Annotated in this window: 62 protein-coding genes and 4 tRNA genes (1 of these 66 cut by a window edge); 54 read left to right on the top strand and 12 right to left on the bottom strand. The window is 30.5% G+C overall.

Features of this window, described 5'->3' with window-relative positions; all coding sequences use genetic code 11:
• Positions 1-194: 194 nt before the first annotated feature.
• From HW276_RS10915 to HW276_RS10890, 6 genes are all read left to right on the top strand, one after another.
• Positions 195-962: a Bax inhibitor-1/YccA family protein gene (locus tag HW276_RS10915; RefSeq protein ID WP_178938439.1), complete on the top strand. Its 768-nt coding sequence runs from the start codon at positions 195-197 to the stop codon at positions 960-962.
• Between the two features lie 92 nt (positions 963-1,054).
• Positions 1,055-1,273 carry a hypothetical protein gene (locus tag HW276_RS10910; protein ID WP_178938438.1) on the top strand — a complete coding sequence of 73 codons (219 nt, stop codon included), beginning with the start codon at positions 1,055-1,057 and terminating at the stop codon, positions 1,271-1,273.
• Positions 1,274-1,374: 101 nt separating this feature from the next.
• Positions 1,375-2,472 carry an RNA-guided endonuclease TnpB family protein gene (locus HW276_RS10905; RefSeq protein ID WP_178938437.1) on the top strand — a complete coding sequence of 366 codons (1,098 nt, stop codon included), beginning with the start codon at positions 1,375-1,377 and terminating at the stop codon, positions 2,470-2,472.
• 139 nt (positions 2,473-2,611) lie between these two features.
• Entirely contained in the window at positions 2,612-2,998 is a 387-nt protein-coding gene (locus HW276_RS10900) for a nucleoside triphosphate pyrophosphohydrolase family protein (RefSeq protein WP_147004452.1), read from the top strand.
• Between the two features lie 216 nt (positions 2,999-3,214).
• Positions 3,215-3,472, top strand: a complete 258-nt coding sequence (gene rpmB / locus HW276_RS10895) for a 50S ribosomal protein L28 (protein WP_018498529.1) — start codon at positions 3,215-3,217, stop codon at positions 3,470-3,472.
• A gap of 24 nt (positions 3,473-3,496) precedes the next feature.
• Positions 3,497-3,573 (top strand) — tRNA-Arg (locus HW276_RS10890).
• Between the two features lie 112 nt (positions 3,574-3,685).
• Here HW276_RS10890 and HW276_RS10885 read toward each other — a convergent pair.
• Positions 3,686-3,859: a hypothetical protein gene (locus tag HW276_RS10885; RefSeq protein WP_255460468.1), complete on the bottom strand. Its 174-nt coding sequence runs from the start codon at positions 3,857-3,859 to the stop codon at positions 3,686-3,688.
• A 128-nt stretch (positions 3,860-3,987) separates the two neighbouring features.
• Between HW276_RS10885 and HW276_RS10880 the strand changes: the two genes are divergently transcribed.
• From HW276_RS10880 to HW276_RS10840, 9 genes are all read left to right on the top strand, one after another.
• The gene (locus HW276_RS10880) at positions 3,988-4,575 is read left to right on the top strand and encodes a GNAT family N-acetyltransferase (protein ID WP_178938436.1); all 588 of its coding nucleotides are present in this window, start codon (positions 3,988-3,990) and stop codon (positions 4,573-4,575) included.
• 251 nt (positions 4,576-4,826) lie between these two features.
• A complete protein-coding gene (gene pgk / locus HW276_RS10875; protein ID WP_147004449.1) occupies positions 4,827-6,029 on the top strand; it encodes a phosphoglycerate kinase in 1,203 nt (400 codons plus the stop codon).
• A 207-nt stretch (positions 6,030-6,236) separates the two neighbouring features.
• A complete protein-coding gene (gene yajC / locus HW276_RS10870; protein WP_147004448.1) occupies positions 6,237-6,503 on the top strand; it encodes a preprotein translocase subunit YajC in 267 nt (88 codons plus the stop codon).
• Positions 6,504-6,584: 81 nt separating this feature from the next.
• The gene (locus HW276_RS10865) at positions 6,585-7,712 is read left to right on the top strand and encodes an N-acetylmuramoyl-L-alanine amidase (protein ID WP_178938435.1); all 1,128 of its coding nucleotides are present in this window, start codon (positions 6,585-6,587) and stop codon (positions 7,710-7,712) included.
• A 45-nt stretch (positions 7,713-7,757) separates the two neighbouring features.
• Positions 7,758-8,303, top strand: coding sequence for a GerMN domain-containing protein (locus HW276_RS10860; protein ID WP_147004446.1), 546 nt, complete (start codon positions 7,758-7,760; stop codon positions 8,301-8,303).
• 518 nt (positions 8,304-8,821) lie between these two features.
• Positions 8,822-15,097 carry an autotransporter-associated N-terminal domain-containing protein gene (locus HW276_RS10855; RefSeq protein WP_178938434.1) on the top strand — a complete coding sequence of 2,092 codons (6,276 nt, stop codon included), beginning with the start codon at positions 8,822-8,824 and terminating at the stop codon, positions 15,095-15,097.
• A 303-nt stretch (positions 15,098-15,400) separates the two neighbouring features.
• On the top strand, positions 15,401-17,230 hold the full coding sequence (locus HW276_RS10850; RefSeq protein ID WP_178938433.1) for a peptidylprolyl isomerase: 1,830 nt from the start codon (positions 15,401-15,403) through the stop codon (positions 17,228-17,230).
• Between the two features lie 239 nt (positions 17,231-17,469).
• Positions 17,470-18,129, top strand: coding sequence for a methyltransferase (locus tag HW276_RS10845; RefSeq protein WP_178938432.1), 660 nt, complete (start codon positions 17,470-17,472; stop codon positions 18,127-18,129).
• A gap of 195 nt (positions 18,130-18,324) precedes the next feature.
• On the top strand, positions 18,325-19,392 hold the full coding sequence (locus HW276_RS10840) for a hypothetical protein (RefSeq protein ID WP_178938431.1): 1,068 nt from the start codon (positions 18,325-18,327) through the stop codon (positions 19,390-19,392).
• A 121-nt stretch (positions 19,393-19,513) separates the two neighbouring features.
• On the opposite strand, the gene HW276_RS10835 is transcribed toward HW276_RS10840, so the two are convergent.
• Positions 19,514-19,990 carry a thioredoxin family protein gene (locus HW276_RS10835; protein WP_178938430.1) on the bottom strand — a complete coding sequence of 159 codons (477 nt, stop codon included), beginning with the start codon at positions 19,988-19,990 and terminating at the stop codon, positions 19,514-19,516.
• A 187-nt stretch (positions 19,991-20,177) separates the two neighbouring features.
• On the opposite strand from HW276_RS10835, the gene HW276_RS10830 reads away from it, so the two are divergent.
• The 7 genes from HW276_RS10830 to HW276_RS10805 all read left to right on the top strand — a co-directional run bounded on the left by HW276_RS10830 (position 20,178) and on the right by HW276_RS10805 (position 25,156).
• Positions 20,178-20,294, top strand: coding sequence for a MarR family transcriptional regulator (locus HW276_RS10830; RefSeq protein WP_147004439.1), 117 nt, complete (start codon positions 20,178-20,180; stop codon positions 20,292-20,294).
• An 84-nt stretch (positions 20,295-20,378) separates the two neighbouring features.
• Positions 20,379-20,507: a hypothetical protein gene (locus HW276_RS11890; RefSeq protein WP_255460467.1), complete on the top strand. Its 129-nt coding sequence runs from the start codon at positions 20,379-20,381 to the stop codon at positions 20,505-20,507.
• Between the two features lie 211 nt (positions 20,508-20,718).
• On the top strand, positions 20,719-21,966 hold the full coding sequence (locus HW276_RS10825; protein ID WP_178938429.1) for an RNA-guided endonuclease TnpB family protein: 1,248 nt from the start codon (positions 20,719-20,721) through the stop codon (positions 21,964-21,966).
• Positions 21,967-22,046: 80 nt separating this feature from the next.
• Entirely contained in the window at positions 22,047-22,853 is an 807-nt protein-coding gene (locus HW276_RS10820) for an HAD family hydrolase (protein WP_178938428.1), read from the top strand.
• Positions 22,854-22,947: 94 nt separating this feature from the next.
• On the top strand, positions 22,948-23,310 hold the full coding sequence (locus tag HW276_RS10815; protein ID WP_147004436.1) for a response regulator: 363 nt from the start codon (positions 22,948-22,950) through the stop codon (positions 23,308-23,310).
• A 181-nt stretch (positions 23,311-23,491) separates the two neighbouring features.
• The gene (locus tag HW276_RS10810) at positions 23,492-24,304 is read left to right on the top strand and encodes an HAD family hydrolase (protein ID WP_178938427.1); all 813 of its coding nucleotides are present in this window, start codon (positions 23,492-23,494) and stop codon (positions 24,302-24,304) included.
• Positions 24,305-24,331: 27 nt separating this feature from the next.
• Entirely contained in the window at positions 24,332-25,156 is an 825-nt protein-coding gene (locus HW276_RS10805) for an HAD family hydrolase (RefSeq protein WP_178938426.1), read from the top strand.
• Positions 25,157-25,445: 289 nt separating this feature from the next.
• Here HW276_RS10805 and tsaD read toward each other — a convergent pair whose 3' ends face one another.
• The 5 genes from tsaD to HW276_RS10780 form a co-directional block, all read right to left on the bottom strand.
• Positions 25,446-26,474 (bottom strand): tRNA (adenosine(37)-N6)-threonylcarbamoyltransferase complex transferase subunit TsaD, encoded by a 1,029-nt coding sequence (tsaD, locus tag HW276_RS10800; RefSeq protein WP_178938425.1) that lies wholly within the window; start codon positions 26,472-26,474, stop codon positions 25,446-25,448.
• A 229-nt stretch (positions 26,475-26,703) separates the two neighbouring features.
• Positions 26,704-27,744, bottom strand: coding sequence for a glycosyltransferase family 9 protein (locus HW276_RS10795; RefSeq protein ID WP_178938424.1), 1,041 nt, complete (start codon positions 27,742-27,744; stop codon positions 26,704-26,706).
• A 328-nt stretch (positions 27,745-28,072) separates the two neighbouring features.
• Positions 28,073-28,149 (bottom strand) — tRNA-Met (locus HW276_RS10790).
• A gap of 3 nt (positions 28,150-28,152) precedes the next feature.
• Positions 28,153-28,229: transfer RNA gene (locus tag HW276_RS10785), tRNA-Met, on the bottom strand.
• A gap of 21 nt (positions 28,230-28,250) precedes the next feature.
• Positions 28,251-28,338 (bottom strand) — tRNA-Leu (locus HW276_RS10780).
• 342 nt (positions 28,339-28,680) lie between these two features.
• Between HW276_RS10780 and HW276_RS10775 the strand changes: the two genes are divergently transcribed.
• The 29 genes from HW276_RS10775 (at position 28,681) to secY (ending at position 48,177) form a co-directional block, all read left to right on the top strand.
• A complete protein-coding gene (locus HW276_RS10775) occupies positions 28,681-30,192 on the top strand; it encodes a UDP-N-acetylmuramoyl-L-alanyl-D-glutamate--2,6-diaminopimelate ligase (protein WP_178938423.1) in 1,512 nt (503 codons plus the stop codon).
• A 120-nt stretch (positions 30,193-30,312) separates the two neighbouring features.
• On the top strand, positions 30,313-30,513 hold the full coding sequence (locus tag HW276_RS10770; protein WP_178938422.1) for a hypothetical protein: 201 nt from the start codon (positions 30,313-30,315) through the stop codon (positions 30,511-30,513).
• A gap of 153 nt (positions 30,514-30,666) precedes the next feature.
• Positions 30,667-31,764, top strand: a complete 1,098-nt coding sequence (locus HW276_RS10765) for an RNA-guided endonuclease TnpB family protein (RefSeq protein WP_178938421.1) — start codon at positions 30,667-30,669, stop codon at positions 31,762-31,764.
• A gap of 559 nt (positions 31,765-32,323) precedes the next feature.
• Complete coding sequence (rpsL, locus tag HW276_RS10760) at positions 32,324-32,692, top strand: 30S ribosomal protein S12 (protein ID WP_006806098.1); 369 nt, start codon at positions 32,324-32,326, stop codon at positions 32,690-32,692.
• Between the two features lie 32 nt (positions 32,693-32,724).
• Positions 32,725-33,195, top strand: a complete 471-nt coding sequence (gene rpsG, locus HW276_RS10755; protein ID WP_147004429.1) for a 30S ribosomal protein S7 — start codon at positions 32,725-32,727, stop codon at positions 33,193-33,195.
• Positions 33,196-33,436: 241 nt separating this feature from the next.
• The gene (fusA, locus tag HW276_RS10750) at positions 33,437-35,521 is read left to right on the top strand and encodes an elongation factor G (protein ID WP_147004428.1); all 2,085 of its coding nucleotides are present in this window, start codon (positions 33,437-33,439) and stop codon (positions 35,519-35,521) included.
• 63 nt (positions 35,522-35,584) lie between these two features.
• Entirely contained in the window at positions 35,585-36,769 is a 1,185-nt protein-coding gene (tuf, locus tag HW276_RS10745) for an elongation factor Tu (protein WP_147002960.1), read from the top strand.
• A gap of 182 nt (positions 36,770-36,951) precedes the next feature.
• Positions 36,952-37,257 (top strand): 30S ribosomal protein S10, encoded by a 306-nt coding sequence (gene rpsJ, locus HW276_RS10740; protein ID WP_018451256.1) that lies wholly within the window; start codon positions 36,952-36,954, stop codon positions 37,255-37,257.
• Between the two features lie 58 nt (positions 37,258-37,315).
• Positions 37,316-37,942 carry a 50S ribosomal protein L3 gene (gene rplC / locus HW276_RS10735; RefSeq protein ID WP_147004427.1) on the top strand — a complete coding sequence of 209 codons (627 nt, stop codon included), beginning with the start codon at positions 37,316-37,318 and terminating at the stop codon, positions 37,940-37,942.
• 21 nt (positions 37,943-37,963) lie between these two features.
• Positions 37,964-38,608 carry a 50S ribosomal protein L4 gene (gene rplD / locus HW276_RS10730; protein WP_147004426.1) on the top strand — a complete coding sequence of 215 codons (645 nt, stop codon included), beginning with the start codon at positions 37,964-37,966 and terminating at the stop codon, positions 38,606-38,608.
• Positions 38,608-38,892: a 50S ribosomal protein L23 gene (gene rplW / locus HW276_RS10725; RefSeq protein ID WP_147004425.1), complete on the top strand. Its 285-nt coding sequence runs from the start codon at positions 38,608-38,610 to the stop codon at positions 38,890-38,892. Before rplD ends, rplW begins: the two co-directional genes overlap by 1 nt.
• Positions 38,893-39,076: 184 nt before the next feature.
• Positions 39,077-39,904 carry a 50S ribosomal protein L2 gene (gene rplB, locus HW276_RS10720; protein WP_147004424.1) on the top strand — a complete coding sequence of 276 codons (828 nt, stop codon included), beginning with the start codon at positions 39,077-39,079 and terminating at the stop codon, positions 39,902-39,904.
• A 199-nt stretch (positions 39,905-40,103) separates the two neighbouring features.
• Positions 40,104-40,373, top strand: coding sequence for a 30S ribosomal protein S19 (rpsS, locus tag HW276_RS10715; protein WP_060917347.1), 270 nt, complete (start codon positions 40,104-40,106; stop codon positions 40,371-40,373).
• 65 nt (positions 40,374-40,438) lie between these two features.
• Complete coding sequence (rplV, locus tag HW276_RS10710; protein ID WP_178938420.1) at positions 40,439-40,777, top strand: 50S ribosomal protein L22; 339 nt, start codon at positions 40,439-40,441, stop codon at positions 40,775-40,777.
• 25 nt (positions 40,778-40,802) lie between these two features.
• Positions 40,803-41,459 (top strand): 30S ribosomal protein S3, encoded by a 657-nt coding sequence (gene rpsC / locus HW276_RS10705; RefSeq protein ID WP_018498276.1) that lies wholly within the window; start codon positions 40,803-40,805, stop codon positions 41,457-41,459.
• Between the two features lies 1 nt (position 41,460).
• On the top strand, positions 41,461-41,886 hold the full coding sequence (gene rplP, locus HW276_RS10700; RefSeq protein ID WP_147004422.1) for a 50S ribosomal protein L16: 426 nt from the start codon (positions 41,461-41,463) through the stop codon (positions 41,884-41,886).
• Complete coding sequence (rpmC, locus tag HW276_RS10695; RefSeq protein ID WP_006806082.1) at positions 41,886-42,077, top strand: 50S ribosomal protein L29; 192 nt, start codon at positions 41,886-41,888, stop codon at positions 42,075-42,077. The genes rplP and rpmC overlap by 1 nt, the downstream gene beginning before the upstream one ends.
• Positions 42,078-42,088: 11 nt before the next feature.
• A complete protein-coding gene (gene rpsQ / locus HW276_RS10690) occupies positions 42,089-42,349 on the top strand; it encodes a 30S ribosomal protein S17 (RefSeq protein ID WP_178938419.1) in 261 nt (86 codons plus the stop codon).
• A gap of 97 nt (positions 42,350-42,446) precedes the next feature.
• Entirely contained in the window at positions 42,447-42,815 is a 369-nt protein-coding gene (gene rplN, locus HW276_RS10685; RefSeq protein WP_006806080.1) for a 50S ribosomal protein L14, read from the top strand.
• A 16-nt stretch (positions 42,816-42,831) separates the two neighbouring features.
• Entirely contained in the window at positions 42,832-43,215 is a 384-nt protein-coding gene (gene rplX / locus HW276_RS10680) for a 50S ribosomal protein L24 (RefSeq protein ID WP_147004421.1), read from the top strand.
• A gap of 25 nt (positions 43,216-43,240) precedes the next feature.
• The gene (rplE, locus tag HW276_RS10675) at positions 43,241-43,795 is read left to right on the top strand and encodes a 50S ribosomal protein L5 (RefSeq protein ID WP_147004420.1); all 555 of its coding nucleotides are present in this window, start codon (positions 43,241-43,243) and stop codon (positions 43,793-43,795) included.
• 30 nt (positions 43,796-43,825) lie between these two features.
• On the top strand, positions 43,826-44,113 hold the full coding sequence (rpsN, locus tag HW276_RS10670) for a 30S ribosomal protein S14 (protein ID WP_147004419.1): 288 nt from the start codon (positions 43,826-43,828) through the stop codon (positions 44,111-44,113).
• Positions 44,114-44,136: 23 nt separating this feature from the next.
• Complete coding sequence (gene rpsH, locus HW276_RS10665) at positions 44,137-44,532, top strand: 30S ribosomal protein S8 (protein WP_147004418.1); 396 nt, start codon at positions 44,137-44,139, stop codon at positions 44,530-44,532.
• A gap of 32 nt (positions 44,533-44,564) precedes the next feature.
• On the top strand, positions 44,565-45,098 hold the full coding sequence (rplF, locus tag HW276_RS10660; RefSeq protein ID WP_018498270.1) for a 50S ribosomal protein L6: 534 nt from the start codon (positions 44,565-44,567) through the stop codon (positions 45,096-45,098).
• A 13-nt stretch (positions 45,099-45,111) separates the two neighbouring features.
• Entirely contained in the window at positions 45,112-45,474 is a 363-nt protein-coding gene (gene rplR, locus HW276_RS10655) for a 50S ribosomal protein L18 (RefSeq protein ID WP_021745794.1), read from the top strand.
• 18 nt (positions 45,475-45,492) lie between these two features.
• Positions 45,493-46,002 carry a 30S ribosomal protein S5 gene (gene rpsE / locus HW276_RS10650; RefSeq protein ID WP_018498268.1) on the top strand — a complete coding sequence of 170 codons (510 nt, stop codon included), beginning with the start codon at positions 45,493-45,495 and terminating at the stop codon, positions 46,000-46,002.
• A 20-nt stretch (positions 46,003-46,022) separates the two neighbouring features.
• A complete protein-coding gene (gene rpmD / locus HW276_RS10645) occupies positions 46,023-46,202 on the top strand; it encodes a 50S ribosomal protein L30 (protein ID WP_006806072.1) in 180 nt (59 codons plus the stop codon).
• A 6-nt stretch (positions 46,203-46,208) separates the two neighbouring features.
• Positions 46,209-46,823, top strand: a complete 615-nt coding sequence (rplO, locus tag HW276_RS10640; protein ID WP_178938418.1) for a 50S ribosomal protein L15 — start codon at positions 46,209-46,211, stop codon at positions 46,821-46,823.
• Positions 46,824-46,869: 46 nt separating this feature from the next.
• Positions 46,870-48,177, top strand: a complete 1,308-nt coding sequence (secY, locus tag HW276_RS10635) for a preprotein translocase subunit SecY (RefSeq protein WP_147004416.1) — start codon at positions 46,870-46,872, stop codon at positions 48,175-48,177.
• Positions 48,178-48,269: 92 nt separating this feature from the next.
• Here secY and HW276_RS10630 read toward each other — a convergent pair whose 3' ends face one another.
• The 5 genes from HW276_RS10630 to HW276_RS10610 form a co-directional block, all read right to left on the bottom strand.
• The gene (locus HW276_RS10630; RefSeq protein ID WP_255460466.1) at positions 48,270-49,076 is read right to left on the bottom strand and encodes an ABC transporter permease; all 807 of its coding nucleotides are present in this window, start codon (positions 49,074-49,076) and stop codon (positions 48,270-48,272) included.
• 74 nt (positions 49,077-49,150) lie between these two features.
• Positions 49,151-49,945: an ABC transporter permease gene (locus HW276_RS10625; RefSeq protein ID WP_178938416.1), complete on the bottom strand. Its 795-nt coding sequence runs from the start codon at positions 49,943-49,945 to the stop codon at positions 49,151-49,153.
• 12 nt (positions 49,946-49,957) lie between these two features.
• A complete protein-coding gene (gene phnC, locus HW276_RS10620) occupies positions 49,958-50,707 on the bottom strand; it encodes a phosphonate ABC transporter ATP-binding protein (protein ID WP_178938415.1) in 750 nt (249 codons plus the stop codon).
• A 96-nt stretch (positions 50,708-50,803) separates the two neighbouring features.
• The gene (locus HW276_RS10615) at positions 50,804-52,369 is read right to left on the bottom strand and encodes a hypothetical protein (protein WP_178938414.1); all 1,566 of its coding nucleotides are present in this window, start codon (positions 52,367-52,369) and stop codon (positions 50,804-50,806) included.
• A gap of 162 nt (positions 52,370-52,531) precedes the next feature.
• On the bottom strand, positions 52,532-53,416 hold the full coding sequence (locus HW276_RS10610) for a peptidyl-prolyl cis-trans isomerase (protein ID WP_178938413.1): 885 nt from the start codon (positions 53,414-53,416) through the stop codon (positions 52,532-52,534).
• A gap of 399 nt (positions 53,417-53,815) precedes the next feature.
• Here HW276_RS10610 and glmS point away from each other — a divergent pair, with 399 nt between their 5' ends.
• The 3 genes from glmS to HW276_RS10595 all read left to right on the top strand — a co-directional run.
• Positions 53,816-55,645, top strand: a complete 1,830-nt coding sequence (gene glmS / locus HW276_RS10605; protein ID WP_178938412.1) for a glutamine--fructose-6-phosphate transaminase (isomerizing) — start codon at positions 53,816-53,818, stop codon at positions 55,643-55,645.
• A gap of 49 nt (positions 55,646-55,694) precedes the next feature.
• Positions 55,695-56,006, top strand: a complete 312-nt coding sequence (locus tag HW276_RS10600) for a hypothetical protein (protein ID WP_015770275.1) — start codon at positions 55,695-55,697, stop codon at positions 56,004-56,006.
• Positions 56,007-57,015: 1,009 nt separating this feature from the next.
• On the top strand, positions 57,016-57,671 hold the 5' portion of the coding sequence (locus tag HW276_RS10595) for a site-2 protease family protein (protein WP_178938411.1). Its footprint extends 109 nt past the window's final position; 656 of the gene's 765 nt are visible here — the first part of the coding sequence; it begins with the start codon at positions 57,016-57,018; its stop codon lies beyond the right edge, outside the window.

The raw sequence follows: 57,671 nt of genomic DNA, 5'->3' as shown, positions 1-57,671 counted from the left end.
ATACCATTGATAAATATGGATTTTTAAAAATAGAATATAATGTAAGAGATTTTACAGATAAAAAAAAGCCTTTAAAAAAAATATAGTGGTATTATTATAATAGTTTAGATATAGGTTTTAGTTTAAATCCTATAGAATTTAAAAATTATTTAAATTATTTTAAATAAAAAGTTTATAAATAAGAGGTGATTTTTATGAAAAAAGATTACGATGAATTGGAAACTTATAATCATAATAACGACAGTTATAATGAATATGGTGGACAAGCAAGAATGACTTATGATGATTTAAACAGAGTTGTAAGTGCAAAAGTTTGTGGAAGTATGCTTTGGATGGTACTGGGACTTCTTGTGACAGGGATTACAGGTTATATGGTGTATACAGGGCTGGTATCAGGTAATCCGGTTGCATACGGGATTTTAAAAATGTATTGGCTGTTTGCTATTTTGGAAATAGCTGTGGTGTTTGGATTTACTGCATTAGTTTATAAAGCTAATTCAAGTACGTTAAGACTTATGTTTCTTGCATATTCGTTCTTGAATGGATTGACATTTTCAGTTCTTGGAATTGTCTATGCTCCTGGAATTATAGTTTCGGCATTTTTGGGAACATTTGTGTTATTTGCAGTTTTGGCTGTTTATGGTTACTTGACTAGAGAAAATTTGACAAAGTTTACACCAATTCTAGTTGCTGGATTAATTGCAATTATTTTAGTAAGCATAATAAATATCTTTTTGCAAAATAGTGGAGTTGACTTGTTCATATCAATAATTGGAGTAATTATATTTACAATTTTTATTGCAGTTGATGTAAATAGAATAAGAAATAACATTGTTGCTTATGCGGCTCAAGAGGATTCAGAAATTCTAAATAAAATAGAAATAGTTGGTGCATTAAATTTATATTTAGACTTTGTAAACTTGTTTATTTACATTTTAAGACTTTTAGGAAGAAGAAGATAGAACTATATTTAAAATATTAATGTGAAAGTGCTTTAAAGTTGGAGTTTTTCTGATTTTAAAGCAATTTTACTTTTTTAGAAAGCGGGAAAATTTTGCAGAATAATAAATTAAATGGTGATTTGGAAAAATTTATTAACGATGAAATTACAAACAGTAAGATTTGGGTGTTTTGTGGAATGATGATTTCTATTCTGCTGTCACAGATGTTAAATTTACAGGCTGAAATGTATAAAATTATGTATATTTTTAACAAAAAGATAGCAAGAAGTCTCCGACTTCTACAAGTGGGAGATGAATTGCTTTTTTTGTAAAAAAATTGAAAAAAGTATACTCTTATGATACAATTTTTGTATAAAATATTGAATAAAAATAATTAAAAATAATATTCAAAATCAAAAGGAGGTGTAATTTCATGAAATATAATTTAGCATTCAAATATAGGATTTATCCAAATAAAGAACAAGAATTGTTGATAAATAAGACTTTTGGATGTGTTCGTTTTGTTTACAATACGATTTTATATATCGCTAATAAAATTTATGAAGAAACTGGAAAAAATAAAATAATTACACCTGCCAGTTTGAAAAGTGAAAATCAATTTTTGAAAGAAGTGGACAGTCTGGCACTTTCAAATGCTCAATTAAATGTAAGACGATCGTTTACAAATTTCTTTCAAAAAAGGGCAAAATTTCCAAGGTTCAAATCTAAAAAGAATAATGTTAAAAGTTACACGACAAATTGTGTAAATAATTCGATCCGAATTGAAGAAAACAAATATTTGGTTTTGCCAAAATTGAAAAAAATAAAATTGAAATATCATAGAGAAATACCAAAGGATTACAAGATAAAGTCAGTAACATTGACAAATAGTAATGGAAATTACTATGTTTCTATTTTGACAGAATTTGAAAAAGAAATTCAAAAAAATTCAAGTAATGATAAAGTAATTGGACTTGATTTTTCAATGTCTGAATTATTTGTCAGTTCTGAAAACCAAAGAGCTGATTATCCAAAATATTTTAGGATGTTGGAAGAAGAATTGAAAAAATTACAGAAATCATTATCGAGAAAAGTGAAATTTTCTAAAAATTGGTATAAGCAAAAAGAGAAAATATCAAAATTACATGAGTATATCAAAAATTGCCGAAGAGATTTCTTGCATAAATTGTCGAAAAAATTGTCTGAAACATATAATGCTGTGGTTGTTGAGAATTTGAATATGAAAGGGATGAGTCAGGCATTAAATTTTGGGAAAAGTGTAGGAGATAATGGATGGGGAATGTTTTTGAGGATGGTTGAGTATAAACTGATGTTTTTAGGGAAACAATTTTTGAAGATAGATAAATGGTTTCCGTCGTCGAAAACTTGTAGTAAATGTGGAAATATTAAAGAGGAACTGAAATTATCAGAAAGAAGTTATAGATGTGAGTGCTGCGGGATTGAAATTGATAGAGATTACAATGCGGCACTGAATATAAGAGATGTTGGAAAAGAAATGTTGAAATATTAGGAAATAAAAAACAGGGCAGGGACTGTCCGAAGAGCTTGGTAAATATATTTGGCTAACAAAAGCAGATACTTCCCAAGAAGCTCCCGCTTCTAAAAGCGGGAGTAGTTCACTATAGATTTGAAAGGAAAATAAAAAATAGATGAAAAGAAAAATTGAATGTGTGGAAGAATTTCACAGAATTTATAAACTTGGAAATTCTGAAAAGCCAATTGGAAAATTAAAGGATGGATTGGAAAAATTGAGATTTGATTTGATGGCTGAAGAAAATGGAGAATATTTGGAAGCGGCTAAAAAAGGAGATGTTACAGAAGTGGCAGATGCCCTTGGGGATATGCTTTATATCCTTTGTGGAACTATTATAGAACATGGTATGCAAAATGTGATTGACGATGTCTTTGAAGAAATTCATAGAAGCAATTTGAGCAAATTAGATGAAAATGGGAATCCAATTTATCGGGAAGATGGGAAAGTTGTAAAAGGACCAAATTATTTTCCGCCAAATTTGAAGAAATTTTTTGAAAAATAAGGGGAAATTTTTGAGAAATAAAGTAAAAAAATATCATAATAACTTGTAAAAGTTCCTAAAATATGATAAAATAGAATGCGATATGTAAAAATAATTTTAACTAAATAACGTTTTTTTTAAAATAGTTGAGTTAATATATTATAATAAAAACAGCAGGACTGTTAAAAAATAAAGATGAAAGGAGAACTACTAAAATATTTAGTAGAGGTGAATAAAATGCAAAGATGTGAAGTTTTTGGAAAAACAGTAAGCCACGGAAATAGAGTGAGCCACTCTCACAAAGCTACAAAAAGAATTTGGAGACCAAATTTACAAACAATGCTTTTAACTATCAACAATGAAGAAGTTAGAGTAAGAGTTTGTACAAAAGCAATGAAAACATTAAAAGGGAAAAATAACGATCAAGTTAAAAAAATCTTGTTAAAAAACAAAGAAACATTAAGCCCTAAAATACTAAAAGTATTAGCAAAGTAAGTTTTTATAACTTACTTTTTGTGTGTACCCGTAGCTCAACTGGATAGAGCGTCTGACTTCGGATCAGAAGGCTTGGGGTTCGATTCCTCACGGGTACGCCATTTTTTTTTATAAAAAATTATTCATTATTTAAATATAAGGACATCAAAATTAGATGCCCTTTTTTATTTATTGAATTTATACTATTTTTAGTCATAATGATAGATTTGTTTATTATTTTCTTTTGCTAATTCTTTGAAATTCAGCTTTTGCTTTAGCTAATTGAGCATTAAATTCGCTGTTTGAATGTAATGTTGCGACAACTGTGCTTGCTACTACACGAGCTGCATCCACATCGCTTTGCCAGTGATAACCGCAAAATTTTTTATGAGTGTCAAGAGTAAGCAATCTGTTCTATTGAAATTCAACTAAAAAAATGCTAGTATATTTTATATGAATTTAAAAATTATTACTAATCAAAAAAATTGAGAATAAAATTTAGTAAAGGAAAAATTAAGAACATTGAGGTGCTGAAAATGAAATTAAAAAAAGAAAATCTGATTTTTAGATTTGCAACTGAAGAAGATGCTGAAAAGATCTTAAAAATTTATGAGCCGTATGTTGAAAAAACTACAATTACATTTGAGTATGAAGTACCTTCAGCCGAGGAATTTAAAGGAAGAATAAGAGAAATTTTAAAGGAATATCCGTATATTATTTGTGAATACGAAAATGAGATAATTGGATATGCTTATGCACATAGGATTTGGAGCAGGGCTGCCTATCAGTGGGATGCGGAACTTTCGGTTTATACAGATGGAAATTATGCAGGAAATGGAATTGGGAAAAAGTTGTATAAAATTTTGATTGAAATACTGAAGCTTCAAAATGTTGTAAATGTCTATGCCCTTGTAACTTATCCTAATGAAAATAGTGAAAAATTGCATAATTACTTTGGATTTAAAAAAGTTGCATTTTTTGAAAATTCTGGATACAAATTTGGAAAATGGGTTGGTGTCACTTGGTTTGAAAAAGCTATTTCCGAATATCCTAAAAATCCTAAGCCGATAAAAAAAGTATCAGAAATTGATGAAGTTAAATTAAAACAAATTTTAGAGCTGTAAAAAGTATAGATTTTTTTAGTATTTTAATAAAACAAACGTTCTGAAGCAAAAAGTATTGACTCCTTGTAAATAAAAAATCAAGTCATTAAACAATCCAATATTGATTTTATAGGAATAAAATGACATATTTTTTAAAATGTTAAAAATGTTTTGAGATTATATATTAAATTGCTTGAAAATCAGATTAAAGAGTGGTATAATTCAAGTGGAAAAAAAAAGATTTTGAATAAATTTTAGGAGGATATAACGAAATGGCTAAAAAAACTTTAAAAGACTTAGACGTAAAAGGTAAAAAAGTATTAGTAAGAGTTGATTTCAATGTACCAATAAAAGATGGAGTTATTACAAATGATAATAGAATTACAGCTGCTCTTCCAACTTTAAAATATATTTTGGAAAATGGCGGAAGAGTAATCGCATTTTCTCACTTGGGAAAAGTTAAGGAAGAAGCTGACAAAGCCTCAAAAACTTTAGCGCCAGTTGCAAAAAGATTGGAAGAACTTTTAGAAAAACCAGTTAAATTTATTCCTGAAACTAGAGGACCTGAATTGGAAAAAGCAGTTTCTGAACTAAAAGATGGAGAAATCTTAATGTTTGAAAACACTAGATTTGAAGACTTAGATGGTAAAAAAGAATCTAAAAATGATCCTGAATTAGGAAAATACTGGGCATCACTTGGAGATGTATTTGTAAACGATGCATTCGGAACTGCTCATAGAGCACATGCTTCAAATGTAGGAATTGCTTCAAATATTAAAGATTCTGCAGTAGGATTTTTAGTAGAAAAAGAAATTAAATTTATCGGTGGAGCAGTTGACAATCCTGAAAGACCATTAGTTGCTATTTTAGGAGGAGCAAAAGTTTCTGATAAAATTGGTGTAATTGAAAACTTATTGGATAAAGCTGATAAAGTAATTATCGGTGGAGGAATGATGTTTACTTTCTTAAAAGCTGAAGGTAAAAACACAGGTTCTTCATTATTGGAAGCTGACAAAGTAGAATTAGCCGCTTCATTAATCAAAAAAGCAAAAGAAAAAAATGTTGAATTATTATTGCCAATTGATACAGTTGTAGCAAAAGAATTTAAAAATGATACAGAATTTAAAACAGTTTCTGTAGATGACATTGAAGATGGATGGATGGGATTAGATATAGGTGAAAAATCTGTAGAATTATTCAAAAAAGCTTTAGAAGGTGCTAAAACTGTAGTATGGAATGGACCAATGGGAGTATTTGAAATGGAAAACTTCGCTAAAGGAACAATTGGTGTATGTAAAGCAATCGCAGAATTATCTGATGCTAAGACAATCATCGGTGGTGGAGATTCAGCAGCAGCAGCTATCCAATTAGGATTTGCTGACAAATTCTCACACATTTCAACTGGTGGAGGAGCTTCTCTTGAATACTTGGAAGGAAAAGTATTGCCAGGAGTAGCTGCAATTTCTGATAAATAATAAACTAACTTAAATAACTATTAATTTAGTTGACTAAGAATAATTTTTTCATTTTAATCACGAAATGACTGTCTTGAAATCAATTTTTTAAGATAGTCATTTTTACTTTAAATTAAAAATAATTTTTTAAAAAATTGAAACATAATCTAAATTGTGGTATAATTAAAAAAGATTTTAGAATTTCAGAAGGAGGAGAAATAAATAATTATGGATAAGAATTCAATGGGAGTAATAATAATTTATGTGGTATTTTTGGCAGTATTGATTTTACCAACATACTTTGCAAATAAAAAAAAGAAAAAACAAAAAGCTGAATTAATGGAAAATTTAAAAGTAGGAGCTAAAATAACTACAGTTGGAGGAATCCAAGGAACTATTACAAATGTTTTTACAGATACTGTGGAAATGAAAATTGATAAAAATGCAAGAATGACTGTTCTTAAATCAGCAGTTGAAAGAATTGAAACAAAATAAGAATTTAGAGATGTTATGTTTATTGAGATTTATGTATTTTTAAAAATAATTGAAATGAATAGTAAAAAATAGGAGGAAAAAATGAAAAGGATATTATTGTTTTTGCTGCTTTTTGTAAGTGCAATTACATTTTCTGATACTTTAAAAAATGTTTCATATAATAATGGAAAAGTCATTGGAACATTTAGGGAAAATAAACAGATTATTCCAAATGCTTCTGTCACAAAATTAGGGGGTGAAGACCTGTTAATGTTAAGTTTCCCAGATAGTAAAATGGAAAGTGGTGTTCCAGCATTTATTAACAAAAGTGATCAGTATATAAGTAAGGTTTATACAGTTGAAAATAATGGAATGGTAGTAGTGTATGTGTATTTAAAACCATCTGTTACTTATCAAGTTACCAGTAGAAATGGAGAGTTTCAAGTAACATTAGATGGAGGTAAAGCTGTAACAGTGCAAAAATCATATAATACACCACAAAGCCAGAATAATAACAGCAACAATACAAGAATAACACAGACTCAGTCACAAAGCCAGTCAGGTAATACTTCAAGAGGAAATAAAAAATATACAATAGTTGTAGATCCTGGACATGGTGGACATGATTCAGGAGCAAGAGGAAATGGATATAATGAAAAAGATATAGCATTGCAAGTTGCAACAAGGCTAGCTAATAATTTAAGACAGGATTACAATGTTATAATGACTAGAGATTCAGATTTTTTTGTGCCATTAGATACAAGAGCCAAAATTGGAAATGATGCAAATGCAGATTTCTTTATAAGTATCCACTTAAATTCAGGTTCGAGTTCATCAGCAAATGGAACAGAAGTATTTTATTTTAGTAAAAAAGATCAAGGAAGTTATGCTGCACAAGTAGCCAAATTTGAAAATAAAGTTGATGGAAGCTATGGAGATGTGCCATTTTCAGACTTTATTTTAAATGATATTTTTTATAGAAAAAATCAAAAGACAAGTCAAGCTATAGCAGAATCTGTATTAAATAATCTTATAAATACAACAGGGCTTAGAAGAAGAGGAGTTTTTGGAGCAAATTTTGCAGTACTTCGTGGAAGTAATTCACCATCAATACTTGTAGAATTAGGATTTATGAATAATTATTCTGATTTATCGCAATATTTAACACCAGATGGTCAAGAAAGAGCAGCAAATGCTATTGGAAGTGCAATAAGAAGTTATTTTAGATAATTTCATTTTAAATAATGGAAATATTATCCAAATTAGGAGAATTTTATGCCAAAAAAAGAAGAATCAAAAGAAGAACCTAAAAAGAAAAAAGTATTTTTTAGCAGCGTATTTTTTATAATATTGCTTATTTTAATAACGGCTGCTGTAGTTGCAACGAATATATATGACAGGGATAACAGTGAAGAAATACATGTAACTGTTGATAAGAATTTAGTAAAGGAAACAGCGCAAAATGAGGAAACTCAAAATAAAATTTCTATATTTGTATTTGATCCTGGTACAAGAACAATTTATGAGCGAGAAATTGCAATTCCACGTCAAGTGAACTTAATTGAAGGGGATTTTATAAATGGAATTATCAGAAATTCAAATTATATTACAGATGATATGAAATTTAGAAGTGCCTACAACCTTAGAATTGATAATGTAAATACAACAGTTGTAAAATTAAATGCGGCATTCGCAAATTTGAAAAAAAATCCTGAATTATTTAATGGATTTTCTCAAGCTGTAACAAATACAATTTTAAAAAACTTTCCCAATATTCAAAGTGTCATAATTCAAATAGATGGGGAAACAAATGTTCAATAAAAAGTAAGTTATTTAAGAAAAAATAATTTAGACTGCTTTGATATTATTAAATGTTAATATTAAAGCAGTTTTTTTTATGAGATTTAGCATTAGTCTAGTAAAACTGAACTCAAGAACTATGAATATTTTGCACAAACTTTAGTTTGTATGATTTTTAGTAGTTCAATTTTGAATGAGTTTGAGTATGTAAATAAGAATATTATGTTTTTAAATAAATTTTAAAAAATCTCTTGTTTTTATTTTTTTCTTTATGATATAATAGGTAGAAAGAATTTTTTTTGGAAATAATGAATTTGTTGTAAATTCTGTTTTAGTAAGGGGTTAAGCTTTCTTAATGGAACATAAATAAAATATGTTTTTTGTTTTTAGAATGGAATTTTTTATTAAATACGGTGAAAATAATTATCACTTAAACCATTACAAAAATCACTTTTTCCTGTATTTAAAATAATTATTATTTTTGAAAAATATTTCTAAATTGAAAATCTGAATTATAAAAAAATTAAAAGGAGATAGTAGTGACTAATAATTTATCACAGTTAAAAAGGGATTTAAAGTCGTTTGCAAAAAAATGTAAGGACTTTAAATATACAGATTCGGCTTTGTTTACATTTTTGTTAAACGGAATGTTAATTTCAGCAGGTGAATTGAGTGTAGAATCAAAAGATTCGGGAATTAGTAACCAAGTGAATTTGATTAATTCTTCAATAGGTCAAATGCGTAAAGATTTTAAGCATGCGAGATCTGAAAACAACAAGTTAATCAAAGATACAAACTTGGAACTTACACAATTAATGGAACAGGGAGATCATGTAACAAAATCTCCATGGAGTAACTGGCAAATTGGAGCAAATGATTTTTATAATGATTGGCATGGACATTTTAAGGGTAGAGGAAATCGGGTTCAGGACGGTAAATTTTACCAAAGAGATGCCACAATGGAAAAATATAACTATCAGTTAAAAAATTTAAGTACTTACGGAGCAACAAGACTGAAATTAAACTCTGATAATATGGAAAAACCAGTAGAAATCCAAATTGATGCTTCATTGAGAACATTATCAATAGATAAACCAGCACCTACTTTTGTGCCTACTACTCCTAGTGGGGGACTACCGCCATTTGATCCATTAATGGTAACACCGCCTATTATTAACCCTAAGAATGTTAATATTAGCCAGGTTCCTTCAGCACCTCCAACTAATGTTGCGTATCAGAATGTTCCCAACTGGACATGGGGTTATAATGTAAATAATCCTTTACAAAATAATGCTTTAATTGCTCAAGTAGAAGTGCTGTCAGGAACATTTAATAACTATTTTAGCGGAGTAGGAGATCCTCTTAAATATAATTTTAGTGGTGCTACCGAGAATGGAGCATATACCCCTTCAAACGATCCTGGAACAGGAGCACCAGTTCCACATTTACCAGCTTCTGATGCAGGAGATAGTAATGACACAGCGGCCTTTTACGCTTTAAGTGGAAAAGTGATTACATTGCCCAATACAATGACAGTTAACGTAGTAGGTAATAATAGTAGTGGTGGGGACTTAAATTCAATTTATTATATGGGAAATCCATCAGATTCAGGAAATGCTGAAGCTAAATTAATACATAAAGCAAATACTAATATTTATGGAAATAAAATAGCAGTAGTAAATATAGATAATGTAGCTAGTACAGGTGGTATAACTTTTGTAAATAGGGGAAATATAATAGGACATGCACAAAATGGAATATTTGTTGATGCTTCAGGTACAGCATTAACTGGAGCAACTCCAGGAAACCATATATTTGGAGCTTATTCTTATGGAACTTCAGAAAGTGATAAAATAGAAAATGCTTCTGACGGAAGTGTAATTTTTTATGCTCCAGAAAGTGTAGGATGGGCATACAGTTCAGGCAATACGCAAGGAATAACAAGAAGTTCAATTAATAATGGTAAAATGCAGTTATTTGGTAAAAATAGTTTAGGAATAGCTACTGACAATGATACTTCTGGTGAACAAATGGCACATGCAGATATTCAACTTAATACACCAATTGAAATATATGGAGATGAATCAGTAGGAGCGAGTTTCTTGTCAGAACCAGACACTAGCTCAAATAATTTTTTAAATTCAAAATTTAATATTCAAATTGGAGGAGCTTCTTTAACTTCACAAGATGCTACTTATGGTGATACAAAAGGAGATTTGACAAAAGTTCAAAATTCAGTTGGACTAAATTTTGATTTTACAATTTCTGATAATGGATTTACAAATTTAGATATAAATAATTATAATGTGAATTTAGAGAATAATTCTAAGAATTCAATAGGTTTTAGAGCGGGACAAGCTAAGCTTACGTTTAATGATTCGGCAAATAGTGGAATAACTCTTGGTGGAGAAGATAATATAGGGTATCTTTCAGATGGAGGTGCAAATAATAATTTAATTTATAACAATACAGCTAATAATTTTAAGGTTAGTGGAAAAAATGCGATATTGTTTGCTGCAAAAGATGGAGGGACATTGAAAGTAAATAATTCGTTGCCTTTATCTTCAACAGCAGTTAGTGGAAAAGGATTTACTTTAGCGTATTCTGAAGGAGCTGGTTCGACAGTTACATTGAATCAAGGTGTTACAGGAGAAGTCATCGGTTCAGATGCAGTGTTGTATTATGCGAAAAACAGTGGAAATGTTACTGTAACAGAAGCAGCAGTTGCTCAACCATCAACTACTGTTAATTCATCAGGAGTAACAGTTATAACAGATTCATCAATAGGAACTCCTAAAGTTACTATTTCTGGAAACAATGGAGTTGGATTCTATGCTACAAATGGAGGACAAATTGTAGCAGAAAACAGTTTTATGAAATTATCTGATGGATTAGTTGGTGCATACAGTGATGGTTCTACAAGTAATATAAATTTAAAGAATTCAATTTTAGATTATAAAGGAAATGGATACTCTCTTTATAGTGGAAACAATGGGAAAATTGATTTACAAGGAAGTACAGTTGTTTTAAGAGGAAAAGCAATAGGAGTACAAGGCTCTTCTTTAAGTGATATAACAACAAATGCAAATACAAAAATAGTTGTTATGTCAAATGATGCTATTCCATTTGAATTTAAAGATAAAGGAATAGTAAATTTAACATCTATAGATACTGATTTAGGTATTGCGGCTTCAGGAATTCAAGTTGTAAATGGAGAAGACGGGACAACTGCATATACTAATTATAAAAAAGCATTTATAGATGGAATGTTAAATTATAATATTAATGCAGATATTGATAAAAGCTTGGCTACAAATATTGCTAATGAATCATCAGATTCATTTAAATTTGTTAAAAGATATTTAGTTCAACGTGCAGTTTTAAATTTACAAGCAGGTAAAACAGTAACAGCAAACCTAAATTCTTCAGACCTAACAGCAACAGGAATGAAAGGTGTAGTAGGACTTGATATGAGTTCAAGTAGTTCAGCAGCTTCAAATGCTGAAACACAAATAAATCTTGCTGGAGGTTCTAATGTAAATGCAGACAGAACAGACGCAGGAAGCGGAGCAGTTGGATTATTCATAAACTATGGAAAAGTGAATACAGATGCATCATCTACAATAAATGTTGAGCAGTTAACAACAAATCCTCACAATGACAGTGCAGTAGGAATTTACGCAGTAAACGGTTCTGAAGTAAATAATGAAGGAACTGTAAATGTTGGTGGAAACAGTTCAATTGGGCTATTAGGATTGGCATATAGGGAAGATGCAACTACTGGAGCACCTAAAGTAAATGAATTTGGAGGAAAACCTGGTGAAGGAACAACTAATATTGTAAACAAAGGAAACATTACATTAGATGGAACAACTTCACATGGAATTTATGTAAAAAATAATAATTCAGCAGGAACAAAAGCTAATGCCGTTGGAACAAATACAGGAAATGGAGTGTTAACTTTATCAGGAGATAAATCTATCGGAATGATAGGAGATAAAGCAACATTGACAAATGATACAAATGCAAAAATTAATATGACAGGGCAGGAACAAGTTGGAATGTTTGCTAATAACAGTTCGTCATTGATAAATAGAGGGGAAATCAATTTAGCGGCAACAACAGGTTCTGTTCCAAGCGTAGGAATTTATACTAATGATGTGGCAACGGATATAGTAAATGATGGTAAAATTACTGGTGGGAATAAAAACTACGGTATCTTTGGAACGACAGTAACTCATGGAGCAACAGGAGAAATCACAGTTGGAGATAAAGGAGTAGGAATTTATTCAACAGAAGGAAATGTCACATTAAATGCAGGGTCAAAAGTAAGAGTTGGAGCGAATGAAGGAGTTGGAGTATTTACTACTGGAACAGCAGGAAGAACAATAAATTCTAATACAGATATGACAATTGGAGATTCTTCATTTGGTTATGTAATAAAAAATACAGGAACAACAAACTTAACTACAAATGGAACTGCAACATTAGGAAATGAAGCGAAATTTATTTATTCAAATAATAAAGATATAACAGTAACAAATAATGTTCCATTAACTTCAACAGGAAATAATACTTACGGAATTTATTCTGCAGGAACAGTAACAAATAATGCAGATATTGATTTTGGAAGAGGAACAGGAAGTGTAGCAATTTATGCAATTGATGGAGGAACTGCTAGAAATGCTGCAGGTAAAACAATTACAGTAAGTGGAAGTAATTTATCAGCAACTCCAGTTCCAGAATATGGAATGGGAATGGCTACTTCTAATGGAACAATTATAAATGATGGAACAATAAAAGTAGCTCTTGATGAAGGAATTGGAATGTTCGCTTCAGGAAGTGGTTCAAAAGCAATAAATAATGGTACAATTGAATTAAGCGGAAAAAATACAAAAGGAATGTATGTTGATAATAACGCAGTAGGAGAAAACTGGGGAATTATTAAAACAGTTCCAACAGCAAATAATAATGGTATCTTAGGTGTAGTTGCCACAGGTGGTGGAGTAATTAAAAACTATGGACAAATTATTGTAGATGGACCTAATAATAAAGCTGGATATCTTGGTTCTACAGGAACTTTCTCAAATGAAACTAGTGGAGGTACAACAGGAACTGTTACAAATACTAATGGTGCAGATGGAGTTGTAAGAAAAGTAAGCAATCCAACAAGCAAAACGGTAGCAGGAATAGAAATAATAGCTCCACCAGCAGCAACAGCGGCTACTATAAAAATAAATAATAATATTGTAATTCCAACGGTTATAGATACAAATATTTCAACACCAAATCCATCAGTTGCAACAGTAACTTCTCCAGATGGAACAGTGACAACAATAGACCTAGGCTCAACAAGATTGGGAAGCATTCCATCAAATGAACAAGTTGGAGCACTTGGAATGTATATAGATACATCGGGAGTAAATTATACACATCCAATTGAAGGATTGAATAATTTGACAGGATTAAAAAGAATTAATTTGATATTTGGGAATGAGGCAGCAAGATATACTGATAGTAAAGTTATAGAGGTTGGGGATAATATAATAAACCCTTATAATAATATGATATTATCATTAGCTGCATCAAGTAGTGGAATGAAATTTGCTTTAAATGCAGGAAGTTTGACTTGGTTTGCAACAGCAACACAAAATTTATCAACAGGTGCTCTAGGAAAAGTTTATTTAGTAAAAATTCCATATACAGCATTTGCACAAGATGGAAATACATATAATTTTTTAGGTGGATTAGAACAAAGATATGGTGTGGAAACTACTGGAAGAGAAAAAGAACTGTTTAATAAATTAAATGATTTAGGAAAAGGTGAATCCCATATTTTAGCACAAGCTGTAGATGAGATGAAAGGTCATCAATATGCAAATATTCAACAAAGAACTAACGCTACAGGAAATGCTCTGGATAATGAGTTTAGCTATTTGAGAAATGAATGGAGAAATCCAACTAAGCAAAATAATAAGATCAAAGCATTTGGATTAAGAGACGAATACAATACTGATACAGCTGGAATTGTTGACTATAAGAGCAATGCCTACGGAGTAGCTTATGTTCACGAAGATGAAAAAGTCAGAATGGGCAACTCAAGCGGATGGTATGCAGGAGCAGTAACAAACAGATTCAGATTCAAGGATCTAGGAAAGTCAAGAGAAGATCAGACAATGATAAAAGCTGGAATATTTAAGACAATGTCGCCTAAAAAGGATTACAACGGAGCATTGCAGTGGACAGTTGCAGGAGATGTGTTTGCAGGAATTAGTAATATGAAGCGTAAATTCTGGATAGTTGATGATACATTTGAAGCTAAATCTACGTACCATACTTATGGAGCAGCTCTTAAAAATGAACTTAGTTATGATATAAGAATGAGTGAAAGAACACATTTAAGACCATTTGGAGTTTTGAAAATGGAATATGGAAGATTTAATGATGTGAAAGAAAACTCTGGACAAGTAAGACTGCAGGTTAAGGGTAATGACTACTTTTCAGTAAAACCAGAAACTGGAGTTGAATTTAAGTATGTTCAGCCACTTGCAGTAAAAACAAACTTGACAGTAGGGCTTACAGCCGCTTATGAAAATGAGATTGGAAAACTACAAAACGGAAATCAGGCAAGAGTAAGATATACGACAGCAGATTGGTATAATCTGGAAAAAGAAAAAGAAGATAGACGTGGAAATGGTAAGTTTGACCTTAACATCGGAGTTGACAATACTAGATTTGGTATTACAGTAAATGCTGGATATGATACTAAAGGAAATAATGTCAGAGGTGGAATTGGATTTAGGGCAATTTATTAGTTTTCAAAAATTGTAGAGAATTAAAAAATCGGAAGAGGAAAAAATCAGTTTCCGATTTTTTATTGTTTTTCAAACAGAACTTGGTATTTGTATTAAACTCCATCTAAAAATAGAGATTATAATTTATTTTACTTGCTAAAAAGAGATTTGCTCCCTTGTAAAGAAATTTATAATTAGTCTGCTGTTTAAATGGAAAATAGTATTGCTCTGTCTCTGGTAAAAAAAACGATAGAAAAATAAAGTATTATGTGTTATAATAATAAAATGACTAAAAGTGAGAGAATAAAGAAAGGAAGATAGACAATGGGATTCAGAAGTCACAAAAGAGGTATTCAGATCGCATCAGCAGTTATGATGGGGATGTTTGGAATAGCAATGCTTATTACTGGAATATTATTTTTGAAGAATAATATTTTTGAAGCTTCAAAAGGTAATAGAGAAGTAATTGCAACGATTAACGGGACAAAAATTTATCGTGATGATTTTGAAAGGGAAGCTTATTCGTTAAAAAGTCAGTTAAATGAGATTAATCAGCAAAAAATGCAGCAGTTGGCACAAGCAGGAGTAAATACTGAGAATATAAAAAATGTTCCTGATGATATTATAAATCAATATGTTTTACAACTTTTGATAAATAAGGAAATATTGCTTTCATCGGCTAAGAATTTGGGAATAAGAGTAAGCGGTTCAACTGTTAATAAGGAATTTAAGGCTTATCAAAAACAGTCTAAATTAGGAAAAGATGAATTTTCTCAATATTTAAGATCAGTTGGATATAACGTTACTTCATTTAAAAAAATGATAAAAGACCAGAAAACAGTTGACAAGATGAGAGAAAAATTATTTGCAGATGATAAAGTTACAGATGAGGAAGTTAAAAAGGCTTATGAAAGAAATAAATATACTCAAGCCTTTGAAAATCAAGAATTTGATGATGTAAAAGATCAAATTAAGGAAAATATGAAGCAAGATAAGGATATTATGATTTTAAATTCATTTATTGCAAAGGCTAAGCAAAAAGCTAAAATTGAGTTTAAAGATGAGGAATTTAAAAAGATGTATGCTAACATAACAGCAGTTGTGGCACAAAATGGAGAGTATAAATATACAAATGCAGATGTAAATGAACAAATTATAAATGCAGTTTCACAAACTCAAGAAGGTTATTCGCCAAAAATGGTAAATGATTTAAAAGGCATGCTAAAAACAAATTTAAATAAATTTATACAAATAGCGAATAAGGCTAAAGCGGCTGGAATAAAGGCAGATGCTGATTTAGTAGGAGTAGATCAGTTAAGAGATTATTCTCAAAAATACTATAATTATTTAATTGATACTTATAAGCCTGATAATGCGGCATTACAAGCAAGATTTGATTCTAAGAGAGATAGCTATAATACTCAAAATAGTATAGGCGGTTATGTAATTGGAGAAGAATATCAGGCTGGAGAAAATGATTTTGCTGTGGCTAAAAAGCAGGCTGAAGAAATTATGAAGACTACAAATAAAGATAATTTTGCAGAAAAAGCTAGAGAATTTTCAAAGGATCCTGGTTCGGCTAAGAATGGCGGAAGTTTAGGAGAAACAGCGGATTTATCAAAACTTGTCCCAGAATTTGCAAATGCAGTTAAAAATGGTAAGGCTGGAGATATTGTGGGACCAATAAAAACACAGTTTGGTTATCATATTATTTACATTCAAAGTAAAGATCCAAAAAATGAAAATGTAGCGAAAGTTAGCCATATTTTAATAACTCCAACTATTTCTGAGGCATCAAAACAAAAAGTTATTAAGAAAATTCAAGACTTGAAAGCTGAAATTCAAAGCAAGAAAGTTACCTGGAGCACTGTGGAAAAACAAGATAAATATAACTTTAGCGTAAAAGAAAGATTTAAAAAGTTAGTTAAAACTGATGCAATTCCAGGAATTGGAATAAATAAAGAACTAATGGATCAAATATTCGCATTGAAAGTAGATGGATTCTTAGAAAGAAATGATTCAACTGGATATTATTTAATTGCAAAAACATCAGAAATACCATTTACACAAGCAACATTTGAAAATTCAAAAGAACGTGTAAGATTGGAACTTGCGCATGAATATGCAGATAAGCAGTTGGGAATTACACAATAGTTTTCTGTTTAAATAGTTAAATTTGATTTATCAAGGATTCTTTTGTTGTCAAATAGAAGAAGTACAAGATATTAAAAAGAACTGTTTTAAATACTAAAAATATTTAAGACAGTTTTTTATTATATTAATACTAAATCTCGTTTAAAATATTATTTACCAAAAGAGACTTTGAACTCTTGCAAAGAAATTTATATTTTAAATGGGAAATAACATAATTTTATTGAAGACTAGGAGTTAAAATGAGTTATATTGAAAATTTAGAAAGTGTTGGAAAAAAGATGATTGTGGAGGAAAAAGGGTTAAAAATAACAGAAGATGCTATTTTGCTTTCGGAATTTATGAAAAAATATTTTAGCAGAAAAGGTAAGAATTTGAAAGGGGAAAAATCATTTTTAGAAATTGGGGCGGGACAAGGGATAATTTCGTTATTACTTTCAGAACTTGATATTATTTCAAAAATTTTTGCTGTGGAAATTCAGGAGGAAGTTTTTGCTGCTTTAAAAAAAAATATAGAGATAAATGATTTAAATGGTAAAATAATTCCAATTAATAAAAATATAAAAAATGTGAATGGAGAGTATGATTTTATTTTTTCAAATCCGCCGTATAAAAAGACCAGTTCTGGAAAAATGCCTGAAAATGAAATGGAACGAATTAGTAAATATGAAATTTTGCTGACTTTGGATGAATTAATTTTGGAAATAAGAAGACTTCTAAAAAATTATGGAGAGTTTTTTGTGGTTGTGCCGAATAGCAGGTTAAATGATGTTTTTCGGTGTATTTATGAAAATAGGCTGAATGTATTGTCGGTTAAGGTGAATAAGTATAAAAAGGTGGATCTGGTTGTTGTACATGGGAAAAAGGGAGGTAAAGTAAATTCTGGGATTGAAATTGAGTAATTAATCATTAATAAAATATATTGAAATATATAAAAAATATATAATTGATTTATTGACAATTAAGTAAAAAAAATGTTAATATAAATTGTAATTTGATATACAAATATTTTGATACTTGAATTTTTGATAAAGTCAAGAATAAATTGTAGCTATATAGTTAATAATTAAAAATAATCGAAAGGAAGGTAATGAATTATGAAAAAGTTGTTGGGACTGCTGACTTTGATTCTGGCAGTTTCTGGATTTGCTGAAGCGGATCAGGATGTGCTGAAGAATATTAATATTTCTACTGAATATAGGCAGAATTATCAGGATAAAACTGGAGATGATGCGAATGGAATTGGATTTGCCGGGTTTAAAAAGAATAATCGCGGGAGAACACGGGTAAGAAGTATTTTTTCTGGAAAAATTGGATTAGTTGATGAAGGAGATTGGGATTTGACATTCTCGACAAGATGGGATAAGGATCAGAATAGAAATAGATTCAATGGACAAAAAATTACTCAGTATGGAACTTTTAGAAAAGCTGATAGAATTTATAGTAAATTGGGACTGGAAAAAAAATTATCAGATGATGTTAAATTGAAAATAAGATGGCAAAATGATACTTATAGAAATAAGAATTTAGTTACAAAGGAAACTTCTACAACAGGAATTGGAAATGAATTTGCGATAGGACCGACATTTAACAGGAAAGTATGGGGACAAAATGTAACATTGGCTGTAGAAGGTGTTTATTTTGGATTTAAGGGGAACAGAAGAGGAGAGTATTATCTAAGCGGAAATGACTTTAAAGGATCAAAAGTTAATGGATGGGGACTTAATGCGGATCTTGAAGTAAGTAATAATATTAAAAAGGGAGAATGGGGAAGTCTAGATTACTATACTTATTTTACAAATCATTATAGAGATACGAATAAGACACAAAAAAATGGGAAAAAGGCTAAACCATCAGTTTATCAAGATTATTATGCAAACTTATCATACACGACACCGTCAGTTGCGGGAATTTATGGAAAAGTTGTCTTAGAAAATGAATTTGAAAGATACCCAAGATATTATTGGGAAAATATGCTTGGTGTAATTACAGAAGCTGGATATAAAAAATCATTTGGAGCGGGAGAAGGTAAAGTTTCTGTAAATCCTTTTGTAAAATATCGTCCGTATTATAGAGATTCTTATAAGGAATCTGGATCTAATAGAAAAACTACAGAAACAGAAGAAGTAAGATTTGGATTATCAGTTGGGTATTCTGTAAATTAATAAAAATTAATTTAAAAATATTATTTAGCAAGGAGTTGAAATAACTCCTTTTTTTATTTAAACAAAAAAAGTCCATTCATATAGAGAACAGAACTTTTTATTCAAAATATATTATGATTTTTTATAGCGAAGTTAAATAGTCAACCAGCTCTTTTTCAATTTCCACATTAAATTTTCCAATTCTGAAATTGTACTTAATATCTTCAAAATTTTCTGGGTTTTCATCCATTTTCTTTTTCACCACAACTGGAAATTCATTCCAGAAAGTATTATATTTCCCATCAACATAAGAAATTAAAGTAGGTATTTTAATTCTTTTGTCTGCATCTGGAAAAAATTCTTTAGCAGCTTCTCTTGAACGATAGTCAATTTTTATTTTGCTATTCAAGTCACTGAATTTTTTTAAAAAAGGGACAGTCGCACGGCAGTCTGGGCAATAAACTTGTGCTACTGCAATAATTGTAATATCCTTATCTATAGCTTTAATAGCTTTTTCTGTTTCTTTTGACAATGAAATTTTTTCTATAATTCTGAGCTGCTTTTTATCCTCTTCTGCTTCAGTCACTTCAAATTTTAAATAATCTTCAAATGTTGCCATATTTTTCACCTCGTAAGTTTATTTTTTTACTCTTGATTTCTTATAATATTGTATCATTATTGGATTAGTTTTTGCAAGTTTTAAAAAATTTTAATTCAATTTTTTTTTGTAATGTGTTAAAATCAATGTAGGAGGAAATTTTATTAAATAGTACAAGAACACTCGCGACTTTAGTCGTGAGGATAAATTGCACAAAAATTTTAGTAAGCATATAGGGAAACTTATATGTAGACACGGAACAAAACCGTGCAACAAAGAAACTGAATTGCTGGGAACTCTTAAAGCTAGTATGACCACAACATAATACCTAATTGAGAATATGGTATAAGTGTGAAGGTAGCGAAAGCAGAAAAAATATACTAGATGGTGCAAGGTTAAATCCTAAACATTGAGCCGTACGTATAGAAAGGAATATAATAGACAATCAGCAGCTAATCCTGAAAAGGAAAGTTCAACGACTATCCCTCGTGAGGGGAGTACAATACAAGCGATAGGTATTGGAAGTGGTTTCGCCTAAGTCCTTGAAATAGGATATGGATAAGATATAGTCTGTGCTTGTTAGAGATAACAAGAAGTTCATAAGAGAACTGCATAAGTAGTAGCGCACTTATGTGAACGACGCTTCCCGCTGTTGTGGGGTTTTAAAAACTTTAAAAATATTTAAAAATAAACAGATAAAATGTAGAATACATGGTATAATATCTCTGATGAAAAGGAGGTGATTATATATGTATTTAACATTAAAACAACAGGTAAAACATCTTAGTAAAAAGGGGTTTAGGAATTTAAAATATTTATCTCATATAGCCAAGAACTTAACTAATGAAGCTATATATAATATTAGACAATACTATTTTAATAAGAAAAAGTATTTAAGTTATAATGAAAACTATAAAATGCTTAAAAATAGTGAAAATTACAAGAAATTAAATTCTAATATGGCTCAACAAATTCTAAAAGAAGTAGACGGAAGTTTTAAATCATTTTTTGGACTTTTAAGACTTGCTAAAAATGGTCAATATGATAATAAAAAAATAAAATTACCTAAATATCTTGCTAAAGATGGTTTTACAACTCTTGTTATAGGTTTTGTTAGATTAAAAGATGATATTCTGATAGTTCCTTATTCAAATTCATTTAGAAAGACACATAAGGAAATCGCAATAAAACTACCACCAGTATTAAAAGGCAAGAAGATAAAAGAAATTAGAATAATACCAAAACAACATTCTAGGTACTTTGAAATTCAATATACTTATGAGGTAGAAGAAGTTCAAAGGGAATTAAATAAAAACAATGTACTAGGAATAGATTTAGGTATAGATAATCTTTGTACTTGTGTTACAAATACTGGAGCTTCATTCATAATAGATGGTAGAAAATTAAAATCAATAAATCAATACTATAATAAGATAAATGCAAAATTACAAAGTATAAAAGATAAGCAAAAGACCTCCAGCACAACATTAAGACAAAAGAGAATAGCTAGAAAGAGAAATAATCGTATAAATGATTATCTTTCAAAAGCAGCAAGAATAATTATAAATTATTGTCTTAATAATGATATAGGAAAACTAGTTTTAGGATATAATGGAGATTTTCAAAGAAATTCAAATATTGGAAGTATAAATAATCAAAATTTTGTAAATATACCATATGGAAAATTAAGAGATAAATTAATATATCTATGTAAACTGTATGGAATAGAATTTAAGCTGCAAGAAGAAAGTTATACATCAAAAGCAAGTTTCTTTGATGGAGATGAAATCCCAATATATGATAAAGAAAACCAAAAAGAATATATATTCAGTGGAAAAAGAATAAAAAGAGGACTATATCAAACAAGTGCAGGTAAACTCATAAATGCAGATTGTAATGGAGCATTAAACATATTAAGAAAAAGTAAAGTTGTGGATTTAAGTATCCTATACAATAGAGGTGAGCTGAACACACCTAAAAGAATAAGGATAGCATAAGACTATCAAACTTCTTAGAAAATTTTTGAATATTTTTAAAGATTTTAGAACCCTGTAACTTTAGTCGTGGGAGGTTCAGTATGTATAAGGCGGTAGTAAGCGATTTAGATGGAACGCTTTTGAATGAAGAACATAAAGTTAGTCCGTTTACGAAGGAAACAATTGAATTGTTGCTGGAAAAAGGGATAAAGTTTTATATTGCAACTGGACGTGGATATGTCGGAGCAAAGGAAATTATGGATGAAATTGGGCTGAAAATTCCTTTGATTACGTCAAATGGCGCTAGGATTGTAGATGAAAATGGAAGAGAAATTTACGTGAATAATATTGAACAGAAATATGTGGACAAAATTTTTTCAATTGATTATAAATCATTTGACAAGGGAATAATTTTAAATGGATTCTCAGGTAATCATTGGTATGTGACAGAAGATGCCAGAGATTATTTTTATGCTCAAAAGCCAAATAGAAAGCAGTATCCAGAGCAAATTGAGCAGAATGACTTTGAAAAACTTGCTTTTACAAAAATATTTTTTCTAGGTGAGCATAAAAAACTGCTGGAAATAGAAAAGGAAGTAAGAAAAGTAACGAATAATGAAGTTAATATCGTATTTGTAAACGAAAAAAGCTTGGAGATTTTTTCAAGTGACTGTGATAAGGCTGTGGCAGCTGGATTTTTGCTTCAAAGGGATGGGCTGACGTTAAAAGATGCTGTTTCATTTGGAGATGGATTTAATGATTATGACCTGATAACTCAAACTGGACTTGGATTTGCAATGAAAAACTCAATTTATAGACTGCTTGAAAAATTAACAGACACAGAAGTTATTGGAAGCAATGCTGAAGATGGGATGGCAAGGAAAGTAAGGGAAATATTTAAGATTTAGTAAAAATATAAAATTTAAATATTTTATTTTTTATTTAAATAATAGATTTACAGAGAATTAAAATAATAAATAAAATAAAGAGAGAAGGGAAAAAATGAATAAAATTGCATTGGTTGTAGATGATACATCATATATTAGAGAGGACATAAAGGATATTCTTGAAGAACAGGGATATAAAGTGTATGAAGCAAGCGATGGGCTGGAAGCTGTGGAAATGTATAAAAAGGTAAATCCATCTGTTGTAACAATGGATATAAATATGCCAAGAATGCACGGATTAAAAGCTGCACAAGTTATTACGGATTTGGATAAGGAAGCTAGAATTATGATTTGCAGTACAATGGTTATGTTTCCAAATTATATGAAAATGGGAAAAGAAGCCGGAGCAAAGGCATTTTTGTCAAAACCTTTTGATGAAGAGGAATTTATGAATGAATTTTCAAAATTATTTTTATAAAAATATAGTTTTAAAAATAAAGAATTGAAAAAATAGTTATATCAATGATATTTTATACTATTCTTTATTTATAATGGCAGATTTGCTATAAATTTAAAAAAACTAAATAAAGCATAATTTCTGTTTTTTAAGTGAAGTTTAGTATTATAATTTTTACATAATAAAAGAAGGAGAGAATAAAATGTTTAAAGCTGTTGTAAGTGATTTGGATGGTACACTTTTGAATGCAGAGCATAAAGTGAGTGAATTTACTAGGGAAACAGTAGAATTATTATTAAAAAAAGGGATAAAGTTTTATATTGCAACTGGAAGAAATTATTTAGGAGCAAAAGAAGCGATGGATGAGCTTGGAGTGAAAGTTCCACTTATTACTTCACACGGATCTGTTGCTTTTGATGAAAATGGGAATGAAATTTTTTCAAATAACTTGAAGCGAGAATATTTGGATAAAGTCTTGGATATTGATTACAAGTCGTTTGGGAAAGATATAATTATAACTGGATATTCTGGACCAAATTGGTTTGTTACTGAAGATTTGCGAGAATATTTTTACAATAAAAAGCCTGATAGAACTAGATATCCAAAACAAATTACTCCTGAAGAATTTAAAAAGCATAATTTTACAAAAATATTTTTTCTTGGAGAAGATCATGATGAACTGCTGGAACTTGAAAATGAAATAAGAAAAGCGGTTGGAGATGGAAATATAAGTCTTTTATTTGCAAACGAAGGAAGTTTGGAAGTGTTTTCGGCAAACTGCAATAAGGCAAAAGCGGCTGAAGTGCTGCTTGAAAGAGACGGACTTACATTAAAAGATGCAGTTTCATTTGGTGACGGATTGAATGACTATGAATTGATAACAGAAACTGGTCTTGGATTTGCGATGGGAAATTCGATTTATTTACTGCTTGAAAAATTGACAGATACGGAAGTTATTGAAAGTAATGCTGAAGATGGAATGGCAAAAAAATTAAGAGAATTATTTAATTTATAAAAGATAAAAAATAGGAAAGGGGAGTTTATGTATAAAGCAGTTATCAGTGATTTGGATGGAACTTTACTATGCAGAGGGCATCATGTTACAAAATTTACTAAAGATGTGATAAAGGAAATAATAGAGAAAGGAATAAACTTTTATATTGCTTCAGGTAGAAGCTATGACCAGATTGGGTATATAACTGAGCAGCTTGAGGTAAAAATTCCTATTATAGCTGCGAATGGCGCAAGAATCTTTGATGCAGATGGAAATATGATTTATGAAAAAGGATTGCCAAAAGAAGCGGCAGAGGCAATCTTGGGGCTGGATTATGAAAGCATAGCTGAAGGTTCACATTTAAATATTTTTTCAGGAAATGACTGGATTATTACGAAAGGAACGGCGCAAAAAGTATATGACAGGGTTTCAAGGGATGTAAAAGTTGACTTTAAGGAGATTCCGAAGGATAAATTAAAGAACTTGGATATTTTAAAAATATTTTACATTGGAGAACACGAGCAGCTTACAAACTTGGAAAAAGCCATCTTGAAAATAAGAAACGATGTAAATGTTATTTTCGTTACCGATTATTGTATGGAAATTATGGCAAAAGGAGCCAATAAGGGTGCAGCGGCAAAATTCCTGCTAGAAAGAGAAGGTTTGGAACTGAAGGATGCGGTAGCTTTTGGCGATGGTGAAAATGATTTTGAAATGCTTACAATGGTTGGAAAAGGTTATGCGATGGGAAATTCCATTGAGAGATTAAGAAAGCTGCTGCCTAAGGATTTTGAATTTGTTGGAGCAAATACAGAAGACGGGGAAGCTGTGAAATTGCAGGAATTGTTTTTGGAAAGAGCAAAGAATATTTAATTATAATTTTTGTTATTTGTATAGTAAAACTTATTTAAAACTGAACTCAAAAATTATAACTATTTTACTCAAACCCTAAATTTATATAATTTTTAGCAGTTCTATTTTAAAATAATATCGGAGATAATAAGTTGATAATTTCAGCATTAACCGTTGGATATAGAAGAGATATTTGTAAAAATTAACATAATTAAAAAATAACCGTTCTTATAAATAACAGCGGTTATTTTTTATTTGATTTATTATTGTAGCACAATCAAAGTAATATTTCCCATTGGCTGTATCTTTATTATTTTTCTAATTTTGTAGAAATCGCATCCACATCATACTGTTTTTCCAAATTAATTTGAGAATTATTTTTTAAGTCATAATAGGCTGCAACTCCTATCATAGCCGCATTGTCTGTACAATATTCCATTTTAGGAAAATGAACTTGAATTTGCTCATTTTGATCAGTCTTTAAATTTTTAAATTCTGAAAATTTTTCACGAAGCCGTCTATTTGCAGAAACGCCGCCTGCCACAAGTATCGTTTTCACATCCTTTTCCTTTACAGCCATCAAAATTTTATCATATAGCACATTTACAATAATTTCCTGAAGCGATTTTGCAATATCTTCCTTTGAAATTGGATTACCTTTCATATTTTGGCTATTTACATAATTAGTTATGAAAGTTTTTATCCCGCTAAAACTAAAATTGTAGCCATCAACTTTTGGTTTTTTTATTTTTAGAATATCTTCACCATTTACTGATAGTCTATCAATATGCGGACCTCCAGGATATTCCAGTCCCAATATTCTGGCAATTTTGTCATAAGTTTCTCCAACTGCATCATCTAATGTTTCACCAAGCAAATCAGTGATTATTTTTCCATTTTCTTCATAAATATAATATAAGTTTGTATGTCCGCCTGACACGACTAGTGATATTGCAGGCAATTTTACATCGTTGTCGATGAAACTTGAGAAAATATGCCCATTAATGTGATTTACAGGAATCAATGGAATATTATTGGAATAACTTAGGGATTTTGCAAACATTAAGCCTACAAGCAAAGATCCAATAAGTCCAGGAGTGTTCGTTACAGCGATATAATCAATATCGCTTAATTTACAGCTGGCTTTTTCCAGAGCTTCAGTAAATACTGGTAAAATATTTTCTATATGGTGCCGTGAGGCAATTTCAGGCACTACACCGCCAAATTCCTTGTGAATGTCAATTTGTGTGGAAATAATGTTACTTAAAATTTTTTTCCCATCCTCAACAACTGCAACGGAAGTTTCATCACAAGATGATTCAAATGCAAGTATTTTCATAATTTTTCTCTCTTTCTTTTTTTATTATTTGAGAGTGCATATAATTTTGTATAAATGTATAACAAACCTAATGATATAAGGTTTTTTTAGTTTATTTACACAAAAAAGTTTACACTTTCTTTTTATATAGAATCATTTGATAATTTATAAACTATGTAATTATTGGTAAAATTTTATTTTTTATAAAATCTTTTAATATTAAAATCTTGAATAAATAAAATTAAGTCTGTTAATTGTATTCTTTAACAATTTTATTAAATACAGTTTCTACCGAGATTCCACTCATGCAATCTGCATATTTTTTTGGAAATTTATCATCTCCGTAAAGTGAATGTGGTGGACAGCTTGGATTATTCAGTAAAAAAGTATTTTTTTCAAAGGAAAATAATTTTGGATCAGTCGGTCCAAAAAATACAAAAGTCTTGGCTTTTACAGCTCTGGCTATATGAAATGGGCCTGAATCATTTGCAACAGCCACTTTTACATATTTTAACAATATTCCGCTTTCCTTAAAGGAAATTTTCCCGCACAAATCAATAATTTGTCCATCTTCATCAGTTTTTACAACATTTGCATCTTCTTTCCCACCAATCACAAAAATTCTCAATTTCTCCTCATTATTTACAAATTTATTTTTATTTTCCAAAATTTTTTTTGCCAATTCATCATAATAAGGCCACTTTTTCGTAAACTTAGAGGCTCCAGGAGCTAGCACGAAATATTTTCCATCTTTTAAATTATATTTTTTTACAAATTTCTCTTCAGATTGCTTGTCAATATAAAATTCCAGATTATCTCCAAGTCCATTTTTTATATTTTCATCAGAAAAATTTATTCCCAATTTCTTTAAAGCTGTAAAATAACTTTCAACAATTGTGCAATCTGCATTATAAGTTATAAGTTTTGCCTTCACAAGAATAGTTTTCCACCATTTTCTTTTTTTGTATCGGCAATATTGAGTATGACTGTTTTCAAGACTTTTTCCAATAATTCTAGACAAAAATTTAGAATGAAGATCAATGACATAATCATAATTTTCTGTTTTTAGTCTATTTATCATATCTTTTATATATTTTCGGTCTTTACTTTTCTTTTTCTCAAAAATTATCAAATTCCTAATTTCAGGATTTAACGAAATTGCTTCAGAAAAAGTATCATAAACTGCAAAATCTATTACAGCCTTTGGATATTTCTCTTTAATTGCCCTTATTACTGGAGTTGTAAGCACTACATCCCCAAATGAGCTAAATCTTATTATTAATATTTTCATATTTTTTCCTCTTCTAAAGTCTAATATTTTACTCGGTTTCTTTAAATTAAGCAAAGATTCCTGCAAAATATCTATAAATTTTGATTTATGTTACTTCATGTTATTTTATAATTTAAAACTATTATTAGTCAAGTGTTTTTCTTTCTAAAAATAGAAATTATATTTTATTTATTTTCTGACAAGGGGTCTTAACCCCTTGCATAGTAGAAATTATAGCAAATCTATTATTTTAATGGAAAATAGTATAAAATAAAAAAATGTAGCTATTTAACTACATTTTATAAAAAAAAATACCTACATTAATGCAAGTACGACTTAATTAATATAATGGTGCCTAGAAGAAGATTCGAACTTCCGACCCTACGGGTATGAACCGTATGCTCTAGCCAACTGAGCTATCTAGGCATTTGGTGGCGGGAGCTGGATTTGAACCAACGACCTTCGGGTTATGAGCCCGACGAGCTACCATGCTGCTCTATCCCGCGACAATAAAAGTTTTTATTAAGTGGTGCCTCGGGCCGGACTTGAACCGGCACGGGATAAATTCCCACAGGATTTTAAGTCCTGTGCGTCTACCGATTTCGCCACCAAGGCATATTTACTTAAAAGTAAACTTACAAATAAGATTATACAGTATTTTTTTAAATTTGTCAACAACTTTTTTTCTAGATTTTTTTTAGTTAAAGTGGTAAAATACATTATAAGATATTTTTAGATCTCTCAAAAATTAAATTAATAAAAGCTAAATAAATTTAATGAACTTAAACTTCAGCCTGCTTATAAAGATTACTTTAAAACTAAGTTTAAAGTTATGATAATTTTACTCAAATCCTAGTTTTACTCAATTTTTATTAGTTTGGTTTTAAGGAGATTCGAGTATATATAAATGAAAATTTTAGAATTACAGGATTTTTGGAAAAGGGAGAGTATGTGAAAATGTATAAAATATTTAAAGATGTAAGTTACAAGTTGCTTCAAGAGGGTGAAAACTTTGAAATTAGGGGTATTGAGTATGATTCACGAAAAATCGAAAAGGATTTTGTATTTGTGGCAATGACAGGAAGTGCTGTGGATGGGCATGATTTTATTCAAAAGGCTATTGACAGTGGGGCTAAAATGATTATTTGTGAAAAGGATGTAAATGTAAAAGAGTATAGAAATGCTGATTCTGTAACTTTTGTTCAAGTGGAAGATATACGTAAAAAATTAGGAATAATTGCTTCAAATTATTACGATTATCCGCAAAATAAAATAAAAATAGTTGGAATTACAGGAACAAATGGTAAAACTACATCGAGCTTTATTTTGGAAAATATTCTGGAAAAAACAGCTAGAATAGGAACTACTGGAAATCGTATTTTAGATGAAGAATTTGAAACAGTTAATACAACTCCAGAATCATTGGAACTGATAAAATTAATAGATAAAAGTGTAAAAAAAGGTGCAGATTATTTTATAATGGAAGTAAGTTCCCATGCCCTTCAAATTGGACGTGTGGATATGCTTAAATTTGATTCTGCAATATTTACTAACTTGACACAAGACCACCTTGATTTTCATAAAACTATGGAGAATTATTTTAATGCCAAGAAAAAAATATTTTCAATGCTGAGAAATAATGGTGCAGGAATAGTTAATATTGACGATAAATATGGGGGAAAAATTTATTCTGAAAAAAAAGATGGAAATAACGATTATATTTCTATAAGTATAAAAAACGAAGAAGCTGATGTGTGGGGAGATATTTTAAATTATACAAATCATGGAATGAAAATAAAAATAAATTTGGATAATTATTTTGAAAGAAGAAACCTTGTAAAAAATAAAGATGAAGAAGAATACAAATTTGAAATAGAATTAGTGGGAGAATATAATTTGTATAATGTCCTTGGCTGTGTTGCCAGCGCATTGTCGCTTGGGGCAAAAATGGATTTTATTGTGAAAAAATTACAGGAAATGCCATCAGTTCCAGGAAGATTTGAGACAATAAAAAATGATCTGGAAGCAAGAATTGTAGTGGATTTTGCACATACAGATGATGGACTTTTAAACATTGGAAAAACCTTAAAGCAAATTACAGATAATCAAGTAATAACAATATTTGGCGCAGGTGGCGACAGAGATCACGACAAGCGTCCAAAGATGGCAAAAGCAGCAACAAAATTTAGTGATTACATCATTTTAACATCAGACAATCCTCGTACAGAAAACCCTGTAAAAATTTTGGCAGATATAGAAAAAGGGCTTATTGCTGAAAAATATCCATTTGACAAATATATAATTATTTCTGATAGGGAAAAGGCAATAAGATATGGAATGAGACTTCTTCAAAAGGGAGACAGCCTTTTAATCGCAGGAAAAGGACATGAAACTTATCAAATAATTGGAAATGAAAAAACACATTTTGATGATAGGGAAGTAGTAAGAAAAATTTTGGCTGGGAAATAAAAACCTCTATTAAAGGTATTAACAATGAAAAAATTGGAGGTATACTTATATAAAGATTTGATTCAAATAAAATACAAATAAAATTAATGGAGGATTTTTTCGTGAATAAAGAGATTGTTATTGGCATTGACAGCATTTTTACTGGCTTGTACATTAGTAAATGCTGAAACACTTGAAGAGAGAGTGGATAGATTAGAAAAAGAATTGAGAGAAACTAAAGAAGAATTACAAAAACAAATGGCTGAAAAACAAATTCCAGCGCCAGTACCAGTGGTGATAGCAAATCCAACATCTAGTTTAGCAAGTTTAACAAAAAGATAGCAAGAAGTCGTAGGCTTTCTATAAGTGGGAGATGAATTGCTTTTTTTGTAAAAAAAATTGAAAAAAGGATACATCCATGATAAAATTTTTGTATAAAATATTGAAGAGAAATCATTAAAAATAATATTCAAAATCAAAAGGAGGTGTAATTGTATGAAATATAATTTAGCATTCAAATACAGAATTTATCCAAATAAGGAGCAGGAGTTGTTGATAAACAAGACTTTTGGATGTGTTCGTTTTGTTTACAATACGATTTTGTATGCTGCAAATAAATTTTATGAGGAAACTGGGAAAAATAAAATAATTACACCTGCCAGTTTGAAGAGTGAAAATCAATTTTTGAAAGAAGTAGACAGTTTGGCACTTTCAAATGCTCAATTGAATGTAAAACGATCGTTTATGAATTTCTTTCAAAAGAGAGCGAAGTTTCCAAGGTTCAAATCTAAAAAGAATAATGTTAAAAGTTATACGACAAATTGTGTGAACAATTCGATACGAATTGAGGAAAACAAGTATTTGGTTTTGCCAAAATTGAAAAGAGTAAAATTGAAATATCATAGAGAAATACCAAAGAATTATAGAATAAAGTCGGTAACACTAATAAATAGTAATGGAAATTATTATGTTTCTATCTTGACAGAATTTGAAAAAGAAATTCAAAAAAACCCAAGTAATGATAAAGTAATTGGACTTGATTTTTCAATGTCTGAATTATTTGTCAGTTCTGAAAACCAAAGGGCTGATTATCCAAGATATTTTAGGATGTTGGAGAAAAAATTGAAAAAATTACAGAAATCATTGTCAAGAAAAGTGAGATTTTCTAAAAATTGGTATAAGCAAAAAGCAAAAATATCAAAATTGCATGAGTATATCAAGAATTGTCGAAGGGATTTTTTGCATAAATTATCGAAAAAATTGTCTGAAGAATATGATGCTGTGGTTGTTGAGGATTTAAATATGAAAGGGATGAGCCAGGCATTAAATTTTGGAAAAAGTGTAGGAGATAATGGATGGGGAATGTTTTTGAGGATGCTTGAGTATAAACTGATGTTTTTAGGGAAACAATTTTTGAAGATAGATAAGTGGTTTCCGTCGTCGAAAACTTGTAGTAAATGTGGAAATATTAAAGAGGAACTGAAATTATCAGAAAGAAGCTATAAATGTGAGTGTTGTGGAATTGAGATTGATAGAGATTACAATGCGGCACTTAATATAAAAAACATTGGGAAATTGATGTTGGAATATTAGAAAAATAAAAAAAGACAGGGTAGGAACTACCCGAAGAGCTTGGTAAATATATTTGGCTAGCAAAAGCAGATACTTCCCAAGAAGCTCCTACTTCTAAAAGCGGGAGTAGTTCACTTTGGATTTGTAAGTTATAAAAAATTTAGAAAATTCAAATGAATTTTTGAAGATAGTAAAAAATATTATTTTTACAAAGTATTATTATAATAAAGAACATATTGTGAAATCATTATAAAAAAATCTTTTATAGCCCTTGACAAAAGGGCTATTTTAGTATAAAATATTTAGGTTAGAACTCATAACTAAATTTTAAAAATATATTTTTTTTGAAAAGAATATATTTGAAGTGAATTTTAGAGTAAATCGACATACTTAAAATAGGTATGCACTTATGTTTGATAAAGTGGCTTGCAGGAAAAGCAGGAAAAAGTAATAAAAACTTTGTCAAATTGGGCTTTATCAAATGTAGATTGAAGAAATGAGCTTTATAAAAAGTTTTAGTTTTGAAAAATAACGCGAGAATAAATATATAAATCAAAGAAATTTGAGAGGAGGAAAACAGATGCCTACTATTAATCAATTAGTAAGATTTGGTAGAAGTACAACTGAGAAAAAGAAAAAATCACCTGCATTGAAAGGTAATCCACAAAAAAGAGGGGTTTGTGTAAGAGTATATACTACTACACCTAAAAAACCGAACTCAGCCTTAAGAAAGGTAGCAAGAGTTAAATTAGTAAATGGAATTGAAGTTACTGCTTATATTCCAGGAATCGGACACAACTTACAAGAACACAGTATCGTTCTTTTAAGAGGAGGAAGAACAAAGGATTTGCCAGGGGTTAGATATAAAATAATCAGAGGAGCATTGGATACAGCAGGAGTTGTAAACAGAAAACAAGGTAGATCAAGATACGGAGCTAAAAAAGGGTAATTAATTTTTAAAAAAGTAAGGAGGACAAATAAGTGTCAAGAAGAAGAAGAGCGGAAAGAAGAGATGTATTACCAGATTCTCAATTTAACGATAAAGTAGTAACTAAATTCATCAATGGATTAATGAAAGACGGGAAAAAATCATTAGCTGAACATATTTTTTATACAGCATTGCAACAAATAACTGAGGAAACTCAAGAAGAAGGAATCGAAGTATTCAGAAGAGCAATGGAAAACGTAAGACCTCAATTAGAAGTAAGATCTAGAAGAATCGGAGGGGCTACTTACCAAGTACCAGTTGAAGTTAGAAAAGAAAGACAACAAACTTTAGCAATCAGATGGTTAGTTAGATACACAAGAGAAAGAAAAGAATACGGAATGGTAAACAAATTGAAAAAAGAATTAATTGCAGCCGCTAATAATGAAGGTGGATCAATTAAGAAAAAAGAAGATACATATAAAATGGCTGAAGCGAATAGAGCATTCGCACATTATAAATGGTAATCTTAAATTTGCTTGATGAAATATTAAGTATGCAAAAATATTTGATATTTATATTTTTACAAAATTCATTTTTTCAGAATTGAATTTATAAAAAATATAATAATCAGGGTAGGAACTATCCAAAGAGCTTGGTAAATATATATAAATATATTTTCCAAGAAGCTCTAGTTTTTAGAAATTAGAGCAGTTTACATACACTTCTTTTAAAAAAGAAGTTTACAATATAAGGAGGAAAAATTAAATGGCAAGAAAAGTTGCTTTGAAGGATACTAGAAATATTGGTATCATGGCACATATAGATGCTGGAAAAACAACTACTACTGAAAGAATCTTGTTTTATACAGGAGTAAACCATAAAATCGGAGAAGTTCACGAAGGAGCTGCTACGATGGATTACATGGAACAAGAACAAGAAAGAGGAATTACAATTACATCAGCTGCAACAACAGCATTCTGGAATGGTCATAGAATTAATATAATAGATACACCAGGCCACGTTGACTTTACAGTTGAAGTAGAAAGATCATTAAGAGTACTAGATGGATCTGTTGCTGTATTCTCAGCAGTTGATGGAGTTCAACCACAATCAGAAACTGTTTGGAGACAAGCAGACAAATATAACGTACCAAGAATGGCATTTTTAAACAAAATGGATAGAGTTGGTGCAGACTTTGATATGTGTGTAAACGATATTAAAGAAAAATTAGGTGGAAACGGTGTACCAATTCAATTACCAATTGGTGCAGAAGATAATTTTGAAGGAATTATCGATCTTGTAACAATGAAAGAGTATTTATTTAAAGATGAAACTATGGGAGCTGACTATGAAATAGTTGATATAAGAGCTGAATTAGCAGATGAAGCTCAAGCAGCTAGAGAACATATGATTGAATCTGTAGTTGAAACTGACGATGATTTGATGGAAAAATACTTTGGTGGAGAAGAAATCACTGAAGAAGAAATCAAAAAAGCATTAAGAGTTGCTACAATTGCTGGAACTGTTGTACCAGTATTATGTGGAACAGCATTTAAAAACAAAGGGATTCAACCATTACTTGATGCAGTAGTTGCCTACATGCCATCACCAGTGGATATTAACGGAGGAAAAGTAAACGGAACTGATCCTAAAACTGAAGAACCTATCCAAAGAGCAATCTCAGATGATGAACCATTCTCAGCATTGGCATTTAAAATCATCACAGATCCATTCGTTGGAAGATTATCATTCTTCAGAGTTTATTCAGGAGTATTGGAAAAAGGATCTTATGTATTAAACTCAACTAAAGGTAAAAAAGAAAGAATGGGAAGATTGCTTCAAATGCACGCTAACAAGAGAGAAGAACTTGATATAGTTTATTCTGGAGATATAGCTGCTGCAGTTGGATTAAAGGATACTACAACAGGAGATACATTGTGTGCTGAAAATGCGCCAATTATCCTAGAAAAAATGGAATTCCCTGATACAGTTATTCAAATAGCTGTTGAACCAAAAACAAAAGCTGACCAAGAAAAAATGGGAACAGCGCTTTCAAAACTTGCTGAAGAAGATCCAACATTTAAAGTTACAACTAACCAAGAAACTGGTCAAACATTGATTTCTGGAATGGGAGAACTACATTTGGAAATCATCGTAGATAGAATGAAACGTGAATTTAAAGTGGAAGCAAATGTAGGTAAACCACAAGTTGCTTATAGAGAAACAATTAATGGTGCAACAGATGTTGAAGAAAAATATGCTAAACAATCTGGAGGACGTGGACAATATGGACATGTTAAGATGAAAGTTGAAGCTAACCATGGAAAAGGATATGAATTTATTAATGAAATTACTGGAGGAGCTATTCCAAGAGAATATATTCCAGCAGTAGATAAAGGAATCCAAGAAGCGTTAGAAGCTGGGGTTGTTGCAGGATACCCAGTTCAAGATATAAAAGTTACATTATACGATGGATCTTACCATGAAGTCGATTCATCAGAAATGGCATTTAAAATTGCAGGATCTATGGCAATCAAAAAAGGACTTAGAGCTGCTAACCCAGTATTATTGGAACCAATCTTCAAAGTAGAAGTTACTACTCCAGAAGAATATATGGGAGATGTTATTGGTGACTTGAACTCAAGAAGAGGACAAGTTTCAGGAATGACTGACAGAAATAATGCAAAAATTATTGATGCAGAAGTACCTTTATCACAAATGTTCGGTTATGCAACTGACTTGAGATCAAAAACACAAGGAAGAGCATCTTATTCAATGGAATTTGAAAAATATGTAGAAGTTCCAAAAAATATTGCTCAACAAGTAATTGATGAAAGACAAGGAAAATAGCCAAAAAATAAAATAAAATCTTAAAAAAATTAAAATTAAAGAAATAATGGAGGAAAAATTAAAATGGCAAAAGCTAAATTCGAGAGAAGTAAACCACACGTAAACATAGGAACAATCGGTCACGTTGACCACGGTAAAACAACAACAACAGCAGCAATTTCAAAAGTATTAGCTGAAAAAGGGCTGGCTGAAAAAGTTGATTTTGAAAACATTGACCAAGCTCCTGAAGAAAGAGAAAGAGGAATTACAATTAACACAGCTCACATTGAGTATGAAACAGAAAAAAGACACTACGCTCACGTAGACTGTCCAGGACATGCTGACTATGTAAAAAATATGATTACAGGAGCGGCTCAAATGGATGGAGCTATCTTAGTAGTATCAGCAGCAGATGGTCCAATGCCTCAAACAAGAGAACACATCTTGCTAGCAAGACAAGTAGGAGTACCTTACATCGTAGTATACTTGAATAAAGTAGATATGGTAGACGATGAAGAATTATTAGAATTAGTAGAAATGGAAGTAAGAGAATTATTAAACGAATACGGATTCCCAGGAGATGACGTACCAGTAATCAAAGGATCATCATTAGGAGCATTAAATGGAGAACAAAAATGGATAGATGCAATTGTAGAATTGATGGATGCAGTGGATGAATATATTCCAACACCAGAAAGACCAATTGACCAACCATTCCTTATGCCAATTGAAGATGTATTCACAATTACAGGAAGAGGAACAGTAGTAACAGGAAGAGTAGAAAGAGGAGTAGTAAAAGTTGGAGAAGAAGTAGAAATCGTAGGAATTAAACCAACTTCAAAAACAACAGTAACAGGAGTAGAAATGTTCAGAAAATTATTAGATTCAGGACAAGCTGGAGATAATATAGGAGCATTATTAAGAGGAACTAAGAAAGAAGAAGTGGAAAGAGGACAAGTGTTGGCAAAACCAGGAACAATCACTCCACATACAGGATTTAAATCAGAAGTATATGTATTGACAAAAGATGAAGGAGGAAGACATACTCCATTCTTTACAGGATACAAACCACAATTCTATTTCAGAACAACTGATATTACAGGAGAAGTTAACTTACCAGAAGGTGTAGAAATGGTAATGCCTGGAGATAACATTGAAATGACAGTAGAATTGATTCACCCAATTGCAATGGAAGAAGGATTAAGATTTGCGATTAGAGAAGGTGGAAGAACAGTAGCTTCAGGAGTAGTTGCGACTATTACTAAATAGTTTTAAACAGTAAATTTTTTAAAATATGGAAAAAAATATTGCAGATAATCAAAATATTTGTTATAATATTTAGAAATGTAATAGGAAATAGTTCAAGTTAAATAAAAGGAGAGATTAGATTTTGATAATCTAATTTCTCTGATTATTAAAAAAACAAGGTAAAATAAACAGGAGGAAAGACTTTGGATAAAATAAGAATATATTTACAATCTTATGATCACAAACTGTTGGATCAATCTGCTAAAAAAATTGCAGAAGTAGCTAAGAAAAATGGTTCAGAATTAGCAGGACCACTTCCATTACCTACAAAAATTAAAAAATATACAGTTTTAAGATCAGTTCACGTAAATAAAGATTCAAGAGAACAATTTGAAATGAGAATTCACAGAAGATTTGTAGAAATTAAAAATTCTAATCAGCAAATCGTAAATGCATTAGCATCATTAAACTTACCATCAGGTGTGGGAGTTGAAATTAAGCAATCGTAAGGCTTAGTACAAGTTGGCAAAGATTGTCAACCAATATATTAAGGAGGAAAAATAAAAAATGATATTAGGTAAAAAAATCGGAATGACACAAATTTTTGAAAATGAAAAATTAATTCCAGTTACAGTAATCGAAGCAGGAACTAACTTCATTACACAAATTAAAACAGAAGAAAAAGAAGGATATAATGCTATCACATTAGCTTATGGAGATAAAAAGGAAAAAAATACTACTAAACCATTATTAGGTGTATTTAAAAAAGCAGGAGTTACTCCAAAAAGATTTCTTAAGGAATTTAAAGTAGCTAATCCAGCTGACTTTACATTAGGACAAGAAATTAAAGTAGACGTATTAGAAGGTATCGAATTTGTTGATATTTCTGGAACTTCAAAAGGTAAAGGAACTGCAGGAGTTATGAAAAGACATAACTTTGGTGGAAACAGAGCTTCACACGGGGTTTCAAGAAACCATAGACTTGGAGGTTCTAACGCAGGAGGAGCTGCATCAAACAGTAACGTACCTAAAGGTAAAAAAATGGCTGGAAGATTAGGAGCTGAAAAAGTAACAGTTCAAAACTTGCAAGTTATTAAATTTGATGTAGAAAACAGTCTTTTATTAGTAAAAGGTGCTGTTCCAGGACCAAAAAACGGGTTCTTAGTAATCAAAAAATCGGTAAAAAAATATTAATAGGAAAGAGAGGAGGATAACATGCCAGTTTTAAATATATATAAATTAGACGGTTCACAAGCAGGAACTGTGGAAGTAAATAACGAAATTTTTGGAATTGAACCAAATAAACACGTAATGCACGAAGTTTTAGTAGCAGAATTAGCTGAAGCAAGACAAGGATCAGCTTCAACAAAAACAAGAGCAGAAGTAAGAGGTGGAGGAAGAAAACCTTTTAGACAAAAAGGAACAGGTAGAGCAAGACAAGGTTCTACAAGAGCACCACACATGGTAGGTGGAGGAGTTGTTCACGGACCAAAACCTAGAAATTATGCTAAAAAAGTAAATAAAAAAGTTAGAAGATTAGCTTTAAGATCAGCTTTAGCTCAAAAAATTAGCGAAGGAAATGTAATCGTATTAGACGATTTTGCTTTGGAAACACCAAAAACAAAAACATTTATTGATTTTGCAAAAACATTAAATTTTGACGGTGTAAAACAATTATATGTAACAAATGACGATACTGATACTGTAGATAGAGATTACTTCTTATACTTATCTACTAGAAATATTGAAAAAGTTGCAGCAATTAATACAAGAGATTTAAGTGTTTACTGGTTAATCAAACAAGATAAAGTAGTCTTAACTAAAGAAGCTCTTGCAACTATCGAGGAGGTGTTGGCATAATGCATATTACTGATATTATCAAAAAACCTGTAATTAATACAGAAAAAGCTAGAACTTTGCTAGAAAATAATGAATATGTTTTTATCGTAGATAAAAGAGCAAATAAACTTCAAATTAAAGAAGCAGTTGAAAAATTATTCAATGTAAAAGTTCAAGGTGTAAATACTTTAAACATCAAACCAAAAAACAAAAGATTCAGAATGTCAATGTATAAAACATCTGCTATCAAAAAAGCAATTGTTAAATTAAAGGCTGGAGAATCAATTACAGCTTACGAAGGATAATTAATACATAAAATTTATTTTGATTTTGAAATTTAATTTTAAAAAAGTAAAATAAATAAATTTTTTTGTGGAAATTATTTAATAAAAATGCTATAATAAACAAGTTATGTAAAATATAGAAATTTATAATAATTATTTTTAAGAATATAAAATATTAAAATTAGGAAGTGAGGGAACGCAAGTTATGCCAATAAAAAAATTAAAACCGATAACTAGTGGGACACGGCATATGTCGATATTAGTTAATAAGGACTTAGATAAAGTAAGACCTGAAAAATCTCTAGTTGAACCGTTAAATTCATCTTACGGAATTGACAACTATGGACATAGAACAGGTAGAAACAGACATAAAGGACACAAAAGATTATATAGAGTAATAGACTGGAAAAGAAATAAAATTGGAGTGCCTGCAAAAGTTGCAACTCTTGAATATGATCCAAACAGAACTGCAAATATCGCATTATTACATTATGTTGATGGAGAAAAAAGATATATCTTGGCTCCAAATGGACTTAAAAAAGGTGATGTTGTATTAGCAGGAGAAGGTGCAGACATTAAACCTGGAAATGCATTGAAATTAAAAGACTTGCCAGTAGGGACAGTTATTCACAATGTAGAACTTATGCCTGGTAAAGGTGGACAGTTAGCAAGATCTGCAGGAACAGCTGCAAGACTTGTTGCGAAAGAAGGAACTTACTGCCACGTGGAATTACCATCTGGAGAATTAAGACTGATTCATAAAGAATGTATGGCAACAGTTGGAGCAGTAGGAAATTCTGAACATTCATTAGTATCATTAGGAAAAGCTGGAAGAAATAGACACTTAGGAAGAAAACCTCACGTTAGAGGATCTGTAATGAACCCTGTGGATCACCCACACGGAGGAGGAGAAGGAAGATCTCCAATAGGTAGAAAATCACCAGTTACACCTTGGGGTAAACCTACACTTGGTAAGAAAACTAGAGGTAAAAAACCTAGTGACAAATTCATTGTTAGAGGTAGAAAAAAATAATTGTTTAAAAATTAGTTTAATATTCAAAAATATATTAATGAAATTTTTAAATGAAAAACGTAGAAATGGACTGTGCCAGTCAAAATATCTGAATAGAAGTTTGGCTGAATATAAAAATATTGCTTGATACATGGAATTAAATAAATGAAATGTATTGAGTAACATTTCTCGATTTAAAAAATGAAATAAGGAGGAAAGAATGGCTCGTTCATTAAAAAAAGGACCTTTTGTTGATGCATATTTATTAGAAAAAATAGAAGCATTAGGAGGTAAAAAACAAGTTATTAAAACATGGTCTAGAAGATCAACTATATTCCCTCAATTTATTGGACATACTTTTGCTGTATATAACGGTAAAAAACATATACCTGTATATGTTACTGAGGAAATGGTTGGGCACAAATTAGGTGAATTTGCACCAACTAGAACTTTCTATGGACATGGAAAAGATGCGAAAAAAGCTAAATAATTAGAGAAATTAAGAGTTAAAAGATAAGAATTAATAGATATACATTGGAAAGGAGAGGACTTTGAATGGCAGTTGTAGCTAAATTGAAATACCAAAGATTAAGCCCTCAAAAAGCAAGATTAGTTGCTGATATTGTAAGAGGGAAAAATGCATTGCAAGCATTGAACATTTTAAGATTTACAAATAAAAAAGCGGCATTATACATAGAAAAAACATTAAGATCGGCAATTGCAAATGCTGAACATAATAATAATATGGATCCTGATAAATTATTTGTTTCAAAAATATTAATTGACAAAGGACCAGTATTAAAGAGAATCAGCCCAAGAGCAATGGGAAGAGCTGATATCATTAGAAAACCAACAGCTCACATCACAGTAGAAGTTGATGAAAAAGTAGATTAATTTAGACAAATAAGGAGGTAAGTCTGTGGGACAAAAAGTAGATCCTAGGGGGATAAGATTAGGAATCACAAGAACTTGGGATTCAAAATGGTTCGCTGAGGGGAAAGAATACGTAGATAATTTTCATGAAGATTTAAAAATAAAAAAATATATTAAGAAAAACTATTACCATGCAGGGATTTCTTCTATTCAAATAGAAAGAACATCGCCTACAGAAGTAGCAGTTATTATAGAAACTGGAAAAGCTGGAATTTTAATTGGTAGAAAAGGTCAAGAAATCGAAGCTTTAAAAGTAAAATTGGAAAAATTGACTGGTAAAAGAGTTCAAATTAAAGTACAAGAAATCAAAAATCCTAATAAAGATGCTCAATTGGTAGCAGAAAGCATTGCAACAGCAATTGAAAAAAGGGTTGCTTATAAAAGAGCAGTTCAGCAAGCTATTCAAAGAGCAGAAAAAGCTGGGATTAAAGGAATTAAAGTTATGGTATCGGGAAGATTGAATGGTGCCGAAATTGCAAGAAGTGAATGGACACTTTCAGGAAGAGTACCACTACATACTTTAAGAGCAGATGTTGATTACGCAACAGCTACTGCACACACTACATACGGTGCTTTAGGATTAAAAGTATGGATATTTAATGGTGAAGTTCTTTCTACTACAAAGGAAGGAGAAAACGAATAATATGTTAATACCTAAAAGAACGAAATATAGAAAACAGTTCAGAGGAAAAATGGGTGGTGTAGCAACTAAAGGAAACAAAGTTGATTTTGGTGAATTTGGACTTGCCGCTAAAGAATTTGGTTGGATTACTTCAAGACAAATTGAGGCTTGTAGGGTAACAATCAACAGAACGTTTAAAAGAGAAGGTAAAATTTGGATTAGAATATTCCCTGATAAACCTTATACTAAAAGACCTGAAGGAACAAGAATGGGTAAAGGTAAAGGTAATACAGAAGGTTGGGTAGCAGTAGTTAAAAAAGATAAAGTAATGTTTGAAGTTGGCGGAGTATCTGAAGAAAAAGCCAAAGAAGCATTAAGAAAAGCTGGACATAAACTACCTATAAAAGTTAAATTTGTTAGAAAAGAAGAAGTAGGTGGTGATAAGTAATGACAATTAACGAAATTAGAGAATTATCATTGGAAGAATTGGAAGTTAAAGTAAATGAATTGAAACAAGAATTATTTAATTTAAAATTTCAAAAAACTCTTGGACAATTACAAAACACTGCTAAAATACGAGATGTTAAAAGAACAATAGCAAGATTAAAAACTGTTGTAACTGAAAAAACTGGTAAATAGGAGGATCAAGAGTGGAAAATAAAAGAAACGAAAGAAAAGTAAGAGAAGGAATCGTTGTTTCTAATAAAATGGATAAAACTGTAGTTGTTATTGAAGAAACAATGAAATTACACAAACTTTATAAAAAGAGAGTAAAAACTTCTAAAAAATATAAAGCACACGATGAAAACAATGAATGTGGAATCGGAGATAGAGTGCAAATTATGGAAACTAGACCATTAAGTAAAGATAAAAGATGGAGAGTTGTTACAATCTTAGAAAGAGCTAAATAGTTCTATTTTATCAATAAAATTAAAAAATAATATTTTATTTTCAATATTAAAAAAAAGCAAATAGCGTGAGTTAATATTTGAGAGGAGGAAATTTTAAATGGTTCAACAACAAACGATGCTTAATGTCGCTGATAACACTGGAGCTAAAAAAATCATGGTTATTAGAGTATTAGGTGGATCAAGAAGAAGATTCGGTAAAATAGGAGACATCGTAGTAGCAACTGTAAAAGAAGCTATACCAAACGGAAACGTTAAAAAAGGTGATGTAGTTAAAGCTGTAATCGTTAGAACAAGAAAAGAATTGAAAAGAGCAGATGGTTCATATATAAAATTTGATGATAATGCGGCAGTTATTTTAAATACTGCATTAGAAGTAAGAGGGACAAGAATCTTTGGACCTGTAGCAAGAGAATTAAGAGCTAAAAACTTTATGAAAATAGTTTCTCTAGCACCAGAAGTATTATAGGAAGGAGAGTTTAAACGTGGCTAAACCAAACTTAAAATCAGTACCTAGAAAATTACATGTTAAAACTGGAGATACAGTTATTGTAATTAGCGGTAGATCAAAAGATTTGTTACGTAATGAAAACAGTACACAAACTGGAGATAAAGGAAAAATTGGAAAAGTATTAAAAGTTTTCCCTAAAACTGGAAAAATAATTGTTGAGGGTGTAAATATCAAAAAAAGACATATTAAACCTAATGCGATGAACCCACAAGGCGAAGTTGTAGAAAGAGAAATGCCAATTTTCTCATCTAAAGTAATGCTTTGGGATGAAGCGGCAGGAAAACCTACAAGAGTAAGAAAAGAAATAAGAGATGGAAAAAAAGTAAGAATATCAGTTGTATCTGGTAATGAAATATAATATTTTAGAGAGGAGGATGTAATAAATGGCTGAAAAATATATTCCAAGATTACAAAAATTATATAAAGATGAAATCGTTTCGTCATTAATGAAAGAATTAAATCTATCTAACATTATGCAAGTACCTAAACTTGATAAAATAGTAGTTAATATGGGGATTGGAGAAGCAGCAAGCAACCCTAAATTAATAGATGCGGCTATCGTTGAATTGGCGCAAATTACAGGGCAGCAGCCTGTAGCAAGAGCAGCTAGAAAATCAGAAGCTGGATTTAAATTAAGAGAAGGACAAAAAATCGGAGCAAAAGTTACATTAAGAAAAGAAAAAATGTATGAATTTCTTGATAGATTAATCAGCATTACTTTACCAAGAGTAAGAGATTTTGAAGGTGTTTCACCTAAAGGATTTGATGGAAGAGGAAATTATACATTGGGATTAAGAGAACAAATCGTATTCCCTGAAATCGAAATTGATAAAGTAGATAAAATCTTTGGATTAGGAATCACAATTGTATCTACAGCAGAAAATGATGAGCAAGGAAGAGCTTTATTAAAAGCATTCGGAATGCCGTTTGCAAAATAGTATTATTTTGAAGGAGGTGTAATTTAATCAATGGCTAAAAAAGCAATGGTTGAAAGAAACTTAAAAAGAGAAAAAACAGTTGATAAATATGCAGCTAAAAGAGCTGAATTAAAAGCAAGAGCTAAAAAAGGTGACAGAGAAGCAGTTTTGGAATTATCTAAATTGCCTAGAAATGCTTCGCCTACAAGAGTTAGAAACAGATGTCAAATTAATGGAAGACCAAGAGGTTACATGAGAGAATTTGGTATTTCAAGAGTTATGTTCAGACAATTAGCAGGAGAGGGAGTTATCCCAGGAGTAAAAAAATCAAGTTGGTAATATTTTGAGAGGAGGAAGAATTAATGTATTTAACAGATCCTATTGCTGATATGCTTACTAGAATCAGAAACGGAAACATGGCTAAACATGCACAAGTTGCAGTACCATTTTCAAAAATTAAAGAAAGTATAGCAAATATATTAAAAAATGAAGGATATATAAACGGTTACGAAATCAAAGAAGAAGGAGCTATAAAAAATATAGTTGTATCTTTAAAAACTGTAGATGGAGAAGCTGTAATTAAAGGGTTAAAAAGAATATCAAAACCTGGAAGAAGAGTTTACACATCTGTAGAAAGTTTACCTAAAGTATTAGGTGGATTAGGAATTGCCATTGTCTCAACACCACAAGGTGTTATTACAGACAAGGAATGCAGAAAGCATAATGTTGGTGGAGAAGTTCTTTGCTACGTGTGGTAATTTACGCATTTTATAAATTAGGAGGATAAACAATGTCAAGAATAGGTAACAAACCTATAACTATACCTGCTGGTGTTGAAGTTAAGCAGGATGGTCATACTTTTACTGTAAAAGGGCCAAAAGGGCAATTAGTAAGAGAATTAAGCAGTGAAATTAAAGTAAATATTGATGGTAATGAAATTACATTTGAAAGACCAAATGATTTACCAAGTATTAGAGCTCTTCATGGGACTACAAGAGCAAATTTAAACAATATGATTGTTGGAGTAAGTGAAGGATTTTCTAAAGGATTGGAATTAGTCGGAGTAGGATATAGAGTACAGGCTAGTGGAAAAGGATTGACTTTATCTTTAGGATATTCACATCCAGTTGAAATTGAAGCAGTAGATGGAATTACTTTTAAAGTTGAAGGAAATACTAAAATTTCTGTTGAAGGAATTGACAAGCAATTAGTTGGACAAGTTGCTGCAAACATCAGAGCTAAGAGAGCGCCTGAACCTTACAAAGGAAAAGGAGTTAAATACGCTGACGAAGTAATTAGAAGAAAAGAAGGTAAGAAAGGATAGGAGGTAGATTTTAATGGTAAAAAAATTTGATAGAAATAAATTAAGACAAAAAAAACATAGAAGTATTAGAAAAAAAATCGTTGGAACTGCTGAAAGACCTAGACTTGCTGTGTACAGAAGTTTACAAAATATCTTCGTTCAAGTAATTGATGATACAACAGGAAACACTTTAGTTTCTGCATCAACTATTGAAAAAGGTGCTAAAATTGAAAATGGTTCAAACATTGAAGCAGCTAAACAAGTTGGAGAAAGAATTGCTAAAAAAGCATTAGATAAAGGAATTACTGCTGTTGTATTCGACAGAGGTGGATATATTTACACAGGAAGAATTAAAGCTGTGGCAGATGCTGCTAGAGAAGCAGGATTAAAATTCTAAAGATAAGGAGGATTTATTTTGGCTAGAGATAGAGATAACAGAGAAAGAGAAAGTGAATATAAAGAAAGACTTTTAAGAATAAGCAGAGTTTCTAAGACTGTTAAAGGAGGAAGAAGAATTTCATTCTCAGTATTAGCAGCTGTTGGAGATGAAAAAGGAAAAGTAGGTATCGGTTTAGGAAAAGCTAACGGTGTACCTGATGCAATTAAAAAAGCTATTGCAAACGCTAAGAAAAACCTAGTAAATGTTTCATTAAAAGGTGGAACATTACCACATGAGCAAATTGGTAAATATAATGCAACTAGCGTATTATTGAAACCAGCTTCAAAAGGGACAGGAGTTATTGCCGGTTCAGCAACTAGGGAATTACTTGAGTTAGCAGGTGTAACTGACGTGCTTACAAAAATTAGAGGTTCAAAAACTAAAGATAACGTTGCAAGAGCAACTTTAGAAGGTCTTAAGCAATTACGTTCTCTTGAAGACGTAGCAAGACTTAGAGGAAAATCAGTTGAAGAAATTTTAGGATAATAGGTTAGGAGGTAAAATTAATGTCTAAAGTAAAAGTAACACTTGTAAAAGGAATTAATGGAAGAAAGCCTAATCATGTTGCGACTGTAAAATCACTTGGATTAAGAAAAATCAGTCAAAGCGCAGTTCATAACAAAACTGCTGATATAGAAGGAAAAATTAAATTAGTTTCTTATTTACTTAAAGTAGAGGAGGTTTAAAGATAAATGAATCTTAATGAATTAAGACCTGCTGCTGGATCGAAAAGAGAAAGAAGAAGAGTAGGAAGAGGACACGGAACTGGTTGGGGTAAAACAGCTGGTAAAGGTCATAACGGACAAAAACAAAGATCAGGTTCTTATGTATCACCAATATTTGAAGGTGGACAAATGCCTATTATTAGAAGAATCCCTAAAAGAGGATTTTCTAATGCACCATTTAAAAAAGATATTATAGCAATTACATTGACTGATATTGTTGAAAGATTTAACGATGGAGATGTGGTTAGCTTAGAAACATTAGTTGAAAATGGAATAGTTAAAAACCCTAAATTTGTTAAAAAATATTCTGATGAAGCATTAAGAAATGTCAAAGGAAGAAGAGCTGTAAAAGAATACTTAAACTCAAATATTGAGGCTTATGTAAAAGAAAAAGAATTTACTAGCTTATTAAAAATTATAGGGAATGCAGAAGTTAATAAAAAACTAACTGTAAAAGCGCACAGAATCTCAAAAGCAGCTAAAGAATTAATCGAAAAAGCTGGAGGAAGTGTAGAATTATTAGAAATCAAATCATATTCAGCTAAAGCAGGAAATAATAAAAAAGAAGATGGAGATAAGTAAGATTTAATATCTTGCTTTTTCTTCATACACTAAAGGAGTGGTAGAATTGACTCTAGCTGAAGCAGTATCAAGTAGGGTAAAAGCTATTTTTAATATACCTGAGTTAGAAAAAAGGGTAACGTTTACATTACTTATGATAATGGTTGCAAGAGTTGGAATTCACATAGCAGTTCCTGGAATTAATACAGAAGCTTTTAAAAATTTCCAGCAAGGAAATGCGATTGCTCAATTTTTAAATTTATTTTCGGGTGGAGCTGTTGAAAGAGCTTCAATTTTTGCGTTGGGAATTGTCCCTTACATTAATGCTTCCATTGTATTTCAATTATTAGGAGTAATTTTCCCTAAAATAGATGAAATGCAAAAGGAAGGTGGAAAAGAAAGAGATAAAATAACTCAGTGGTCAAGATATGTAACAATTGTACTTGCAATAATTCAATCTTTCGGAATTGCAATATTAATGCAAAATCAAGGATTAGTATTAGAACCAGGTCCAAAATTTGTACTTAGTACAGTAGTTTTAATTACAGGAGGAACTTCATTTTTAATGTGGATTTCTGAAAGAATCTCAATTAGAGGTATTGGAAATGGTACATCAATGCTGATTTTCTTAAATATAGTTGCAGGATTGCCATCAGTTATTAGTAATATGTATGCTGGATTGCCTAGTGGAATGGGAAAAGTTTTATTAGGATTATCAGTAATAGTATTTATAGTATTTATTGCGTTAATGGTAATTGTACAGCTGGCTGAAAGAAGAATTCCTATTCAATATGCTGGAAAAGGAAGTCTTGGATTTGGTGGTGGACAAAGTACAGTTGGAAAGAGAACATACTTGCCATTAAAAATAAATATGTCTGGAGTAATGCCAATAATCTTTGCGTCAGTATTGATGGCAGCGCCTCCGTTTTTAGTTTCAATGATGAAATCTGGAAGTTTAAAAAACTTCTTGGCAGCTCAATTTGAGCCAAAAGGAATTTTTTACTTGTTGCTATTTGCAATATTGATTACAGTATTTTCATTTTTCTATACACTTACAATTGCTTTTGATCCAGACAAAGTGTCAGATGACTTAAAGCAAAGTGGTGGAACAATCCCAACAGTAAGAGCTGGAAAGGAAACTGCTGACTATTTGGAAAAAGTTGCAACAAGAGTAACATTTGGAAGTGCAATATTCTTATCATTATTAGGTATTATGCCAAATATATGGTTTGGATATATCTTAAATCTTCCAGTAATGCTTGGAGGAACAAGTTTACTAATTCTAGTTGGGACTGCTGTAGAAATATTATTGCAAATGGATTCATTCTTGGCAGTTAAACACATGAAGAGTTTTGTAAATAGAAGACATCGTTAATATTAAAATTTAGAATTTATATAAAATAAAAAATCTCTAACTAGGTAAAATTCTTTTTAGAGATTTTTTTATTTATTCATATAATAAAAATTTTAATTTTTCAAATATTTTTTTCTCAATAAATATGAAATAAATTCCAATATAATTGCTACACCAAATATTAAGTATACAAATACTCCAATTTCACGTATATCAAAATACATTGTTCCAGACATAAACATATCGTATCCAATTCCGCCAGCTCCAGCGGCAGCTCCAACTAAAACTGCATTTGTAAAGTTTATTTCAAAACGGATAAAAGTCCAGGATAAAATGGAAGTTATAGTGCTTGGTAAAACTCCTTGAAATATGATTTTCCAAAATGAAGCTCCTGTTGCCCTCAAGGCTTCGATAATTCCGTTGTCTATCTCTTCAATGCTTTCTGAATAGGCTTTTACAAGATAGGCGATGCTGTGGAAAGTCATTCCTATAATTGCAGCTTCTACTCCGACATTTGCGACAACTGAAAAGACCATAACCCATAATATTGTTGGGATTGCTCGAATGAAGGATAAACCTAATTTTATAGTTTTTGATAAATGTTTATTGGAAAGATTTTGGGCTGCAAAAAAGGATAAAAATAATGCTATAAATGATCCAATTATTGTTGTAAGGACTGCTAGCGAAATTGTTACAGCAAGACTTTGAAATACTTGGGCATAAGTGTATCTGTCAGATAAACTTGGAGAAAAAAACATTGTTTTTAAGTCCTTGAAAAAATGTCTAGTTGCTTCAATGATATTGACACCGCCAAAATCCATTGTGGATAGAGTGTAAGCTGTAATAATTAATAATACGGATAAAGTTGTGTATAAATAGATTCTTGATTTTGTAAGTTTTTTTATTTTTATTTTTTCCAAAAGAATATTCACCTTCTTTTTTATTTTATTTATTTCTTTTTTATTTTTATAATAAAGAGAATTATTCAAATATTTTACATTAATTCACTTCTAAGTTTGTTTGAAAGCATTTCTACGCCAACTACAATGACTGTAACGACTAAAATTACAAGTCCGGCGGCATCGTAACGGAAACTTTTGTAATATAGGCTAAATGTAAATCCTATTCCAGTTCCTGTTAAAATACCAACTAATGTTGATTCCCTAACTCCAGTTTCTATGAAAAATAGAAGCCAGGATAAAAGCTGGGAAGATATGCTTGGAATAACTCCGCAAAATATTATTTGAAAGTATGAAGCACCTACTGACTTTAACGCTTCAATTACATCACCTGCAATGTCGTCTATTGTTTCAGAAAAGGCACGTGTCAAATATCCAAATGTTATTAGAAATAATGCCAGAAAGCCTGTAAATTGGCTTTGCTTAAAGGAAAATACAAGTATTAATGACCAGGCTACAATTGGCATATTTCTAAAAAATGAAGCGATTACTTTTGTTATAATTTTTGTAAAAATGTTGATTCCAGTTGAGTTTGAGCCTATTATTGCGAGAAATAGGGCAAATATTGCTGAAATTGTTGTGGCAGTTATGGCGAGTAAAACTGTTTGCAAAGCAGAATTTATGATTTCTGGAAAATATTGGAGGGCATTTTGTGTAGGGATGAATTTTTGTATTAGCCAAAAAATTCCAGCTGGAATTGAGGAGAATGCCATTCCATTTTGAAATCCTGAAATAATGGAGGATATTATGTAAAGTAAAATAATTATTAGCACAAATATAATTTTAGAATAAAATCTCTGTTTAAAAATATCTTTTTCGTTTAAATTCATAAAATCCTCCTGTTAATCCAATTCTTCATCTTTATAAATAAATTCAATTATATCATCTGTAAGATGCTCTGGTTTATCATCAAAAATTTTCTCACCTTTATTTAAGGCGATAATCCTGTTGGAATATTTTTTTGCAATATCAACTTGGTGAAGATTGACAATGCATGTAATTTTCAGTTCTGTAACAATTTTTTTTAAATAATCCATTATATTTTCAGCAGTTTTTGGGTCAAGTGAAGCGATTGGCTCATCACAGAGAAGCAGTTTCGGCTTTTGCATTATCGCTCTTGCAATTCCCACACGTTGTTTTTGCCCACCTGAAAGTTCATTACATTTCTGATAGGCATATTTAGTCATGTTTACCTTTTCTAAAAAGTTAAAAGCCTCTTTTTTTTCCTCTTCTGAATAAATCCCCAGTATTCCAGAAAATACCGACTTATATCCAAGCCGCCCATGAAGCACATTTTCAATAACAGTCAGCCTTTCCACAAGATTATAGTTTTGAAAAATCATACCGATTTCACGCCTTACAAGCTCGATTTCTTTTTTCTTCAATTTTTCAATATTCCTATTTTCAAATAAAATCGAACCTTTGGAAATATCAATCATTTTATTAATACTTCTAAGCAATGTCGATTTTCCAGAACCCGATGGTCCAATGATAGAAATAAACTCCCCCTTTTCCACATCGAATGAAACATTTTTTAAGGCAGTTATTCCATTGTTATATTCCTTTGAAATATTTTTTACACTTAATAACATAAAAAAATTCCTTTCTAAAATTCAAGTTTAGTTTTACTATACAAATAATATTTTAAAAAATAAGGCATATCAGTATCGGTATGCCTATTATAAAATTTATCTGTTTCCAATATTAATTTTATTAGTATTCTGGTTGTTATTTTGCTTCTCTGCATTATTATTTGCATTATTACTGCTGCTATTGGTATTATTGTTATCACTGTTACTATTGTTAGTATTGCTGGAACTTGCATTATTATTTAAAATATTGATTGCTGAACTGTTATTTTGATTGTTACTTTGTGGAGTGTTTTCATTATTAGTTACAGCAGGCTGTTCAACTGCAATAATAGTTCCAAGTGACAGTAAATCCCTTTGTAATTTGTCAAGCTTGTCCTTTTGAGCATAAACAGTATCAATTAATGTTTCAATATTTTTATTGTCTTCCTCATATTTTGTCATAATTTGCTGATAATTATTATTTCTTAAGTTTTCAATTTTTTGAGTTAGCAATGTTTTTTCCTCATCAGTCAAGACAGTATGATTCAAGTTTTTAAAATTATTATTTTCCATAACAAGTTCTGAAGAAAGTTTTACAATTTTTCCTTCGATTAGATCATTTTTGGAATATTCAATAAGTGAACCTATTCTATTAGCTGCAAATAAAGTTTTAGAAGTAAAGTTATCTTTGTTATAAGTAATTTCGTAGCCATTATTTTGACCTTTTATTAAAGCCTTTGAATTATTCTGCAATAAAATTTCTCCGCTTACTTGCGAAAGATTTCCATTTAATCCTTTAGCCACAATTTTTCCTTCGTTAATATCCACATCTGAAATTCTAATATTTAAATCTTTTATTTCCTTTACAAGAGCAGTAGCCTTTAAAGCTGTGTTTAATGAAGTTTCTAAATCTTTCCCTTTATCTAGGAATATATAAAGATTCATATTTTGAACACTGCTGCTGGAATTATTGTTAAAGTCGTTTAATGAAATTTCCTTTTCAAGTTTAGTCAAATTGTCAGAAACATTTGCAAGGGCAATATCCCTTTCCAGCTCGATTTCAGAAATATTTTTTTCAATATTTTCCTTTTCAGAATTTATAGACTTCACAAGTGGCTTAATTTCATTATTTAATTCTACAATTTTTTGAGCCTTGCTCTTCAAATCAGTAAGTTCTGCATAATTTTTTTTCAAAATATTGGTCTTTTCAATATTTTCTCTCCATTTGCTGTTAATAAGATTATCAGTATTAGTTGTTAAAGATGCAACCTTGTCTGTTGTTTCCTTAATGAAGTCAGCAGTTGTTTTATCCGATTTTTCTTGAGCGCTGAGAGAATCTATTTTTTCTGTAAAAGTATCAATTTGAGAATTTTTTTCTTTATAGATGCTCTCTAAATTTACATCTTCCAGCTTTAGATTGGAAATTGTCAATTTTGGCACAAGTTTAAACAGTCCAGTTCGTACTATTCCAACTGTGGCACGTCCTTTTCCAAGATTTTTTCCATTAACTGCAAAATTATCAAAAACCATCTGGCTATTTTTTACAGAATATTTTACATTTTCAAATTCAGAATGTTTGGATCTTGCCATAAATGAGACAATATTGCTTGAAAACATAATCCCAAAAAGAAATATGACTAATACTAGCAATACAGCGCTTAGCAAGTATTTTAAAATTTTCACAAAAACCCTCCTTTTAATGTGATTTTTTTATCATTTACAAAGGCAAATAAAATCACGATAATAAAGCATTTATTATTTTATATTTTTTAACAAGGGGACAAAGCCCCTTGCTTTGTGAAATGCTGTTATTACTGGATTTTTATAACTTTTAATTTTTATATATTATTTAATATTTTTTATTGCATCATCCATATTTGAAAGTTTAAATTCATCAGATACAGATTTCAAATAATTTTGTTGTTCAATTTGTCTTTTTTGATTTTTTCTTTGAGCTTTTATACCTTCCTTAACTTTTTCAAAAGGAACTAAACCTTTAGAATTTTTTCCTAATACTTTTACGATATATAAAGCGTTGTCAACTTTAACTACATTATTAACAATTTGTCCAACTGCTACATTTTTAATAGCCTCTCCTAAAGCTCCTAAACGGCTTTCTGGAATTTCAGAAGTTTCTCCATTTTCAGGAACTCCAGGAATATTTGCATTGTATTTACGTGCATATGTAGTAAAATTATTAGGATTTGCAAGAACATCCTTTAATACTTGGCTTGCTGTTGCAGAGTCAGTAGCTTTGAAAGCTATGATCTGTAATTTTGCAGTATCTTCCTGAAGAGTGAAGGCAGCAGGGTTTGCATCATAATATTTTTTTGCTTCTTCATCAGTAACATTAACTTTACCATTAACTTCATTAACTAAAGTTAGGCTTGCCAATAATTGCTCTTTTATGACATCTTGATTTTCAGTATATTTTTTATCTTTGTCAAGTTTTTCTTCCTTACCTTTAATTGCAAGTGCTCTATTTAAAGCAATGTTTTTAATAATAGATTGTTTCATTTGCTTAATTTGGTCAGGTGTAAGATCTTTTTGTGAGATACCGCTGGAAAATAAGTTTTTTTCCAATTCGATGTTGACTTCATTTTCATATACTTTTATTTTTTTATCTGATGATTCAAATAATACTTTTCCACTTTGTCCATTTCCGTTTCCACAAGATAATGCAAATAAGCATAGTGTTGTTAAAATACCCATTTTTAATTTATTATTCATCTTAAAATCCTCCAATTTGTTTTTTTGTTTAAATTTCTAAATTTATAGTTTTAGTATATCACAACATTACAAACATTTCAAATTAATTAAGTAAAAGTAAGATAATTTTTTTATTTATACTAAAAAATTCGTATATATATATTGAAAAAATATAAAAAATTTGTTATAATCTTTTAAACTAGGAAATAAAGATACAAAAAAGCGCCAGTTCTTTAGAAATAATTTATAAAAATAAATTAATGGCTAAAGAAGACGAGGAAAAGGGTTATCGAAGTAATCGGCGGATGCTCTTTAGGTGGTTACAGCCTTAATAATATACAAAAATTTCAAGTAATTGGGATTACAAAATTATTATAGTAACATTTTCTAGTAATTTTATATTATTAAAGGAGAAAAATTATGTGTGGAATTGTAGGTTACATTGGAGCAAAAAATGCTCAGGATTTTGTTATTGACGGGTTGGAAAAGTTAGAGTACAGAGGGTATGATTCGGCTGGGATTGCTGTTAATACTGGAAGTGAAAAGTTTGAGATTGTGAAAAAAGTGGGAAGATTGAAAAATTTGGCTGATGAACTGGAAAAACATCCGCTTAAAGGGACAGTTGCGATTGGGCATACAAGATGGGCAACTCACGGAAAGCCATCTGATGAAAATTCGCATCCCCATTTTAATAAGGATAAAACATTAGTTGTTGTTCATAATGGAATTATTGAAAATTATTTAGAGTTGAAAAGAGATTTGATTGCGAAAGGGTATGAGTTTAAGTCAGAAACTGATACAGAAGTTGTAGCACACTTATTGGATGAATTTTATACAGGAGATATACTTGAAACAGTAAAAAAATTGCTGAAAGTTATAAAAGGTGCTTATGCACTTGGAATTATGTCTGTAAAAGAACCTGACAGAATTATTGCGGCTAGGAAAGAAAGTCCGTTAATAGTTGGAATTGGAAAGGGAGAAAACTTTATTGCATCTGATATTCCTGCTATTTTGAAATATACGAGAGATGTTTATTTGATTGAAAATAATGAAATTGTGGAAATAAAAAAAGATTCTGTAAAAATTATGGATATAGATGGAAATGAGATAAAAAGAGATATAACTCATATTGAATGGGATTTGGAAGCTGCTTCTAAAGGTGGATACGAGTACTTTATGGAAAAAGAGATTTTTGAACAGCCAGAAGTCCTTGTGAAAACATTAAACAGCAGAGTTGATGAGAATTATAACATTAATTTTGATGATGCAGGACTTACAAAGGAATATTTGAGCGGAATTAACGATATTTATATTGTGGCTTGTGGAACTGCTTATCATGCAGGACTTGCTGGAAAGCATATTATTGAGAAAAAAACGAGAATACGTGTAGATGTTGATATTGCTTCTGAATTTAGATATAGAAATCCTGTAATTGATGATAAGGCACTGGTTATAGTGTTAAGCCAGTCTGGAGAAACTTTGGATACGCTTGAAGCTATGAAGGAAGCTAAAAGACATGGTGCAAGGGTTGTTGCCATTACAAATGTGGTAGGATCTTCAGTAGCAAGAGAAGCAGATCATGTTATTTACACTTGGGCAGGACCTGAAATTGCCGTTGCCTCTACAAAGGCATACACTACTCAAATGGTAATTTTAAATTTGATGGCAATTGATTTTGCATATAAATTTGGAAAAATTACAAAAGATGAAGCGGCTGAAGATATTAAAAAATTGTATGAAGTGGAACAAAGTATTCAAAAAATGCTGGAATATGACGAAAAAATCAAAGATGTTGCAGATAAAATCAAGGATAGTGAAAGCATGTTCTATCTTGGGCGTGGACTTGATTATGTAATTGCTGTGGAAGGTGCCCTAAAATCTAAAGAAATCTCGTATATTCACTCAGAAGCCTTTGCTTCAGGGGAATTGAAGCACGGAACTATAGCATTAATTACAGATGGAGTACCAGTTGTTGTAAATGCTACACAATCTGACTTATTTGAAAAATCAGTATCAAACATAAAGGAAGTTACATCAAGGGGAGCTTATGTCATTGCAATTGCAAAAGAAGGAAATACAGTTGTGGAAGAAGTGGCAGATGAAGTGTTCTATATTCCAGATGTGGAAGATGATTATGCAGGATTCCCTACAATCGTAATTCATCAGTTATTGGCATACTATTTATCAAAATTAAAGGGAAATGATGTTGATAAGCCAAGAAACTTGGCAAAATCAGTAACTGTAGAATAAAAAAGATAGTTATCTAATAATTATAAATAAAAAAATGGAGGAAAAAATTATGAAATTCGACGATTTAAAAAAAGGTGCAGAAGATGCGTTGAAAAAAACTGTAGATGGAGCAAAAGACTTGGCTGACAAAGCTGCTGACAAAACAAAGGAAATTGCAGGAAGTGAAGTTGCTCAAAATATAAAAAAAGGAACTGAAGAAGTTTTTGAAAAAACAGTAGAAGGTGCAAAAGACTTGGCTAATAAAGCAGCAAATAACAAAATTGTTAAAGATGTGGAAAAAGGTGCTGAAAAAGCAGTAGATAAGACAGTAGAAGGAGCAAAGGACTTAGCTGGTAAAGTTACAGGAATGTTTAAAAAATAGTAAAAACAAAAATGTACTAAAAAGAAATTATTTGGAGTATCAGTTTTGGTACTCCATTTTTAAAAAAAATTTTGAAAAATCAAAAAAATGTGGTAAAATAAGTTTGTGGTAAAAATTCCTACCACTACCAACAATAAAAAAATTAGAGAAAAATCTATTGAAAGCCAGTAAAAATGCAGGCTAGGAGTTACGGAAAATGCCAAAAAAACCGCAAAAAATAACAAAAATTAGTCAAAAAAATGCGATTTTAATGTCTGAAAAAATCTCTGTAACACCGATAAATAAAGAATTTTCTCAAAAGTACGGGTTAAAGTAGAGTATCCATTAAAATAAGGATTGAAACAGCCTGAAGTGATTTACCGAAGGAGATGTCGCCATCATCCGTTAAAGTAGAGTATCCATTAAAACAAGGATTGAAACCCATTTAATGTAAACTCTAAAGAGATAGTTCCGTCATTGTTAAAGTAGAGTATCCATTAAAATAAGGATTGAAACTCTGTTATATACATTCCAGTCTTTCTAATCATAGGTAGGTTAAAATAGAGTATCCATTAAAACAAGGATTGAAACCACTCCATGTATTCAATATCAACAATATGATCTATGTTATCGTTAAAATAGAGTATCCATTAAAATAAGGATTGAAACGTTTTGAAACCTTGTTTATAGGTTGTTTTATTATCCAAGTTAAAGTAGAATATCCATTAAAACAAGGATTGAAACTCTTTAATAGGAGCGAAGTTTGAATTTTTATCTACCATGAGTTAAAATAGAGTATCCATTAAAACAAGGATTAAATTATTCGTTAAAAACAACAACTTTTATATAAGGTTGTTTTTTTTATTTGTAAAAAAAGATTTAAATACTTTAATCCATCAAATTTTTAAAATGTTTTGTTATTTTTGGGAAAATTTGATATAATTTATGCAATAGGAATTGGATTTTGGGTGATGAATTTGAGTAATGAATAAAAAATATTATGTAAAGTCAAATTTGGAAAGGAAATTTTGTGAAAAAATTAAAAGACTATTATGACAGGTTTAAGAGTTTGAATCCGCAGTATTCGGGAATAAAATTGGGGATTATTGTTGCAGTTATTGTTTATTTTGTTGCAAGAATTTTTTTTGTGGTGGAAATTTCAAGGGATATGATAATTTCACTTGCGGTTTTTGTAATATCAATGACTTTTCATGAGGTGGCACATGGATATGTGGCTTATAAATTTGGGGATAATACGGCAAAAATGAATGGGAGGATAACCTTGAATCCCCTAAAGCATATTGACTTGACAGGGATAATTTTGCCTATTTTAATACTTTTGAGCGGATTTAAGTTTTTGGTAGGATGGGCAAAGCCTGTTCCAGTGAATTTTGATAATCTAAGACCGCATCGGCTTGGGTTATTTTGTGTTGCGATAGCTGGGATAGTTGTAAACTTTATTATTGCTGCAGTTTCACTTCTTTTATTGAAATATCTTGGAAAACATTTGGATATTGAAAATATCTTTATGACAATTCTGCTTTATACATATCTAATAAATTTACTGCTTGGTATGTTTAACTTAATACCAATAACACCTTTGGATGGCGGAAGAATAATTTATTCTTTTTCTGGTGAAAAAGTGAGAAAATTTTACAATAAAATCGAAAAATACGGAATTTTAAT

This window comes from Leptotrichia sp. oral taxon 417, assembly GCF_013394865.1.
GTDB lineage: Bacteria > Fusobacteriota > Fusobacteriia > Fusobacteriales > Leptotrichiaceae > Leptotrichia > Leptotrichia wadei_A.
The sequence above is the reverse complement of the archived record's forward strand: the minus strand, read 5'-3'. Positions and strand labels throughout refer to the sequence as shown.

Coding starts and splice junctions, on each gene's coding strand:
- rplF (WP_018498270.1), top strand. CDS start 44,565: ATGTCAAGAATAGGTAACAAACCTATAACTATACCTGCTGGTGTTGAA.
- HW276_RS10865 (WP_178938435.1), top strand. CDS start 6,585: ATGAAAAGGATATTATTGTTTTTGCTGCTTTTTGTAAGTGCAATTACA.
- HW276_RS10820 (WP_178938428.1), top strand. CDS start 22,047: ATGTATAAGGCGGTAGTAAGCGATTTAGATGGAACGCTTTTGAATGAA.
- HW276_RS10810 (WP_178938427.1), top strand. CDS start 23,492: ATGTTTAAAGCTGTTGTAAGTGATTTGGATGGTACACTTTTGAATGCA.
- phnC (WP_178938415.1), bottom strand. CDS start 50,707: ATGTTATTAAGTGTAAAAAATATTTCAAAGGAATATAACAATGGAATA.
- HW276_RS10835 (WP_178938430.1), bottom strand. CDS start 19,990: ATGGCAACATTTGAAGATTATTTAAAATTTGAAGTGACTGAAGCAGAA.
- HW276_RS10805 (WP_178938426.1), top strand. CDS start 24,332: ATGTATAAAGCAGTTATCAGTGATTTGGATGGAACTTTACTATGCAGA.
- rplD (WP_147004426.1), top strand. CDS start 37,964: ATGCCAGTTTTAAATATATATAAATTAGACGGTTCACAAGCAGGAACT.
- glmS (WP_178938412.1), top strand. CDS start 53,816: ATGTGTGGAATTGTAGGTTACATTGGAGCAAAAAATGCTCAGGATTTT.
- rpsS (WP_060917347.1), top strand. CDS start 40,104: ATGGCTCGTTCATTAAAAAAAGGACCTTTTGTTGATGCATATTTATTA.
- HW276_RS10850 (WP_178938433.1), top strand. CDS start 15,401: ATGGGATTCAGAAGTCACAAAAGAGGTATTCAGATCGCATCAGCAGTT.
- HW276_RS10840 (WP_178938431.1), top strand. CDS start 18,325: ATGAAAAAGTTGTTGGGACTGCTGACTTTGATTCTGGCAGTTTCTGGA.
- yajC (WP_147004448.1), top strand. CDS start 6,237: ATGGATAAGAATTCAATGGGAGTAATAATAATTTATGTGGTATTTTTG.
- rpsN (WP_147004419.1), top strand. CDS start 43,826: ATGGCTAAAAAAGCAATGGTTGAAAGAAACTTAAAAAGAGAAAAAACA.
- rpmB (WP_018498529.1), top strand. CDS start 3,215: ATGCAAAGATGTGAAGTTTTTGGAAAAACAGTAAGCCACGGAAATAGA.
- HW276_RS10900 (WP_147004452.1), top strand. CDS start 2,612: ATGAAAAGAAAAATTGAATGTGTGGAAGAATTTCACAGAATTTATAAA.
- rplP (WP_147004422.1), top strand. CDS start 41,461: ATGTTAATACCTAAAAGAACGAAATATAGAAAACAGTTCAGAGGAAAA.
- rpmD (WP_006806072.1), top strand. CDS start 46,023: ATGTCTAAAGTAAAAGTAACACTTGTAAAAGGAATTAATGGAAGAAAG.
- HW276_RS10860 (WP_147004446.1), top strand. CDS start 7,758: ATGCCAAAAAAAGAAGAATCAAAAGAAGAACCTAAAAAGAAAAAAGTA.
- fusA (WP_147004428.1), top strand. CDS start 33,437: ATGGCAAGAAAAGTTGCTTTGAAGGATACTAGAAATATTGGTATCATG.
- rplW (WP_147004425.1), top strand. CDS start 38,608: ATGCATATTACTGATATTATCAAAAAACCTGTAATTAATACAGAAAAA.
- HW276_RS10600 (WP_015770275.1), top strand. CDS start 55,695: ATGAAATTCGACGATTTAAAAAAAGGTGCAGAAGATGCGTTGAAAAAA.
- rplR (WP_021745794.1), top strand. CDS start 45,112: ATGGTAAAAAAATTTGATAGAAATAAATTAAGACAAAAAAAACATAGA.
- HW276_RS10775 (WP_178938423.1), top strand. CDS start 28,681: ATGTATAAAATATTTAAAGATGTAAGTTACAAGTTGCTTCAAGAGGGT.
- tsaD (WP_178938425.1), bottom strand. CDS start 26,474: ATGAAAATACTTGCATTTGAATCATCTTGTGATGAAACTTCCGTTGCA.
- rplN (WP_006806080.1), top strand. CDS start 42,447: ATGGTTCAACAACAAACGATGCTTAATGTCGCTGATAACACTGGAGCT.
- rplV (WP_178938420.1), top strand. CDS start 40,439: ATGGCAGTTGTAGCTAAATTGAAATACCAAAGATTAAGCCCTCAAAAA.
- rplB (WP_147004424.1), top strand. CDS start 39,077: ATGCCAATAAAAAAATTAAAACCGATAACTAGTGGGACACGGCATATG.
- HW276_RS10905 (WP_178938437.1), top strand. CDS start 1,375: ATGAAATATAATTTAGCATTCAAATATAGGATTTATCCAAATAAAGAA.
- HW276_RS10845 (WP_178938432.1), top strand. CDS start 17,470: ATGAGTTATATTGAAAATTTAGAAAGTGTTGGAAAAAAGATGATTGTG.
- HW276_RS10625 (WP_178938416.1), bottom strand. CDS start 49,945: ATGAATTTAAACGAAAAAGATATTTTTAAACAGAGATTTTATTCTAAA.
- HW276_RS10795 (WP_178938424.1), bottom strand. CDS start 27,744: ATGAAAATATTAATAATAAGATTTAGCTCATTTGGGGATGTAGTGCTT.
- HW276_RS10815 (WP_147004436.1), top strand. CDS start 22,948: ATGAATAAAATTGCATTGGTTGTAGATGATACATCATATATTAGAGAG.
- HW276_RS10610 (WP_178938413.1), bottom strand. CDS start 53,416: ATGAATAATAAATTAAAAATGGGTATTTTAACAACACTATGCTTATTT.
- rpsH (WP_147004418.1), top strand. CDS start 44,137: ATGTATTTAACAGATCCTATTGCTGATATGCTTACTAGAATCAGAAAC.
- tuf (WP_147002960.1), top strand. CDS start 35,585: ATGGCAAAAGCTAAATTCGAGAGAAGTAAACCACACGTAAACATAGGA.
- HW276_RS10765 (WP_178938421.1), top strand. CDS start 30,667: ATGAAATATAATTTAGCATTCAAATACAGAATTTATCCAAATAAGGAG.
- pgk (WP_147004449.1), top strand. CDS start 4,827: ATGGCTAAAAAAACTTTAAAAGACTTAGACGTAAAAGGTAAAAAAGTA.
- rpmC (WP_006806082.1), top strand. CDS start 41,886: ATGACAATTAACGAAATTAGAGAATTATCATTGGAAGAATTGGAAGTT.
- HW276_RS10880 (WP_178938436.1), top strand. CDS start 3,988: ATGAAATTAAAAAAAGAAAATCTGATTTTTAGATTTGCAACTGAAGAA.
- HW276_RS10825 (WP_178938429.1), top strand. CDS start 20,719: ATGTATTTAACATTAAAACAACAGGTAAAACATCTTAGTAAAAAGGGG.
- rplE (WP_147004420.1), top strand. CDS start 43,241: ATGGCTGAAAAATATATTCCAAGATTACAAAAATTATATAAAGATGAA.
- rplC (WP_147004427.1), top strand. CDS start 37,316: ATGATATTAGGTAAAAAAATCGGAATGACACAAATTTTTGAAAATGAA.
- HW276_RS10915 (WP_178938439.1), top strand. CDS start 195: ATGAAAAAAGATTACGATGAATTGGAAACTTATAATCATAATAACGAC.
- rpsL (WP_006806098.1), top strand. CDS start 32,324: ATGCCTACTATTAATCAATTAGTAAGATTTGGTAGAAGTACAACTGAG.
- rplO (WP_178938418.1), top strand. CDS start 46,209: ATGAATCTTAATGAATTAAGACCTGCTGCTGGATCGAAAAGAGAAAGA.